This is a genomic window from Vreelandella sp. L-25 (assembly GCF_056857535.1).
In genome coordinates this window covers 56,554-98,790 of the sequence record NZ_JBSXNH010000092.1, presented here as the reverse complement: position 1 = coordinate 98,790, position 42,237 = coordinate 56,554, and the positions used below count along the sequence as shown (strand labels likewise).

37 protein-coding genes and 1 riboswitch (1 of these 38 only partly in view) are annotated in these 42,237 nt (G+C 61.6%); of the genes, 15 read left to right on the top strand and 22 right to left on the bottom strand.

Features of this window, described 5'->3' with window-relative positions:
- The coding region (locus AC13CN_RS17205; RefSeq protein ID WP_483053285.1) for a hypothetical protein at positions 1-337 on the top strand (337 nt) is incomplete at its 5' end.
- 295 nt (positions 338-632) lie between these two features.
- Here the strand turns inward: AC13CN_RS17205 and AC13CN_RS17200 are convergent.
- A complete protein-coding gene (locus tag AC13CN_RS17200) occupies positions 633-1,631 on the bottom strand; it encodes an IS5 family transposase (RefSeq protein WP_054645409.1) in 999 nt (332 codons plus the stop codon).
- Positions 1,632-1,855: 224 nt separating this feature from the next.
- Here AC13CN_RS17200 and AC13CN_RS17195 point away from each other — a divergent pair, with 224 nt between their 5' ends.
- Entirely contained in the window at positions 1,856-2,050 is a 195-nt protein-coding gene (locus AC13CN_RS17195) for a type II toxin-antitoxin system VapB family antitoxin (protein WP_022990190.1), read from the top strand.
- Positions 2,047-2,448: a type II toxin-antitoxin system VapC family toxin gene (gene vapC / locus AC13CN_RS17190; protein WP_054641852.1), complete on the top strand. Its 402-nt coding sequence runs from the start codon at positions 2,047-2,049 to the stop codon at positions 2,446-2,448. Before AC13CN_RS17195 ends, vapC begins: the two co-directional genes overlap by 4 nt.
- A 528-nt stretch (positions 2,449-2,976) precedes the next feature.
- On the opposite strand, the gene cobO is transcribed toward vapC, so the two are convergent.
- The 15 genes from cobO to AC13CN_RS17115 form a co-directional block, all read right to left on the bottom strand.
- Complete coding sequence (cobO, locus tag AC13CN_RS17185; RefSeq protein ID WP_054645396.1) at positions 2,977-3,588, bottom strand: cob(I)yrinic acid a,c-diamide adenosyltransferase; 612 nt, start codon at positions 3,586-3,588, stop codon at positions 2,977-2,979.
- 25 nt (positions 3,589-3,613) lie between these two features.
- Entirely contained in the window at positions 3,614-4,054 is a 441-nt protein-coding gene (locus tag AC13CN_RS17180) for a YtoQ family protein (RefSeq protein WP_044629351.1), read from the bottom strand.
- Between the two features lie 111 nt (positions 4,055-4,165).
- A complete protein-coding gene (locus AC13CN_RS17175) occupies positions 4,166-5,476 on the bottom strand; it encodes a cobyrinic acid a,c-diamide synthase CobB (protein ID WP_062360326.1) in 1,311 nt (436 codons plus the stop codon).
- A gap of 14 nt (positions 5,477-5,490) precedes the next feature.
- Positions 5,491-6,279 (bottom strand): ABC transporter ATP-binding protein, encoded by a 789-nt coding sequence (locus tag AC13CN_RS17170; protein WP_044629353.1) that lies wholly within the window; start codon positions 6,277-6,279, stop codon positions 5,491-5,493.
- A complete protein-coding gene (locus AC13CN_RS17165) occupies positions 6,279-7,250 on the bottom strand; it encodes a FecCD family ABC transporter permease (protein ID WP_082051443.1) in 972 nt (323 codons plus the stop codon). The genes AC13CN_RS17170 and AC13CN_RS17165 overlap by 1 nt, the downstream gene beginning before the upstream one ends.
- Positions 7,250-8,140: a cobalamin-binding protein gene (locus AC13CN_RS17160; RefSeq protein WP_253557442.1), complete on the bottom strand. Its 891-nt coding sequence runs from the start codon at positions 8,138-8,140 to the stop codon at positions 7,250-7,252. Before AC13CN_RS17160 ends, AC13CN_RS17165 begins: the two co-directional genes overlap by 1 nt.
- Before the next feature lie 13 nt (positions 8,141-8,153).
- Complete coding sequence (locus AC13CN_RS17155) at positions 8,154-10,031, bottom strand: TonB-dependent receptor domain-containing protein (protein WP_253557434.1); 1,878 nt, start codon at positions 10,029-10,031, stop codon at positions 8,154-8,156.
- A gap of 140 nt (positions 10,032-10,171) precedes the next feature.
- A riboswitch (cobalamin riboswitch) is annotated at positions 10,172-10,406 on the bottom strand.
- Positions 10,407-10,438: 32 nt separating this feature from the next.
- A complete protein-coding gene (locus AC13CN_RS17150) occupies positions 10,439-10,870 on the bottom strand; it encodes a bifunctional adenosylcobinamide kinase/adenosylcobinamide-phosphate guanylyltransferase (protein WP_058578360.1) in 432 nt (143 codons plus the stop codon).
- On the bottom strand, positions 10,822-11,457 hold the full coding sequence (locus AC13CN_RS17145) for a histidine phosphatase family protein (RefSeq protein WP_228219272.1): 636 nt from the start codon (positions 11,455-11,457) through the stop codon (positions 10,822-10,824). The genes AC13CN_RS17150 and AC13CN_RS17145 overlap by 49 nt, the downstream gene beginning before the upstream one ends.
- On the bottom strand, positions 11,412-12,188 hold the full coding sequence (gene cobS / locus AC13CN_RS17140; RefSeq protein WP_054641779.1) for an adenosylcobinamide-GDP ribazoletransferase: 777 nt from the start codon (positions 12,186-12,188) through the stop codon (positions 11,412-11,414). The genes AC13CN_RS17145 and cobS overlap by 46 nt, the downstream gene beginning before the upstream one ends.
- The gene (locus AC13CN_RS17135) at positions 12,185-12,733 is read right to left on the bottom strand and encodes a bifunctional adenosylcobinamide kinase/adenosylcobinamide-phosphate guanylyltransferase (RefSeq protein ID WP_044629358.1); all 549 of its coding nucleotides are present in this window, start codon (positions 12,731-12,733) and stop codon (positions 12,185-12,187) included. The genes cobS and AC13CN_RS17135 overlap by 4 nt, the downstream gene beginning before the upstream one ends.
- Positions 12,717-13,829: a threonine-phosphate decarboxylase CobD gene (gene cobD, locus AC13CN_RS17130; protein WP_044629359.1), complete on the bottom strand. Its 1,113-nt coding sequence runs from the start codon at positions 13,827-13,829 to the stop codon at positions 12,717-12,719. Before cobD ends, AC13CN_RS17135 begins: the two co-directional genes overlap by 17 nt.
- Positions 13,829-14,848 (bottom strand): adenosylcobinamide-phosphate synthase CbiB, encoded by a 1,020-nt coding sequence (gene cbiB / locus AC13CN_RS17125; protein ID WP_483053284.1) that lies wholly within the window; start codon positions 14,846-14,848, stop codon positions 13,829-13,831. Before cbiB ends, cobD begins: the two co-directional genes overlap by 1 nt.
- Positions 14,845-15,936, bottom strand: coding sequence for a nicotinate-nucleotide--dimethylbenzimidazole phosphoribosyltransferase (gene cobT, locus AC13CN_RS17120; protein ID WP_483053283.1), 1,092 nt, complete (start codon positions 15,934-15,936; stop codon positions 14,845-14,847). Before cobT ends, cbiB begins: the two co-directional genes overlap by 4 nt.
- Positions 15,937-16,045: 109 nt before the next feature.
- The gene (locus tag AC13CN_RS17115) at positions 16,046-17,554 is read right to left on the bottom strand and encodes an efflux transporter outer membrane subunit (RefSeq protein WP_483053282.1); all 1,509 of its coding nucleotides are present in this window, start codon (positions 17,552-17,554) and stop codon (positions 16,046-16,048) included.
- 147 nt (positions 17,555-17,701) lie between these two features.
- On the opposite strand from AC13CN_RS17115, the gene AC13CN_RS17110 reads away from it, so the two are divergent.
- The 6 genes from AC13CN_RS17110 (at position 17,702) to AC13CN_RS17085 (ending at position 26,861) form a co-directional block, all read left to right on the top strand.
- Positions 17,702-18,778, top strand: coding sequence for an efflux RND transporter periplasmic adaptor subunit (locus AC13CN_RS17110; protein WP_052509936.1), 1,077 nt, complete (start codon positions 17,702-17,704; stop codon positions 18,776-18,778).
- Positions 18,779-18,786: 8 nt separating this feature from the next.
- Positions 18,787-21,909, top strand: coding sequence for an efflux RND transporter permease subunit (locus AC13CN_RS17105; RefSeq protein ID WP_483053281.1), 3,123 nt, complete (start codon positions 18,787-18,789; stop codon positions 21,907-21,909).
- A 202-nt stretch (positions 21,910-22,111) separates the two neighbouring features.
- The gene (gene edd, locus AC13CN_RS17100) at positions 22,112-24,001 is read left to right on the top strand and encodes a phosphogluconate dehydratase (protein ID WP_058578351.1); all 1,890 of its coding nucleotides are present in this window, start codon (positions 22,112-22,114) and stop codon (positions 23,999-24,001) included.
- Positions 24,001-24,966, top strand: coding sequence for a glucokinase (gene glk, locus AC13CN_RS17095; protein ID WP_058578350.1), 966 nt, complete (start codon positions 24,001-24,003; stop codon positions 24,964-24,966). The genes edd and glk overlap by 1 nt, the downstream gene beginning before the upstream one ends.
- 15 nt (positions 24,967-24,981) lie before the next feature.
- Positions 24,982-25,851 carry an aldo/keto reductase gene (locus AC13CN_RS17090; RefSeq protein WP_253557440.1) on the top strand — a complete coding sequence of 290 codons (870 nt, stop codon included), beginning with the start codon at positions 24,982-24,984 and terminating at the stop codon, positions 25,849-25,851.
- Positions 25,852-25,895: 44 nt separating this feature from the next.
- Positions 25,896-26,861 carry a carbohydrate kinase family protein gene (locus AC13CN_RS17085; RefSeq protein WP_058578348.1) on the top strand — a complete coding sequence of 322 codons (966 nt, stop codon included), beginning with the start codon at positions 25,896-25,898 and terminating at the stop codon, positions 26,859-26,861.
- Positions 26,862-26,882: 21 nt separating this feature from the next.
- On the opposite strand, the gene AC13CN_RS17080 is transcribed toward AC13CN_RS17085, so the two are convergent.
- The 4 genes from AC13CN_RS17080 to zwf all read right to left on the bottom strand — a co-directional run bounded on the left by AC13CN_RS17080 (position 26,883) and on the right by zwf (position 31,441).
- Entirely contained in the window at positions 26,883-28,364 is a 1,482-nt protein-coding gene (locus AC13CN_RS17080; RefSeq protein ID WP_253557063.1) for a glycoside hydrolase family 32 protein, read from the bottom strand.
- A gap of 211 nt (positions 28,365-28,575) precedes the next feature.
- Complete coding sequence (locus tag AC13CN_RS17075; protein WP_044629369.1) at positions 28,576-29,238, bottom strand: bifunctional 4-hydroxy-2-oxoglutarate aldolase/2-dehydro-3-deoxy-phosphogluconate aldolase; 663 nt, start codon at positions 29,236-29,238, stop codon at positions 28,576-28,578.
- 42 nt (positions 29,239-29,280) lie between these two features.
- Positions 29,281-29,946 carry a 6-phosphogluconolactonase gene (pgl, locus tag AC13CN_RS17070; RefSeq protein WP_044629370.1) on the bottom strand — a complete coding sequence of 222 codons (666 nt, stop codon included), beginning with the start codon at positions 29,944-29,946 and terminating at the stop codon, positions 29,281-29,283.
- A 1-nt stretch (position 29,947) separates the two neighbouring features.
- Positions 29,948-31,441, bottom strand: a complete 1,494-nt coding sequence (gene zwf, locus AC13CN_RS17065) for a glucose-6-phosphate dehydrogenase (RefSeq protein ID WP_062360298.1) — start codon at positions 31,439-31,441, stop codon at positions 29,948-29,950.
- Between the two features lie 325 nt (positions 31,442-31,766).
- Here zwf and malE point away from each other — a divergent pair, with 325 nt between their 5' ends.
- On the top strand, positions 31,767-33,332 hold the full coding sequence (malE, locus tag AC13CN_RS17060; protein ID WP_253557061.1) for a maltose/maltodextrin ABC transporter substrate-binding protein MalE: 1,566 nt from the start codon (positions 31,767-31,769) through the stop codon (positions 33,330-33,332).
- Between the two features lie 197 nt (positions 33,333-33,529).
- Positions 33,530-34,561, top strand: a complete 1,032-nt coding sequence (locus AC13CN_RS17055; protein WP_044629384.1) for a LacI family DNA-binding transcriptional regulator — start codon at positions 33,530-33,532, stop codon at positions 34,559-34,561.
- A gap of 14 nt (positions 34,562-34,575) precedes the next feature.
- On the opposite strand, the gene gap is transcribed toward AC13CN_RS17055, so the two are convergent.
- On the bottom strand, positions 34,576-35,580 hold the full coding sequence (gap, locus tag AC13CN_RS17050) for a type I glyceraldehyde-3-phosphate dehydrogenase (protein WP_044629385.1): 1,005 nt from the start codon (positions 35,578-35,580) through the stop codon (positions 34,576-34,578).
- 243 nt (positions 35,581-35,823) lie between these two features.
- Here gap and pyk point away from each other — a divergent pair, with 243 nt between their 5' ends.
- A complete protein-coding gene (gene pyk, locus AC13CN_RS17045; protein WP_253557060.1) occupies positions 35,824-37,290 on the top strand; it encodes a pyruvate kinase in 1,467 nt (488 codons plus the stop codon).
- A 54-nt stretch (positions 37,291-37,344) separates the two neighbouring features.
- Positions 37,345-37,821, top strand: a complete 477-nt coding sequence (locus AC13CN_RS17040) for a methylglyoxal synthase (protein ID WP_044629387.1) — start codon at positions 37,345-37,347, stop codon at positions 37,819-37,821.
- Positions 37,822-37,839: 18 nt separating this feature from the next.
- Here the strand turns inward: AC13CN_RS17040 and cra are convergent, their stop codons facing one another.
- Entirely contained in the window at positions 37,840-38,814 is a 975-nt protein-coding gene (cra, locus tag AC13CN_RS17035) for a catabolite repressor/activator (RefSeq protein ID WP_044629388.1), read from the bottom strand.
- 237 nt (positions 38,815-39,051) lie between these two features.
- Here cra and ptsP point away from each other — a divergent pair, with 237 nt between their 5' ends.
- Both ptsP and pfkB read left to right on the top strand, forming a co-directional pair.
- The gene (gene ptsP, locus AC13CN_RS17030; protein WP_253557059.1) at positions 39,052-41,922 is read left to right on the top strand and encodes a phosphoenolpyruvate--protein phosphotransferase; all 2,871 of its coding nucleotides are present in this window, start codon (positions 39,052-39,054) and stop codon (positions 41,920-41,922) included.
- On the top strand, positions 41,922-42,237 hold the start of the coding sequence (pfkB, locus tag AC13CN_RS17025) for a 1-phosphofructokinase (RefSeq protein ID WP_253557058.1). Its footprint extends 656 nt past the window's final position; only the first 316 of its 972 coding nucleotides appear in the window; it begins with the start codon at positions 41,922-41,924; its stop codon lies beyond the right edge, outside the window. Before ptsP ends, pfkB begins: the two co-directional genes overlap by 1 nt.

Sequence of the window (42,237 nt, the reverse complement as noted above, 5' to 3'; positions counted from 1 at the left end):
CAAAGAAAGCGCTTCGCTCTTCCTCAGTCCAGATTTTTCTGGCATCTGCTTCAAATGTAGGGGTTTCGATGATGGTAAACATGACAGTCAATATACGTCATTGACGGAGTTTTGCAAGATGCTGGTCACAAGGGTTAACGCTGAGCACAGCGGCGACCTTGGAATGGCGACGAAGGAGCCATGGAAAGGGCGTCCGGCGGCCATCGGCCGCGTACTGCTGCGACTTGTTAAGGGCCTGTTCACCCTTGGTTTTTATTGGGCACCCAATGCTGAATGCCAACTCCCGATACTGTGTGCCATCTTGACCCATTGCGCCAGGAACCAGGCCACCGAATGAGCGGAAATTACCCGACGATTACGCCGGATTGCCCCGCGACCTGAACTCCAAATTACGCGCCGAAGCCGTTGCCAAACTTAGGGCTGTTTTCTGCCTGCCGGCAACCTGCCAAGCGGCGGTAAAACACCAAACCAAAGAACACCGGAGCAAGGCCTTTAAGGAACCGCTGATCAATTCGGTTCTAAGCGGCTGAAGCGCTCAGAATGGTACTTTCACCGCATCAGCGGTCGCTTTCTGACCAGTAAAGATGGCCTATTTCCCCTGCCAGCCGGATTATTCGGCTGGCAGGGCAGATTCAAGGCGCACTGGCCCCGTCAACTCGTCCTTCACATCTCGTCGCCAGCACCAGGTTGGCCAGCCCGAACAGGCTGAATAGCTGCGCCTGGTTCTTGGCCAGCCCCTTGTAGCGCACCTTGCGGTAGCCGAAGAGGTTCTTGATGACGTGGAACGGATGCTCAACCTTGGCGCGGATGCTGGCCTTGGTTCTCTCGATCTTCAGCAGCAGTTCTTTCATCGGGCTCTCTTCCATCTTCTTGATGCCGCCCCGTTTGGCCGCGATACAGCAACGGGAATCCTCCGCGTCCTTCTCTTCACCCAGGCGCTTGCCCATACCGATGTAGCCGGCATCAGCGTGGACTCGCTTGTCATCATCCCGCACCAAGTGGTCTGCCATAGTGACATCTGCCACGTTAGCCGAGGTGGCAACCACGGTATGCGTCAGCCCGGTCACCGCGTCGACGCCAATGTGAGCCTTCATGCCGAAGTACCATTGGTTGCACTTGCGGGTCTGTTTCATCTCGGGGTCGCGCTGCTTGGCCTTGTTCTTGGTGGAGGGCGCGGCCGCGACGATGGTGGCGTCGACAATGGTGCCCTCACGCATAAACAGCCCCTTCTCGGCCAGGTGAGCATTGATCTCCTCGAAGATCCGCTGCGTCAGGGCATGCTTTTCCAGCAGATGGCGGAAGCGCAGTAGTGTGGTCGCATCCGGCACGCTCTCGATGGCCAGGTCGATCCCCACGAAGTCGCGCATCGCCTGGCTGTCGTAGATGGCATCTTCGAGCGCCTCGTCAGCAAGCGCATACCACTGTTGCAGGAAGTAGATCCGCAGCATGCGCTCAAGGCCGATGGGCGGCCGGCCCCGCTTGCCCGCCGCGTTTGGGAAGTAGGATGGCGACAACGCATCGATCAACCGTTGCCAAGGCACTAGCGACTCCATCTGGGCCAGAAACCGCTCGCGGCGGGTGACCTTCTTCTTGTTCTGGTGCTCTGCCTGGGCGAACGAGATCTGCTTCATAGGACGGCTCTGTCAGACGGTGGTGGGATGATCAGATTCTACCCCGCCGGTGTCGATCCGGCAGCTACGGCGGGATTTGTGCAGTGTTTCCTTAACGCCCGGCTCACGCGTCGGTTTGGAGCCGCGAAGCGGCGGAAAATCGGTCGCTGTGCAGCCGATTGTTATGTTTTCCCCGAAGTGCTAGACTGTGTATAGAAACTGCAAACCATACACATAGGTGCACCATGAGAACAAACATTGTCATTGACGACCAGTTGATGGCCGAAGCCCTCAAAGCCTCTGGCTACGAAACCAAAAAAGAAGCCGTTGAGCAAGGCCTGAAACTTCTGGTCCAGTTGAGCAAGCAGCAGGAAATTCGAAAACTGCGCGGCAAGGTCAAGTGGGAAGGCGACCTGAATGAAATGCGGAGCGCCGGATGATACTGGTGGACACCAGCGTCTGGATCGACTATTTCAACGGAGTCACTAACCCACATACTGACCTGTTGGATGCCTCGATAGTCCAAGGATCTGTCGCTATCGGGGACCTCATATTTCTGGAAATCCTCCAAGGCATCCGCAACGACAAACAGTATCGTCAGACCAAACAAAGCCTGATGGCGCTAGATCAATATGAAATGTTTGGCAAAGATATGGCAGCCAAATGTGCCGACAATTATCGAGCGCTTCGTAAAAAGGGCATCACGATCAGAAAGACTGCCGATGTGATCATCGCGACATTTTGCATAGAGAAGGAGCTACCCCTGTTGTTCCTGGATCGTGACTTTATCCCCTTTGTTGATCATCTTGGACTTGAGCCGGCTCTGAGAGAAACATAACAGTGATTATACGCCCTTCCACATAACACTTTTGAACGCGCCAGCATGATTATTGATGTTATATCGCCACTCAAACAGGCATAAACCACTGTTTCTAATAGACTATGTCTGACTCATGGCAGCATAAACAAAATTCGCGTGCCTGCTGCTTTTTACGGTTTAATCATACTCTATTGATGAATTTGGCTTTGGTCACGTAGATTTTTGGAAAAATTGCGTTGGGTCAAAGGATGGAGTGGTTTGAGGAGTGTGAGTGAGGGGATGTGGCGGGGCCGGGGCGGCTGGGGCCGCCTTCGCGCCGGGCCGCCGCTGCGGGTGGGGTGAGGTTTGGTGGCTTGATTGTCGCGAGCTAAAGCTTCCTGCCACAAGGGTGGGTGGGGTGAGGTTTGGTGGCTTGATCGTCGCGAGCTGAAGCTCCCTCCCACAATGGGGGCTTCGTGCCGGTGTCCGCGGCGGGTGGTTGGGGCTCAGTTCGCAACGTCTCGCACTAACCTGTCACCCCTCTCCCCTTCCACTTTTCGCCTCACTTCAAAGCTCGATGCCTTTTTGGGCTTTGATGCCTTGGTCTTTGAAGGCGTGTTTGACGACTTTCATTTCGGTGACGGTGTCGGCGAGGTCGATGAGTTGTTGGGGGGCGTAGCGGCCGGTGACGATGGCGTGTTGCATGTCGGGGCGGGCTTGTAGGTCGTCGAGGATCTGGTCTAGGTCGAGGTATTCGTAGCGCAGGGCGATGTTGAGTTCGTCGAGCAGTACCATGTGGTAGCGGTCGTCTTGGAGCATGCGCTTGGCTTGTTCCCAGGCGGCGTTGGCGGCGGCGACGTCGCGTTCGCGGTCCTGGGTGTCCCAAGTGTAGCCTTCGCCCATGACGTGGTAGTCCACGTTGGGCAGGTTGCGGAAGAAGGCTTCTTCGCCGGTGCTGAACGCGCCCTTGATGAACTGCACCACGCCTACTTTCATGCCGTGGCCCAGGGCGCGGGCGAGCATGCCAAAACCGGAGCTGCTTTTGCCTTTGCCGGGGCCGGTGAGCACCAGCAAGATGCCCTGCTCTTTATCGGCGCGGGCAATGCGCTCGTTCATGATTTTTTGCTTGGCCGCCATGCGCTGAGCATGGCGTTCCGGGGTTTTGGCATTTTCGCGCATGGGGGCTCCTTGGGGTGTTTTACCTTTACGCTTTCAATACGTAGCGCAGGGTTTCCACGACCTGATCGGTGGTGGTGCACCAGGCTTGGGCCTGGGCGTCGACTTCTTTCAGCGGGTGAACGATCTCTTCGCTGTGCAGCGTGATGTAGGGCTTGGCCAGGGCTGCGCAGTAGCCTGCATCGAAGGCGGCGTTCCACTGTTTGTACTTGTCGCCAAAGCGCACCACCACCAGATCGGCTTGTTCGATCAGGGTGCGGGTGCGGATGGCGTTCACTTTGGAGGACTGGTGGTCACGCCAGAACCCGTTCTCCGGTTTGCCCAGGTGGTCGCCAGCGGCATCAGAGGCGTCGTGGTCGGTCACCGGGGCGGTGAAGACCACGTCCAGGCCTGCGGCTTCTGCGCCGCGCTGGATCTCTTCGCGCCAGTCAGTGTGAATCTCGCCGGAAAGGTAGACGTAAAAGCTCATAGTAGCTCCTTTAGGGTTGGGGAGTGTCTCGCCGCTCTATGATAGCCCACTACTGCTTTATGGAAAAACCTTCCATATTTTTGGGCTAATAGCTGCGCGCTCCCCTGCCCGTTACTCCGCTAGGTGAATTGGTTGGCCGGTGAAAATATCCGCCACCAATTTAGGCGCGGAGGGAAAGTAGCCGTGGAAATAGCTGGCGATCAGCGCGCCCTCACGGTAGATGGGTTCGGCTTCGCTACCAGCCAATTTGCGGGTGCGGGCCAGCGGTTGCATGGAGGTGTCCAGCAGCGAGTGATGGTAGGTGTGGCCGCGCAGTTCGCCGCGTTGGCTGTGTAGGCTTTGTAGGCCTAGCGCTGTCAGCTTACCGGCCATTTTGGCGGTGCCGGGCAGCAGCCCCATCATCGTGTGGCCTGTGCCTTCACCGTCGACCAGCTGCTCGACGCAGCTCATTAGCCCGCCGCACTCGGCGAGTATCGGTTTGCCTGCGCGGTGGTGGGCGCTGATCGCCTCTCGCATCGGTTGATTAGCACTAAAGCGGGCGGCGTGAAGTTCCGGGTAGCCACCGGGCAGCCAGAGGGCGTCGCATTCTGGCAGTGTAGAATCGTTGAGCGGTGAGAAGAAGTGCAGCGCCGCGCCCATCTCCTCTAATACATCGAGATTGGCGCGGTAGATAAATGCGAAGGCGTCGTCTTTGGCGATGGCGATACGCACGCCGCGCAAATAGTCCGGTGCAGGCGTGGGGGCGTCAGCACTTAGCGATACCTCTTTAGGCAGGCGACCTAGCCCAGCTTCTTCTAACACCTTGGCGGCGGCGTCTAGCTGGGCATCCAGGCCGCTCAGCTCGCTGGCTTGCACCAGGCCCAAGTGGCGGTCGGGGATTTTCATCGCGTCATGACGGGGAATTGCGCCCAGCAGCGCAATGCCTTCCGGCATGCTCTCATTCAGCAGCTTGCTGTGGCCGGGGCTGCCGATGCGGTTGGCGATCACTTCGTGAATAGTGAGATCCGGGTGGTAGTTGGCCAGGCCTTGTGCCACCGCGCCAAAGGTTTGCGCCATGCCCCAGGCATCAATCACCGGCAGCGCGGGGATGCCCGCCAGGATGGCTAAGTCCGCACTGGAGGGTGAGCCATCGAATAGCCCCATGGAGCCCTCCACCAAAATCACGTCAACTTCTTGGGCGGCTTTGGCTAAGCGCCAGCGGCACTCGTGCTCGCCGGTCATCCAGGGGTGAAGCTGATACACCGGCTGGCCGGAAGCGACTTCTTGCACCATGGGGTCTAGGTAATCGGGGCCGTGTTTGAAGACCCGCACGGTGCGCCCGGCGTTACGGTGCAGCCGTGCCAGCGCCGCCGTGACCATGGATTTTCCCTGACCCGAACCGGGGGCGCTGATGAGCGCTGCGTGTGCTTTACCTTGCAACATGTCTCTTCCTTAAATCACTCATGGTCGGTAAGGGGTGCCTGGATGGGCACGAACACCGGCGCACCATCCACATCTACCGTAGCCAGCCGCTGTTGGTAGAGCCGTTCTAGGGCGCTGGGCACCAGCATGGTGTCCCGGGGGCCCCAGCAGGCTTCGCCGCTGGGGTATAGCAGCAGAATGTGGTCGCACCAGCGGGCGGCCAGGTTGAGATCGTGCAGGCACATCATCACCGCGCTGCCCTGGGCGGCCTGTTCGGCCATCAGCGCCATCACCGCGCTTTGGTGGTGTAAATCCAGGTGGTTGGTGGGTTCGTCCGCCAGCCAAATATTGGGCGCTTGGGTAAGCACCGTCGCCATCGCCACCCGCTGGCGTTCACCGCCGGAAAGCGTGCTGACCAAGCGGTGGCGAAGATGTGCCACATCCAGCGCTTCCAGGGCGGCCTCGGCGCGGGCGTAGTCGTCGGCACCTTCCATCTGCCATAGGGAAAGGTACGGGTGGCGGCCAATCAGCGCGGTCTCCAGCACCGTGGCGGGAAAGCCGTCTAGCCGCTCTTGAAACACCAGCCCTAGGCGTTGGGCCACTTGCCGCCTGCGCAGCTGGCTTAGTGGCGTGTCTCCTATCAGCACCTGCCCTGAACGGGGGGCGTTCAGCCCCGCCAGCGTATGCAACAGCGTAGTTTTACCCGCGCCATTGGGGCCAAGCACGCCCCACACCTGCCCCGGTTCAATGGTGAGGTTCAGCGCCGTGCCTTCGCTACGCCCTGGCACGTTAATGATCAGGTCTTGAGTCGCCAAGCGGGTCATCAGCGGCTCCGGTAGAGCAAAAAGAGGAAGGTGGGCACACCCAGCAGCGCGGTAATCACGCCTACGGGGAGCTGCTCGGGGGCAATCATGGTGCGCGCTAGGGTATCGGCGAGTACCAGCAGCGTGCCGCCTGCCAGGGCGCAGGCAGGTAAAATCAGCCGCTGGTCGTTGCCGAGCAGCAGGCGCAGCATATGGGGCACTACTAGCCCCACAAACCCAATGCTGCCTGCGGTGGTCACGGCGGTGGCGGTCAAGAGGCTGGCGGCAATGTAAATTCCCCACTCCAATGGGCGAACATCCACGCCCAGGGCGGCGGCCTGCTGGGGGCCACGGGCCAGTACGTTGAGGCTGCGCCCCAGGGGTATCAGCAATACACAGGTGGCGATTAATAGCAGCAGCGGCGGCCACGGCGCGCGAGCGTAGGATAAATCCCCCATCAGCCAGTAGAGCATCCCCGGCAGCCGCTCGGCAGGGCTTAGCGCGAGCATCAGGGTAATCACTGCGCCCCACCCCGCGGCCACGACCACGCCCGTCAGCAACAGCCGGGCAGGCGTCCAGCCGCCGCTGCCGTGGGCTAGGCCAAACACTAAAAACGTAGAGAGCAGCGCGCCTAAAAATGCCGAACCCGAAATAAGCACACCGCCCATCCCGGCCAACATGGCCGCCAATGCCCCCATCGATGCCCCACCAGACAGCCCCAGTACGTAGGGGTCTGCCAGCGGGTTACGCAGCAGCACCTGCATCAAGGCACCGGCCACCGCCAGCAATCCGCCCACCGCAAAGGCAGAAAGCGCCCGTGGCAGGCGAAGCTCGATCACCATGGTACGCGCCAGCACATCGCCCTGGCCCTGCACCACCGCCCAGAGCTGCGCTGCCGAAAGCTGCGCGCTACCCACCGCCAGAGAAAATAGCATGGCGGCCACGGCGATCAACGCCAGCAGGCCAAGGGGTTGCCACAGGCGCGCCACCATTAAGAGGCCCCGCGCTTTTGGCGAGTTTGTTCAAGTTTCTCACACAGAATTTGTGCGCCTTCCAACAGGCGCGGAGTGGGCCGCTGAATTAAAGAAGGTGGCACAAAATAGAGGTTATCGCCCGTTACGGCGGCTAAATTGGGGTACTGTTCCCAGTGGGTGAGCCAGTGGCGGTTCTCCTCTCCCATGCCTCCAGCAATAATGGCCTCGGGGTTGGCGGCCAGCACGGCTTCGTCATCCAGTCTTGGCACCAGCCGTTCCAGCTCGCCAAAGACGTTCTCGCCGCCGCAAAGCTCTACTACCTGACCAATCAGATGTTCGTTATTAACGCTCATCAGCGGCTCGTCCCACACCTGATAAAACGTGGGTACCGGGTCGCGCTCCCTGTAGCGGGCGGTGAGCGCGGCCATGCCGTCTCTAAACTCGCTAGCCGCCTGCCGCCCAGTTGGTTCAGTTCCCGCTAAAAGGGCCAGTCGCTCAATGGTGTGGGCGACGTCTTCCACGCTACGCGGCTCGATGTAGAACACCGGCATGCCCAGCGCTTCTAGGGTTTCCATCTGCTCGGCGGGGTTACCTGTTACCCAGCCGATGACTAAATCCGGGGCAAGCCCGACCAGGGCTTCCAAATCGATTCGGGTGTGGCTGCCCACCGAGGCCACGTCCTTTGCTTCCGGCGGGTAATCGCTGTAGCTCACCACGGCCACCACCTGATCTCCTGCGCCTGCGGCGTAGGTCAGCTCCGTTGCCCCTGGGGAGAGCGTGGCAATACGCCGTGCAGCGTTGTGCAGGCATACTTCGCGGTCACGAGCATCTACCACGCAGCGTGAGTGGTCGTGCCCCTGGGCGGGTATGGTTATGAGCAAAAACGCGAGGCCCAAGGCCCCGCGCATTAACCCACGTTGGCTACTGGCCAAAATGAACACTCACGAAGGCCGCACGGCCGGCGTTGAGGTAATCAAAAGGCACGAAAGCCCCGGCTCCGGGATCAAACTCTGAACCTTGCGCAGTGACCACCTCTTTATCCAATGCGTTTTCCAACGTGGCACGGACTGACCACATTGGCGCAAAGCTCCAACCGGCGCGCAGATTGACCAGGCCGAAGCCGCCCAGGCGGTCCTGGTTGTCGGCATCGTCATAGCGATGGTTCTGCACCACCCAGGAACCGCCCAGTGACCAGTCGCCCAGCTCACGATCAACATCAAAGCGCAGGCTCTGAGTGGCACGGCGCTGCAGGCGCTTGCCGGTCTCACGATTCTCAGGGTCGGTGTAGGTCGCCGCAGCGGCCAGTGTCCAGTCAGCCAGTTGAGCGCCAGCGCTCAGCTCGACACCGCGGATACGCGTGGTGGGGATATTCGTCGTCGTGCCGCCCATTTGCCAGGAAATCAGATTGTCGATCTCGGTCTGATAGAGCGCCGCATCCCAGAACCAGTGCGCATATTGACCACGCATCCCGAACTCCAAGGTTTCGGAGGTTTCTGCTTCCAGATCAGGGTTGCTCCAGCCCGGCCAGTAGAGCTGATTAAACGTCGGTGCCTTAAAGGCTGTGCCGTAGCTGGTACGTAACGTGTGATGGGCATCCAGGTCATAACCCAGCGCCAGGCTGCCGGTCACTTCGTCACCGTATGCCTCGTTATCGTCGAAGCGCAGGCTGGCCTGCACGGCGAATGGCGCGAAATCCAGCAACGCCTGACCGAAGACCGCCTTGTTGTCGCGTTCTTCGATATCATAAGGGCCATCCCAAGGCGTACCCCCGGTAATACTACCGGCCACGCTATCGTTCAGATACTCCGCGCCGATAATCAGCTCATGCACACCGGCACTAAACGTATTCTCCCAACGGGCCGTGCGCGTCTTCGTATCAAGAACAGAATCATAGGCATAGTTGACGCTCTCATCGCGTGCTTCACTAAGCGTCAACCGGCTGCGCCAGTTATCAGTGATCGGCAGCTCACCATAAATGCCCGCCACCTGTTGCACATAATCCGTCGTGGCCAAGTTACCACTCACGTCATACTCGGTAGTACCACGCGCCCTCAGCGCCAAAAAACCGACTTCCGCACCGCTATCGAAGGTATGTGACATGCGTGCCAGCGCCGAGGTATTGTCATAGCCCATATCTTCGCCGCCCTGGCGTACCGGCTGGCCACCGGTATCGAAGCGGCTACCGGCAAAGCTATAGCGGGTGCCACCACTGCTGCCCGAAAGTCCGGCACTATACCGCTGGGTGTCGAAGGAGCCACCACCAAACGAGAGGCGTGGAGTCGGTTCGCCCTCTTCGCCATCGTGCGTAAATAGCTGCACCACTCCGCCCACTGCATCGGCACCATAGAGACTGCCGCGCGGGCCACGCACGATCTCGGCACGCTGGAACATGCGCGGATCGAGGTACTGCCAAGCTGCACCGCCCGCCGTCGCCGAGCGCAGGCGAATGCCGTCGATCATCAGTAGCGTCGACTCGTTGCTGGTACCCCGCAGGTAGGCACTACTAGTCTTGCCGAAACTGCCATTGCTGGAAACGTCCACGCCCGGCTGGCCGCGCAGCAGGTCGGTAATACTGACGGGGTCTTGGCGGCGCAAGGCTGCTTCACCAATCACCGTGACCGATGAGAGGCTTTCATTAGCGGTGCGCGGTGCCAGTGCAGCCGTAACGACGACGGGATTAAGCGAGCTGACAGTGCCTGCCGTTTTCGTCGAGGTTTGCGCCTGCGCCTGGACGGCCATTGGCAAAGCAGCCATGGCGAACGCCGCCAGAGTGACGGGGGGGTAAAAACGATTAAACATGGTGGGTCCCTTGCTCACTGTGCTCACCCGCACAGCGTGTTTTTAGTGACCGGGCAGGGGCACACAAGGGAAAGCATCGGCTGAACGCCTCTGGTATTCGCCCTGCACATGCCCTCCGCATGCCGGTAATCTTTGGCTTTTTTAGTCGTCACTCTTAGGCCGGTCTCCGGGCTGACGAGCGAAAGGGGCGGCTTAACGTAAGCGCCATACCTTTCCGAACGACCACCTTCCCATGCGTAAGCACAGTGGCGTCTCTAGCCGTTCTTATCTCGATCACCGTTGCGGGGGCAGCGTTGGATTCACAAAAAACGTTCACCAACTTCCCGTTTAATTGATGGCGTTAGTGCCACCAGCACCTGAGAGTGCGCGTAAACTAGCAACTTGTTAGAGGTTGGTCAATTTACCGTCTAGCCTTTCAGCGCCTGTAATAGGCCGTGGCGAACGTACCATACCTGCTCAGCGTGGGCGGCGGCATCCTGGGTGAACCAGCCGTTTAAATCGCGCAGGCGGCGCTGGTCTCGGGCGATGGGCACCAGGCCACGACCCAGTTCGTTGGCAATAATCACCAGCGTGACGTTATCCTCTGCGGCGGTTTGGTTTAGGCGCTGTAAATCTTCCCGCCACTGGGCTCGCCACTCGTCGCTGCTGAAGTCAGAATCCTGCGCGGCGGTGAGCCACTCAAACAAGCCGTGGAGCACCAGCGGCGTATTCGGTAGCATGACGTGGGCGACCTCATGAAGGCGCTGGCCAGGGGCTAAGCGCCACCATACCGCACTGGGGAAGCGTTGTTTTACAGCGTCGCGCTTACCTGCACTGGCACCGCCGATGAATAGTTGCATTGCCATTCTCCTTTTCCATCCTCACCTGCCTGATACGCGAGCTGCCAGCGCCGTCCTTGGGCCTGATGCACAATTCCCTCCCAAAAATCGAGGGTTTCAAAACGGCGGCGTAGCTCACGAATCACACCGCCGTGGGTCACCACTAACACTTTTTGATAGCCATACTGCTGAGTGTGTGCCGCGACATCGTCGAGCCAAGCATCTAGGCGTTCGCGCAGCTGGCCAGAAGACTCTCCACCGGGAATTTGCAGCTCTCCGGCGCTATCAATCCAGGCACGATAGTGCGGCAATTCTTTTAATTCATCGTAAACCTTGCCTTCGTACTCGCCAAAATCGAGCTCCCGTAGGCGCGGTTCGGCATAGACGGGTATACCCGGTTTTGCTGCTTGTAACCACGCCAGCGTTTGCTGGCAGCGGCCAAGGTCACTGGCATAAATCGCGTCAAAGCGTTCATCCATCAGGGCTTTCCGAAGCGTTAGCAGCCCTTCCTCCGCATCGGGAAACAGCAGCGGAATATCTCGCTGGCCCTGGTAACGGCGCTCTAAATTCCAGGCGGTGATACCGTGACGAACTGCCACCAACTCCACATTAAGACCAGTAGCCAAAGCTCTCCTCCTTCAATGGTGGCACCGACCATATCGCCGTTAATGCCGTTAAATAGACGCAGCAGCGCCGCACGCGTCAGCGCTAACCAACACGCGACTGCGACCAGCCATAGCGCCATTGCGGGCCATACCAACGCCAGCGGTAGCAACGGCACCAGCGCTAGCCCAACATCGCGGCAGCTGAGCGACTGCTGCCAGCTCCAGGCCAGGCCGCGTGAGTGGGCGCATGGGGTCAGTACAAGTAGCGCGACTCCCGCCCAACGCCCCAACGCGGGCACCACCATCAGCCACCACAGCGGCGCGTGATACTGCAGCAGCGCCCAGAGCAGCACGCCCTTCCAGGCCAGCAAAAACAGCAGCGCTAACATACCGAAGCTGCCGATTTGTGGGTCTTTCATGATCTCCCAGCGCCGTTCCAGCGGCTGGTTGCTGCCCAGCGCATCGGCCAGGTCCATCACGCCATCCAAGTGCAGGCCACCGGAAATGGCCACCCACAGGCTAAGCAGTACCAGCGCCGCGATGGGCGATGGGGTTTGCCACTGGCCCAACAGCAGGGCGACACAGGCCAGCAGCGCCCCCACCATCAGGCCCACCAGCGGGTAGGCGCGAATGGCCCAGCGCCGGGTGGCCGGTGTCCAGGGGCAGGCAACGGGGAGCGGCAGACGCGTCAGAAACTGCAGCGCCAGCAGCATGCCGTACAGAGCGTGTTTCATGGTGCGCCAGCCGCCTTCCATTCGATGGACTGCCCGGCCACCACCTCCACCACCCGGTCGGCCTGGGCCGCCAGCCAGCGGTGCAACCCTTGCAGGAATTCCACGTAGCGCCACACCTCTGCCGAGGCAGGCAGGAGCGCTTCGTTGAGATCGTTGGAGACCACCACCAGCGTCACCCCCCGGCGGCGGGCATCGTGAAGCGCACGCACCAACAGCGCAAAGGCTTCCGTTTCGCTGACCGGTGCGGCGTCCTCCTGAGTATTGAACATCACCTGGCTGGCCCAGAGGGTCAGGCAGTCCAACAGGGCGGCATGGCCGTTGGGCACCTGGGCCACGGCCTGTTCGATGTTGAGCGGGGCTTCCAGGGTGACCCAGTGGTTGGCGCGGCGGGCCTGATGATGGCCTACCCGTTCGGCCATTTCGCTATCGTAGATGTCGGCGGTGGCCACGTAGTAACACGTCTTGCCGTCGGCGTACTGCTGAACACACTGCTCCGCCACCAGGCTCTTGCCCGACCGAGCCCCTCCACTAACAAAGACAATCATTCAGCACCTTTGACAACCGATCATTGGTCACACCATCACGTAGCGCCAGCCTTAGCCAACCACCCTTCAGGCCAGCAAAACCATGGGTATGTCGCGCCAGCATACCTTGGTGAAGCAGGCGCTCAAGCAGCACGATACTGGAAATGCCCCGCTGCCGCTGGGCGGCCCCAGGCCGCACCAGATGAAAGCAGCTGTGGCTGGGCACCACCTCCAGCCCCAGCGCGGCCAGGGCAGCGCCCATGCGTGGCTGCTCACGGGCCAACCACTGGTGGGTACGCCGGGCAAAGCCCTCATCCGCCAGCAGCGGCGGCACCAGTTCAGCAGCCAGATGATTGACGCTCCAGGGCGGTTGCTGCGCCTGAAGCTGAGCGATACGCCCCTCATCGGCCAGCACGTAGCCCAGCCGCAGGCCCGGCAGGGTAAAGAATTTGGTCATGGAGCGCAGCAGGATCAACGCCGGGTAGCGTTGGAGCAGCGGAGTCAGCGGTGCAGCCTCCAATGCCAGGTCGATGAAGGCTTCATCCACCACCAGCGAGGCCCCCGGTTTCAAGGCGTCCAGCAGCGCCTCGATAAGCGCCACGGGCAGCAGCGTGCCGGTGGGGTTGTTGGGGCGGCAGACGAACACAACATCAGCGCTGGCTGCCGCCTGCAGCAACGCGGCCGCGGGCGGGTCGAAGGTGCCCGGCAACAGGCCAAGCTCGCTGATGCGCACACCGTGGGCGTTGCAGGCCCGGGCATACTCGCCAAAGGTAGGAGTGACGATCAGCGCCTGCTGGCCAGCGTGGTGCGCCGCCGCCAGAAAGATGGCCTCCGCACCGCCGTTGGTGAGCAGTACCTGCCCCGGCTCCACGCCTGCGTGTTCGGCAATCGCCTGCCTGGCGGCGCGGTAGTCCGGTTCGGGGTAGCGGCCCAGCCCAGCCAGGCGCTGGGCCAGGTAGCCGGTTACCCAGCCGGGCGGGCCCAGCGGGTTCAGGTTGGCGCTGATATCTTCCAGCGGGTGGTCGGCAGGCAGGCCAAAGCGCTGCAGCAGCGCGGCGGCCTGGCCACCGTGGCTTGGCCAATGATGGAGAGGCAGATTGCCGGGCTGGTCGCGCATCACCCGGCCCCCGTAGCCATCACGAGGCACAGCTGCAGGAAGAGCAGCAGGAAGAACATCAACAGGAAGAACAGCAGCCAAGCCCCGTGCATCAGCCAAATCGTGGTAGTGATGTGGCTGGCTTTCAGTAAATCATGGGCGGTGCCCAGCGTGGCCCGGTGTGATACTTGCCCCTGGTAGACGTTGGTGCCGCCCAACTGGACGCCCAGCAAATTCGCCACCATCGCCTCGGGCCAACCCGCGTTGGGGCTTGGATGGCGGGGTGCTTCGCGCCAGGTGGCCGCCAGAGCGCCCCGCCAGCGCAGAGGTGAGCGGTGAAACACCCCATACAGCACGCCCGCCAGCCACAGGCACAGGGCGGTCAGCCGGGCAGGCAGCCAGTTGGCCAGGTCGTCCAGCCTGGCCGAGGCGTAGCCGAAGTCGCCGTAGCGCTCGTTCCGGTAGCCCACCATGGAGTCCAGCGTATTGATGGCCTTGTAGGCCAGCGCCAGCGGCGCGCCCCCCAGCAGCGCAAACAGCAGCGGCGAGGTAATGCCATCGACGGTGTTTTCCGCCACGGTTTCCACCGCGCCTCGGGTAATCTCGGCTTCATCCAGAGCCTGGGTATCACGCCCCACCACTCTGGACAGCGCCTGCCGCGCGCCGGGCAAATCGCCCTGCCGCAACGGGGCGGCAATGGCCCGCCCGGCATCCGCCAGCCCCTTGATGGCCAGCGCCGTGGCCAGCAGCCACAGCTCGGCGGCCAGCCCCAGCCAGGGGTGCACCCACGACAACAGCGCAAGCCCCAGCCAGGCCACCGACAAGGTGCCCAGCACCACCACCAGGGTAAGGCACCCGCCCAACAGGCGCCGCCGCTGGGGGCTGCCTTTGTTCCAGCGGTGCTCCAGGGCGCTAATCGCCTTGCCGAGGATCACCACCGGGTGGGGCAGCGCGCGCGGGTCCCCCACGATCAGATCGATGACGATGGCCAGCGCGACCCATCCGGCCAGAGCGGGCAGGCTCAGCAAGTCGAGACTCATGGTGCCTTGCCACTCACCCCCGCCTGGGAGAACGTGGCCATGTCACTGAGCATGGCGACAGCAGCCTGTAGCAGCGGGTAAGCCAGCGCCGCCCCACTGCCCTCGCCCAGGCGCATTTCCAGGGCCAGCAGCGGCTGCGCCGCCAGGGCTTCCAGCGCCAGGGCGTGGCCCGGCTCCGCCGAACGGTGGCCAAACACCAGGTAGTCGCGCAGTGCCGGGGCCATGCGGCAGGCGGTCAGGGCCGCTACCGTGGCAATGAAGCCATCCACCACCGCGGGCAGGCGGTGGGCCGCCGCCGCCAGGTACGCACCCGCCATGGCGGCGATTTCCAGGCCGCCCAGCTTGCACAACACCTCCAGCGGGTCGTCAGGATTCGCCTGGCGATTGGCCAGCGCCCGCTCGATGACCGCCGCCTTGTGGGCCTGCTGGGTGCTGTCGATGCCGGTGCCCGCCCCCACCACCTGGGCGGCAGGCACCCCTAGCAAGGCCGCCAGCATGGCGCTGCTGGCGGTGGTGTTGGCGATACCCATTTCGCCCACGATGAGCCCATTGGCCCCCGCCTGTACGGCCCGCTCGACCGCTGCCATGCCGGCCTGTATGGCCTGGCGCGCGTCGTCCAGCGGCATGGCGTCGTGGTGCAGCATGTTGGCCGTGCCCGAACGCACGCGGGCATCGGTGGCTCCCGGCAGCGGTCGCGGCGACGCCACACCGACATCCACCACGTCCACCCGAGCGCCCAGCTGGCGGGCAAACACGTTGATGGCCGCGCCCTGCTGAACGAAGTTGGCGACCATCTGCGCGGTCACCTCCTGGGGAAACGCCGACACGCCTTCAGCGGCCACGCCATGGTCGGCGGCAAACACCACCACGGCAGGGCTATCCACCCGAGGGCGGGCGCTGCCCGTGATGGCGCTGAGCTGAATCGCCAGCGCTTCGAGCCTGCCCAGGCTGCCGGGCGGCTTGGTCAAGGTATCGAGGTAGGCACGAGTGCGCTCAGCGGCGGCGGCATCGACGGGGCCGATATCAGGCAGCCAGGGGTAAGCGGCAAGGGAGTCAGAAGCGGCAGCAGAGGACGCGCTGGGAGGCATGGCAGCTCCAGTGGCAGCAAAACCAGAGATGAAGTGATCGCAAGCGCAGCATGGTAACAGATGCGGGCGGCCAGCGGAGCCACCCGGACTGTGGTTACCGTACCGGCAATCAGTAAACGGGGGTTTCCTGCCAGCCACCGCCCAGCGCCTTGAACAGCGTGGCCGTGGCCGCCAGCTGTTCACGGCGCGCATCGGCCTGGGCCAAACGGGCCGAGAGCAGGTTGCGTTCGGCGTCCAGGCGCTCCAGCTGGCTCACCTGCCCCTGGTCGTACATCAGCACGGCCAGCTCCCGGGTACGGGCAACGGCCTCCAGCTGTTCGTCGATGGCGGCCAGCCGTCGCTCGCTGAAGTCGTAGCTGTAGAGCGCATCGCGCACTTCGTTGAAAGCGGTCAGCACGGTCAGGCGATACTGCGCTTCGGCCTGTTCGGCCAGCGCTTCGGCGCTTTCCACCCCGGACTGGCTACGACCGAAGTCGAACAGCGGCCCCATCACCGAGGCCCCGACGCCCCAGGTGCGGGCCACATCGCTGAACAGATCACTGGTGCTGGCGGCCGCAGTGCCCAAAAAGGAGCTGAGATTGAGCGACGGCAGGCGGTTGGCCTCGGCCACGCCGATCTGGGCGGTGGCCGCGATCAGCGCCGCTTCTGCCGAGCGAATGTCGGGCCTGCGCTGGAGCATCGCCGACGGCATCATGGCAGGTATGCCCACCGGCTGGGCCAGGTCGTCCAGCCGCGACGTGCCGGTGTCCAGGGTAGTCAGCAGCTCATCGGGGGACATGCCCACCAGCGTGCCCAGGGCCCCGCGCAGGGTTTCCACCTGCTGCTTGAGCGACGGCAGCTCTGCCTGCAGGTTGCGCCACTCGGCTTCGGCCTGGCGCAGTTCCAGTTCGCTGATGTCGCCATGCTCGAAGCGCAGCGCCTGAAGGCGATAGGTCTCCTGGTACGCGGCCAGGGTCTCCTCCATCAGCGCTTGCTGGGCTTCGGCACTTTTCAGGCTGACGTAGGTGGTGACCACGTCACCGATCACGCCCAGCTCGGCGGCGTCTCTGGCAAACAGGCTCTCCTGCAGGGCGGCCATGGCCGCAGCGCGCTGGTTGGCTAGCCGCCCCCACAGGTCGATTTCATACTCCAGGCTAGCGGCCAGGGAGTACTGGTTGTTGGTGGAGGTCAGCAGCTCCTGCACGGACTGAACATCGATGGGCAGCAGCTCCTGCACGGGCTGAACATCGATGGGCAGCGCCGCCCCCGGAGTGCGCTCACGGTTGGCTTCGGCCTGATAGCCCACGGTGGGAAAGCGCTCGGCATCGGCAAACCCCAGCTGGGCCCGGGCCTCGCGAATGCGCGCCAACTGAATCGCCAGTTCGAGATTATCTTCGCTGGCGCGCTCGACCAGCCGGTTCAGCGCCGGGTCTTCGAAGCGCTGCCACCAACGGTGCCAGTCGTCACGGGCCTGCTGCTCCAGAGTGATATGGGCAGGCCAACTCTCCGGCAGCTCAATGTCGGGCGTTTGATACTCCGGGCCGACCGCACAGCCTGCCAGCAGCAAGGCCAGCGCCGAGGCAGTGGTGAACGGTTTGAGGCGGGGGCCCCACGGGCGATTCCTGTGCACGCTGATCATCCTTGCAGTTCGGGTGAATACCGATTTAGGGCGGCGTTTAACCAAACACCTGTTCGAAGTGGCTAAGAGTACCTATTATAGGGGGCTGACGAAACAGGGGATACATCACACCACCGTGATCCCCATTGACTTGCAGGGAGGCATTGGATGAGGTTCATCCGCAAGGGGAAGTGGCTACCCACTCTGGCCGGGTTGCTGGCATGCGTGACGTTATTGGCAGGTTGCAGAGACGCCGAAGAGCCCCCCGAGCCTCCGGCTCAGGTGGTCAAACTGTTTGAGACTGGCCAGCAGCAGGCCTTTTCGGGCCGTCGTTTTGTGGGTCGCGTCGATGCCGTGAGCACCGTCAATCTGGCCTTTCAGGTGGGCGGCCGCCTGACCACCTTTCCAGCCGTACAGGGCACCACGCTGGCCAAAGGCGAGCTGATCGCCCAGCTCGATCAAACCGATTACGCCTTGCAGGTGCGCGCCGCGGAAGCGGAATTGTCCCAGGCCCGCCAGCATCTGCAGCGGCAGGAAAATCTGTATCGCCATAACGCCGTCTCCGCCTCGGTGCTGGAAGCGGCCCGCACTGATGCCGAGCTGGCCGCTACCCAGCTGGAGAGCGCCCGCCAGGAGCTGGCCTACACCTCATTGTACGCGCCCTTTGATGCGCTGATTGCCCGCCGCCTGGTGGAAAACCACACCACGCTGCCGCCCAATGCCGAAGTCGTCCGTATTCAGGACATCTCGGAGCTGCGCATTCGCATCAACGTGCCCGAAGCGCTGATGCAGCATCTCGATGGCGAACACGGTTTCAACGCCGAAGCCGAGATCGCCACGCTGCCCGGCGAGCGCATTGCGCTGGAGTACCGCGAACACATCACCGAGCCCGACGAGGTCGCCCAGACCTATCAGGTGGAGTTCGCGCCCGCCCAAGGCGAGCACCTGGTGGCGCTGCCCGGCACCACGGCCACCGTGTTCATCGAACCCGCCGAGCGGCTGGTGTCCGGGGTGATGATGATTCCAGCCAGCGCCCTGGACACCACCGAGAGCGGTGATTTTCGCGTGTGGGTCTACGACCCCGACGAGGGCACGGTATCGCCCCGGGAGGTCACCGTGGGTGAGCTGAGCGACGACGCCGTGATGCTGGTGGCAGGCGTTCAGCCTGGCGAGTCGATTGCGGCGGCCGGGGTACACCTGCTGCGCGACGGCATGCGCGTCAAACCGCTGGATAACGCCCTCTAGGAGCCGCCATGAACATCGCCAAGCTGTCCATCGAACGGCCTCTCAATACCTGGCTGATCGTGGTGATCTGCCTGTTGGGCGGTATCTGGGGATTCAATACGGTGGGCAAACTCGAAGACCCCGCCTTCACCATCCCCAACGCCATCATCAATACGCCCTACCCCGGCGCCACCGCCGTGGAAGTGGAAGAAGAGGTCACCGAACGTCTAGAGCGCGCCATCCAGGAGATGGAGCAGATCGACGTCATCGAGTCGAAGTCGCTACCTGGGCGCTCGGAAATCCAGGTGGAAGTCCACTCCAGCTACCGCAGCCACGAACTGCCGCAAATCTGGGATGAGCTGCGCAACAAGATCAACGATGCCCAGGGCGACCTGCCCGAGGGGGTGCTGGGCTCCCAGGTCAACGACGATTTCGGTGAAGTGTACGGCCTTTTCTATGCGGTCACGGCCGATGGGCTCACCACGCAGGAGATCCGCGACATTTCGACGTTTCTTCAGCGCGAGCTGCTGGCAGTACCCGGCGTGGCCAGGGTGACCACCGCAGGCGAGCGGGAAGAGACCATCTACATCGACATCTCCAACGAGCGCCTGACCACCCTGGGCATTCCCATCAATCAGGTCATCAACACCATCCAGACCGAAAACGCCGTGGAAAACGCGGGCAGCCTGCGGGTAGGGGAACGCCAGGTGCGGCTGGTGGCGCGTAGCGACATCGACAGCACCGCGCTGATCGAAGCCATCCGCATCGGCCGCCCCGGCACCACCGAACAGGTGTCGCTGATGGATATCGCCACCGTCTACCGCGAGCCCAGCGACCAGCCCAACCAGCTGATTCGCTATAACGGCGAGGATGCCTTCACGCTCGGCATTGCGGGCGCCGCCAACGACAACATCATCGAAGTGGGCGAAGCCGTCGAAGCCCGCATGGAAGAGCTGAAAAGCCGCCTGCCGCTGGGCGTAGAGCTACATCCTCTCTACGAACAGCACCATGTGGTCAACGATGCCATCAACGACTTCCTGCTCAACCTGGCCATGTCGGTGGCCATCGTGATCGGGGTGCTGTGCCTGGCCATGGGCTGGCGCATCGGCGTGGTGGTCGGCAGTACCCTGCTGCTCACCGTGCTGGGCACCCTGCTGTTCATGGGGCTGTTAAACATCGAGATGGAGCGTATCTCGCTGGGGGCGCTGATCATCGCCATGGGCATGCTGGTGGATAACGCCATCGTGGTCGCCGAAGGCATGGTCACCAACATCAAGCGCGGCCAGCGCGCCAAGGAGGCTGCAGGCAGCGCCGCCAAGCGTGCCCAGCTGCCGCTACTGGGCGCCACGGTGATCGGCATCATGGCCTTTGCCGGTATTGGCCTGTCGGACGATGTCACCGGCGAATTTCTCTACTCGCTGTTCATGGTCATTCTGGTGTCCCTGATGCTGAGCTGGCTGCTGGCGATCACCGTCACCCCGCTGTTTGGCTACTACCTGCTGCGCCAGAAAGGCGACGACGAGGACCAGCCCGCTGACGAGCAGAAAGCAGGCGAGCGCCAGCACGAAAACGAGGAGGAGGAGGACGAGCCCAGCAAGCGCGAGCTGTACGGCGGCCTGCTCTATCGCGCCTATCGCCGGGTGCTGCTGCTGGCGCTGGGCATGCGCATCATCACCGTCAGCGCGCTGGTGCTGATCACCGCCGTGTGCCTGTGGGCCTTCAGCCTGATTCCCCAGTCGTTCTTTCCGGACTCCAACACGCCGCTGTTCTTCGTCAATATGGAGCTACCCCAAGGCACCGACATTCGCTCGACCGCCGATTACGCCGCCGATATCGAGGCGTATATCCTGGAGCAGGAGGACGTGGTATCGGTGGCCAGCTTCATCGGCCAGGGCGCTACCCGCTTCATGCTCACCTACGCCCCGGAGCAGCCCAACACCGCCTATGCTCAGTTCATCGTGCGCACCGAAGACCTGGACGCCATTCCCGCGCTGGACCAGCGCTTCTACCGAGAGCTGAACGAAGCGTTTCCCAGCGCGCAGGTACGCACCCAGCGGCTGCAATTTGGCCCGGGCGATGGCGCGGGCATCGAAGCGCGCTTTCAGGGGCCCTCCCCGGAAGTGCTGCGCTCGCTGGCCGACCAGGCCCAGCGCATCATGGCCGACAGCCCCTACCTGATCGACCAGCGCACCGACTGGCGCCAGCAGGAGCTGGTAGTGCGCCCGCGCATCAACGAGGAGCGCGCCCGCATTGCCGGGGTCAGTCGTGAAGACATCACCCAGACTCTACAGTTTGCCTCGTCGGGCATTCGGGCAGGCACCTACCGTGAAGGCGAGCACCTGCTGCCCATCGTCGCCCGCCCCCCGGCGGCCGAGCGGGACGATGTGGCACTGCTGGAAAACCGCAACGTGTGGAGCGCCGCGCAGCAGCGCTTCGTGCCCATCAGTCAGGTGGTCTCCTCCTTCGATACCGATAGCGAGGAAGCGCTGATTCAACGCCGCAACCGGGTGCGCACGTTGACCGTCGGGGCCGACCCCGCCGAGGGCTATACCGCCGCCCAGACCTTCGGCGGCATTCGCGAAGAGATCGAGGCCATGACGCTGCCACCGGGCTACCAGCTGAGCTGGGGAGGTGAACACGAGGATTCCGGCGATGCCCAGGAGGCGCTGGCCCAGCAGTTGCCCATCAGCCTGCTGGTGATGCTGCTGACCTCGATTTTGCTGTTTGGCAAGCTCAAGCAGCCGCTGATCATCTGGCTGGTGGTGCCCATGTCGGTGTGTGGCGTGGTGATTGGCCTGCTGGTGACCGGCCTGCCCTTCTCGTTTACCGCCCTGCTGGGCATGCTCAGCCTGTCGGGCATGCTGATGAAAAACGCCATCGTGCTGGTGGACGAGATCGATGGGCAGATCAAGGAGGGCAAGGCGCGCTTTTCTGCTCTGGTGGACGCCAGCATCAGCCGCTTGCGGCCGGTCTTCCTGGCCGCTGGTACCACCATCCTCGGCATGCTGCCGCTTTTGGCCGACGCCTTCTTCAACAGCATGGCGGTGACCATCATGGGCGGCCTGGCGTTTGCCTCGCTGCTGACGCTGATTGCCGTACCCACCCTGTATGCCATGCTGTTCCATATCAGCAGCGACGAGGTCGACTCCTGAGCAGGCGCGTTCGGCCCATGAGCGCTTTTTGGCTATCATGGGCTGGACGCTGGGATCATCCGACTCATCCTTTCGGGTAATAAAACTACAACTTAATCTATAAATAGCGTTTTTATTGCCGTAAAGTCTCTTATATCGACGCCATAAGATGTAAAATAACTACAAATCTGGATTCACCGTCTCTACACATGCAGAGGTCTCTATGCCTGGTTCAACACCCGCCACACTCAATCCTACGGTTGCTAAGGTTACCCAACGCATTCGTGAACGCTCTGCCGAGCGCCGCGCTCTCTACGAGCGCCGCATGGCCGACCAGCACAAGCGTGGCGTGCATCGTGCCGAGCTCTCCTGCGGCAACCTGGCCCACGGCTTTGCTGCCTGTAGCGCCCAGGAGAAAGACTCCCTGAAGCTGATGAACAGCGCCAACCTAGGGATTATTTCTTCGTACAACGACATGCTCTCGGCCCACCAGCCGTTCGAAACCTTCCCGGAAACCATCAAAGCGGCCGCCCGCGCCATGGGTTCTACCGCGCAGTTTGCCGGTGGCGTACCCGCCATGTGCGATGGCGTAACCCAAGGCCAGCCGGGCATGGAACTCTCGCTGTTCTCCCGCGATGTAATTGCCATGGCCACCGCCGTGGGCCTGTCGCACAACATGTTTGATGCCGCGCTTTACCTCGGCGTATGCGATAAAATCGTTCCCGGACTATTCATTGGCGCGGCGCGCTTTGGTCACTTGCCCGCCATGTTCGTACCCGCAGGCCCGATGCCGAGCGGCTTGCCGAACAAGGAGAAAGCGCGCATTCGCCAGCTCTACGCCGAAGGCAAGGTGGGCCGCGAGGAGCTGCTGCAGGCGGAGTCCGACTCTTACCACAGCCCCGGCACCTGCACCTTCTACGGCACCGCCAACTCCAATCAGCTGATGATGGAAGTGATGGGCCTGCACCTGCCGGGCACCTCGTTCGTCAACCCAGGCACCGAGATGCGCGAAGCGCTCACCCGCTACGCCACCGAGCAGGCCATTCGCAACACCGAACCCGGCGGCGAGTATCGTCCGTTCTATAAGCAGATCGACGAGCGCGCCATCGTCAACGCCGTGGTCGGCCTGCTGGCCTCCGGTGGTTCGACCAACCATACCATGCACCTGATTGCTATGGCGGCAGCGGCAGGCATTACCCTCAACTGGGATGACTTCACCGATCTGTCAGCGGTCACCCCCAGCCTGATGAAGGTGTACCCCAACGGCCAAGCAGACATCAACCACTTCCAGGCCGCAGGCGGCATGAGCTACCTGTTCCGCGAACTGCTAGGCGCGGGCCTGCTCCACGGTGACATTCCCACCGTGTTTGGCACCGACCTGACCGCTTACACCCAAGAGCCCTTCCTGGAAGATGGCAAAGTGGTCTGGCGCGAAGGCCCGGAAAACAGCCTGGACGAAGAAGTGCTGCGCCCGGTCGCGACACCCTTCGCTCCCACCGGCGGCCTGACCGTGATGAAAGGCAACCTGGGCCGTGGCGTGATCAAGGTCTCGGCGGTAGCCGAAGAGCACCGCATCGTCGAAGCGCCGGTGAAGATCTTCGAAGACCAGAACGAGATGAAAGCGGCGTTCGAGTCGGGCGAGCTGGACCGCGACGTGATCGTCGTCGTGCGCTTCCAGGGCCCCAAAGCCAACGGCATGCCCGAGCTGCACAAACTAACACCGTTCCTGGGCGTACTTCAGGACCGTGGCTTCAAGGTGGCCCTCGTCACCGATGGCCGCATGTCCGGCGCATCGGGCAAAGTACCCGCCTCTATCCACATGAGCCCGGAAGCGCTCGACGGCGGCCCGCTGGCCAAGCTGCGCGATGGCGACGTGGTGCGCCTGGATGCCAACGCCGGTACGCTGGAAGCCAAGGTAGACGCCGCCACCTGGGCCGAGCGTGAGCTCGTCGTCGCCAATTTGGATCACTACCATGTGGGCCTGGGCCGCGAGCTGTTCTCGGGCTTCCGCCACTTGGCAATGCGCGGCGAAGAAGGCGCAGGCTCGTTGGGCGGCTTCGAAGCCGACGATCTCGCTCGTCAAGAAGGTCAGATTTTTCAAGAGGACGCCTGATGCGACCGGCATTAATCGGGGACATTGGCGGCACGAATGCTCGCCTGGCGCTGGTTACGCCGGGCGAGGTCACGCCCCACGACATTCTTAACCTGCCCTGCGCCGATTACCCCGGCGTGATCGAGGCGATTCAAGACTACCTCGCTCGGGTAGGCGCCACAGGCGAAAACGCGCCCAAAGAAGCCTGCCTGGCGTTCGCCTGCCCGGTACATGCCGAGCGGGTGAAAATGACCAACAACCATTGGGACTTTATGAAAAGCGACGTTCAGCAGGCGCTGAATCTGTCGCTGTTTAAAGTCATCAATGACTTCACCGCCCAAGCACTGGGCGTTCCCCACGTGGGGGAAGATAACCTGGTGGAAGTGCAGCCTGGGGAAGCCCAGTCGCACTCGACCCGCTTGGTCATCGGCCCCGGTACGGGTTTGGGCGTGGCCGGGGTGTTCCCCGGCCAGCACGCCTGGATTCCGCTGCCCACCGAAGGCGGTCATGTCACCTTTGCGCCTACCGACACCACCGAACGCGCGCTGCTGGACGTGTTCTTACAGCGCCACCAGCGGGTGAGCGTCGAGCGCATTCTGTGCGGCCAGGGGCTGCTAGAGCTATACCAAGCCCACTGCACCCTGGAAGGCCAAACGCCGCGCTGCGAGACCCCCGCCGAGGTGACCCAAGCGGCCAACCAGGGCGATGACCTGGCCACGGCTACCCTGCTGCGCTTTTTGAAAATTCTCGGCGACGTGTGCGGCGATGCCACCCTGACCATGGGTGCGCGCGGCGGCGTGTATCTCTGCGGCGGCATTCTGCCCCGCCTGTTGGACTGGCTGCCCAAGTGTGAGCTGCGCGCAAGTTTCGTCAATAAAGGGCGCATGGGCGCTTACAACGCCGACATCCCGGTGTGGATTGTGACTCACCCATGGACCGGCCTGCTGGGTGCCGCCGAAGCGCTGCATAACGAAGAAGTCTTTTAATTGGTGGGAAACGCCATGGCTGCTGTGACCTTTGACGTGCCGTTCGTACTCGGCATGATGCGCCTGCATGAAGAGCAAGAGATGCACCAGGCGAGCCATTTGGCCGACTGGATCGAAGCTCGCTTAGAGCAGGGTCTGCACTGGTTCGACCATGCCGACATTTACGGCAACGGAGCATGCGAAACACTGTTTGGCCAAGCGCTGCGCGCCCGCCCGGCACTGGCCAAGCGGTTGAATGTCGTTACCAAAGCCAGCATCGCCAACGACAACCCGGCCCCCGGTTCCGGTAAGGTCAAGCACTACAATGCCAGCCCGGACTACTTGGGCCGCGCCATTGACGATGCGCTGGGCCGCCTGGGCGTCGAGCGTCTGGATCACTTTCTGATTCACCGCCCGGACCTGCTGATGAATGCCGAGGCCACCGGCCGTGCACTGGACGATGCCATCGACGCGGGCAAGATTGGCGCGGCGGGTGTTTCCAACCATCTACCCAGCCAGTGGCGCAGGCTGCAACGCCACATGCATCACCCGCTACGCGCCAACCAAATCGAGCTTTCGATTGCCCATAGCGCGCCGTTGTTTGACGGCAGCTTTGACGACCTCGGTGCCGATGGCCATGCGCCCATGGCGTGGTCTCCGCTGGCGGGCGGCCAACTGATGCAGGGTGAAGTGAGCCGCGTATTGAACCGTTTAGCAGGCGAGCTTAACAGCACACCCGGCGCGCTGGCGCTGGCCTGGCTCCGCACCCTGCCCGGCCGCCCAGTACCGGTCGTAGGCAGCGTGAAACCGGAGCGTATTGCCGATATGCTGGACGGCCCGGAAACGCTGCCCAGAGAAGCCTGGTACGAACTGCTGGAGGCCGCCCGCGGCCACTGCGTCGCTTAGTACGCTCACTCAACATTGATGCCAATAATGACAAGGAAAGACCTATGACACCGGTGATTGCTTTCGGTGAAGCCTTGATTGATATGCTCTCTAGCCGGTTAGGCGATAACACAGGGCAGGAAACCTTTACCCCCTATGCTGGCGGCGCGCCCGCCAACGTGGCGGTGGCCTGCGCACGGCTCAACGTGCCCAGCCAGTTTTTGGGCATGGTGGGTGATGATACGTTTGGGCACTTTCTAATTCGTGAGCTGAAAAGCCACGGCGTGGATACCCAGGGCGTCGTGCTTACCAAAGAGGCGCGCACGGCGCTGGCGTTTGTCTCCCGCGACAGCAGCGGCGAGCGCACCTTCGATTTCTACCGCCCACCGGCCGCCGACCTGCTCTACCGCTTGGAAAACCTTCCCCACGGCGTGTTCGAGCAGCCCGCCATCGTTCACCTGTGTAGCAACAGCCTGACCGACCCCGAAATTGCCGAGACCACCCTCGCGATTGCCGCCATGGCCAAGCGCGCAGGCTGTCTGGTGAGCGTGGACGCCAACCTGCGCCACAACCTGTGGGCAGAGGGTGCGGCAGATCCTTGGCTGGTCACCGAGCTGGTCGATAGCGCCGAGCTGGTCAAAGTCTCTCTCGAAGAGCTGGACTACCTGCGTGGCGACCACCCACCAGAGGCGTGGTTAGCCGAGCGCATGGCCGCAGGGGTGAAGGTGATTGTAATTACCGACGGCCCCAATAATGTGGTGCTCAAAGGCATCGGCATTGACCAAACCGTGACGCCGCCCAGCGTCACGGCGGTGGACACCACCGCCGGTGGCGATGCCTTTATTGGCGGCCTGCTCGCGGAGCTTTCAAGCTACGGCATCAGCGAGAGCTGGCACCAGGACAGCGCATTTCTCACCCGCGCAGTGGACATTGCCTGCCGCTGCGGTGCCCACGCGGTCACCCGCCCCGGCGCGTATGCCGCGCTGCCCACCCACGCTGATATTGAAGCCCTGCGCAGCTCGGCAGGCTAGCACTGAGCGTCGTCGAGGCCGCTACTCGACGGCGCTTTGGATGCCCCCTTCTGCCACCTCCACCCGCCCACTGACGACTTCCAACGTCACCGGCTGACGGCGATGATCGACAAAGCTAACCTGAGTGATGCTGCGCTGTTCAGTGGCCCCGTCGACCAACATTTCCAGCGTGCCGTGATCGCACCACCACGTTACCGTCACCGTTAACCCATCGACGCTGCCCGCCGCGTGGTCGCAGGCAAAGTGCTCATCAAAGGTGGCCTGACCGTTACTCCCTTGACGCTCATAGTGTAGCGACGTTGTTGATTCGCCTGCGGTCAGCCACAGCCGCTGCTGATAGCCCTGCTGCAGCGACAGCGCCAGCCTTGTGCCTGCTTTAAGCACCAGCGTCAGCTGGCCGTAAACCGCCGCGCCCTCTGGCAAAGCAATGCAGTGCTCCCCTGCCGTTTGAAGCGAGCGAGGCGATATGTGGCTTGGGGCGCTGAGCGCTTGAGCTGCTTCGCGAGCAAAGCGCTGTCGTAACCGCACCCCACGAGAAGTCGCACGCAGCGTCAGCTCTCGCGGCAGGCTCATGGTGCCCCGCCAGCCCGTTTCGGGGGCATGATTGGCGTACTGCCAGTTGTTCAACCACGCCAGCGCAAGCTGCCGCCCGGGGGTATTCGACCAGCTCTGCACCGCGTAGAAATCCCGCCCTTCGTCCATCATCAGCACGACGTCGGCAGCGTTGTCATTGGTGAAACGCTGGCCGTCAAACTCGCCGATAAAGTACTGGGTAAACGAGCCAAACGGGTTATCCGGCGTGGCGCCAATCCCCACCACCAGCACCCAGCGCGTGGCGGGCTCATCCGACCCAGCGCCGTCCACCGGCAGCTCAAACAGATCCGGACACTCCCAGGGGTGCTGGGTATGCGCGCCCTCGCCTTCGCCAAAGGCGCTGGCAAACTGCCACTCCAGCAGGTTATGGGAGGTATAGAAGTGAATCTCCTGCCCACAGGCCAGCGCCATTACCCAGCGCTGGCTAGGGCCATGCCAAACCACTTTAGGGTCGCGGAAATCTTTAAATCCAGGCGGTGGCAGAACCGGACTCCCCTCGTAGCGCTGCCAGGTACGGCCCCTGTCGCGGCTGTACGCCAGGCACTGGGACTGCTGGTAATCCTGCGGGTCATCGGAGAGCACCTTATGGCAGGTGTAAAACGCCACGAGCCCCGGCTGGCCCTCGAACAGCCCCGTCATATCGTGCTCATCGACCACGGCACTACCCGAAAAGCAGGCGCCGTCTTCGTTGGGTGCCAGCGCGATGGGCAAATGCTGCCAGTGACACAGGTCGCGACTGACCGCATGCCCCCAGTGCATCGGCCCCCAGACGGTGCTGAACGGGTGGTACTGATAAAACAGATGGTACTCGCCCTCGAAAAACACCAGCCCGTTGGGGTCGTTCATCCACCCCATCGGAGGAGTAAAATGCAGCGCAGGATGCTGAGGCTCAAAATCCGCTAACGTCATGCTTAAAACCTTAACTTAATCGGTCAACTTAATCGTTTAAGTTAGCGTATCACGCCTATTAACTAACGGAAGTATCCCCTTTAGGTGTAGACGTAAAAAAGCCCGAGCATGGCGACATGCTCGGGCAAACGCCTTGCTCACACGACCCGACATCAGTGAGGCAAGTGACGAGAGTGCTCGGTACTGTGTTTTACATAAGTGGTGGAACCGTTTAGTGGTGGAAACGCTCCGCTGCTTGGCGGGCCAGTTCGCGAATGCCGTCCCAATCTTCGGCATCGACCATGGCTTTCGGCGTCAGCCAAGAGCCGCCGACACACATCACGTTGGGTAGTGACAGGTAAGATTCAGCGTTATCAACGGTAATACCGCCCGTGGGGCAGAAACGCGCTTCAGGAATTGGCGCGCCGAACGCTTTGATCGCCTTGGCACCGCCGCTGGACTCTGCCGGGAAGAACTTGAAGCGGCGGTAGCCGTACTGCCAGCCGGTCATCAGCTCAGAAATGGTAGAAACGCCCGGCAGCATCGGCACCGGGCTCTCTACGCCGTAGCGGTAAAGCGCGTCGGTGGCACCTGGCGTAACGACGAAATCAGCGCCGACTTGCTCGGCTTGGCGATATTGCGCGGGCGTCAGCACGGTGCCGACCCCAATGCTGGCACCCGGTAGCGCCTCTTTCATGCGCTTGATGGCTTCCAGGGCGCAGTCGGTACGCAGGGTAATTTCCAGCACGGTCAGGCCGCCTTCGACCAGAGCTCGGCCCAGCGGCACGGCGTCTTCCAGGCGCTCGATGGTGATCACCGGGATCACTTCGGCTTTTAGGCAAATGCTGTCTAGCTCGGCGGTGCGCGTTGAGGGAAGCTGTTTATCGATGGTCATCAGTGAGTCTCCAAGCAAATTGTTATTGGCGAAGGCGGTTTATTAGGGCGCCCAGTAGATCGCCAGCGGGCAAGATAGAAACGCGCGAATCGGCAGCGTGCGAACATCGTCACCACCCATGGCGTTGGCCAATACGGCACGCTTATCGTCGCCGGTGATATGTAGAATGTGGCGCTTCGCCTGATGCAGGCGGTCCGCCGAGAAGGTAATACGCGGCTGCGGCTGGCTGGGGGTGCGCACGGCCACTAGCGGCTCATCGGTAGAAAGCGCTAGGCCCAGCTCTTGGCTATCGGGGAACAGCGAAGCCGTGTGGCCATCGCCGCCCATGCCTAAAATGACGACGCTCGCGGGCCAGGCAAGTCCTGCCGTTGCTTCTGCCACCGCTGGCACGCCCTCTTCCGGGGTGCCAGCGTCCGAGGTGAGCGGCACGAAGTTAGCCGCCGCCGCCGGGCCCTGCAGCAGGTTCTCGCGCACCAGCTTGGCGTTGCTGTCGCTGCTTTGCTCATCTACCCAGCGCTCGTCGGCCAGGGTGATATCTACCCGCGCCCACTCCAGCGGCTTTTGTGCCAGCGCCTTGAAAAACGGCACGGGCGTTGAGCCACCGGAGACCACCAGCAGCGCACGTGATTGGTTGACAAGGTCATCGGCTAGCGCCTGATAGACGGCTTCCGCTAGCTGCTCGGCTAGCGCTTGACGTGCTTCGCTCATGTTAATAATCCTCGTACCAGCTGCGGCCATCCTGGGTAATCATGGCAATAGAGGCGACCGGCCCCCAAGAGCCTGCCGGGTAGCGGCGCGGCGGGGTTTCGCGTGCTTTCCAGCCGCTGATGAGCTGGTCGCACCAGCGCCACGCGTGCTCCACTTCATCCCGGCGCACAAACAAGTACTGCTGGCCTTTCATGACTTCTAGCAGCAGACGCTCGTAGGCATCCGGGATACGCGATTTCGGGAAGGCGCTGTTGAAATCCAGGTGCAGCGGGCCAGGGCGCAGGCGCATGCCTTTATCCAGGCCGCTATCCTTGGTGAGCACCTGAAGGGCAATGCCCTCTTCCGGCTGCAGGCGGATAATCAGCTTGTTGGAGGCGATGCCGCGCTGGTCCGGATCAAAGATGTAGTGCGGTTGCTGACGGAAATGAATGACGATTTGCGACAGTTTCTCCGGCATCCGTTTACCGGTGCGCAGATAGAACGGCACGCCAGCCCAGCGCCAGTTGGACACTTCGGTCTTCATGGCCACGAAGGTTTCGGTCTGGCTCTGGGTGTTGGCACCCTCTTCTTCCAGGTAGCCCGGCACAGCCTGGCCATCGCTGGTACCGGCAATGTACTGGCCACGCACCACGTCGCGGCCCAACGCTTCGCCGGTAAACGGCTTCAGCGCCTTGAGCACTTTTACCTTCTCGTCACGGATGGCATCGGCATCCAGGTTGGAAGGCGGGTCCATGGCAATCAGGCAGAGCAGTTGCAGCAGGTGATTCTGCACCATATCGCGCAGCTGGCCCGCATCATCAAAGTAGCCCCAGCGGCCTTCAATACCCACTTTTTCGGCGACGGTAATCTCGACGTGGGAGATATGGTTCTGGTTCCACTGGGTGCCGAACAGCGGATTGGCAAAGCGCAGGGCGATCAGGTTTTGAACCGTCTCTTTACCCAGGTAGTGGTCAATGCGATAAATGCGTGATTCAGGGAACACGGCACCGATGGCGTCATTGATCTCTTCTGAAGAGGCCAAGTCATAACCAATCGGCTTTTCCACTACCACGCGGGTATCGTCATCCAGGCTGTTGCTGGCCTGGAGATTGCGGCAAATGTCGCCATAAATACGCGCGGCGACGGAGAGGTAGACCACCATTGGGCGCTTGCTGCCTTCGCGCCACTGGCGAATGGCGTCGTAGCCCTCTGCGGTGGCAAAGTCGAGCTTGAGATACTCTAAGCGGTTCAGGAAGCGTTCAAGGCTTGCCTTGTCCTGCTCCTCTTTTTTCAGGCGCTTCTGCAGCGCGCCCTTGACCAGCTGACGGAACGCGGCAGTGTCGTGCTCCTGACGCGCCAGCCCCATGATCCGCGTGCTTTCGGGCATTAAGCCTTCGCGGTCAAGATGATACAGCGCAGGAAACAGCTTGCGCATGGCAAGGTCGCCTAGCGCCCCAAAAAGCGCTAAATCAATAGCGTGATTCGGATCGCCCAGCGGGGCATGTGACTGGCTCATCTCAACTCCTGTTTATAATTAGGCCGTCTAATGTAGTTAGATTACCTAAAATCTATCTTATATGAGGCATTATACGCAATAATTCGTGTAATTTTACTACAAAATATTATCGCCTGCTGCCCTTTCCGGTGGGTTTTACAACGACGATGTCGCGCCCTGACCGCCTACGCTTCTACCTTTACTCTACGCCCCTTGGATACGCCACCCCTCCTCCCCCCAAGGAGGAGGTGGCCTTGCGCTGAATTAGAGACGCTGGCAGTGAACAAAGCACGTCCAACAACGAACGTGCCCGACAACAACAACGTCACAACGAGGTATGCACATCATGGCAATGGTTCGTCCATTTTTCACGCCGCTGCTCGCCGCTACGCTAGCAGCCACCGCCACACTCCCCGCCTTCGCCTTTGAGGATGACCGTTTAACCATCTGGATGGGCGACAATAAAGGCCAGGAAGGCATCCGCGCGGTCGCCGACCAGTTCTTAGAAGAGACCGGCATCGAAGTGGAAGTTGTGTTTCCGGACAACCTGACCGACCGCTTCCAGCAGGCGGCAGGCAGCGGCCAAGGGCCGGATATCGTGATTTGGGCCCACGACCGCATGGGTGAATGGGCACAGAGCGGCCTACTCAAACCGATTGCACCCAGCGACAGCTTCCGTGAAGCGTTCTACGACTTCACCTGGGAAGCCGCGCTGTGGAACGGCGATACCTATGCCTACCCGATTTCCGTGGAATCCCTTGGGCTGATTTACAACAAAGCGCTGGTGGAAACACCCCCCGATAGCTTTGCCGAACTGATGGAGCTGGACGCCACGCTGGCTCAAGAAGGCAAGAAAGCCATCCTGTTCGATTACAGCGAACCCTACTACGGCTGGACGCTGCTAGCCGCCAACGGCGGCTACCCGTTCAAGCAAACCGATAGCGGCTATGATGTCAGCGACATTGGGGTCAACAATGCCGGTGCCCTACAGGGGGCCGAGCTGCTGGTGGAGCTGATCGATAGCGGCGTAGTGCCCCGGGGCACCGACTACAACCTGATGGATACCCGCTTCAACCAAGGCGAAGTAGCCACCATGATCAGCGGCCCCTGGGCGTGGCCCAACCTGGAGCGCAGCGGCATCGATTATGGCGTGGCGCTGCTGCCCCGGGTAGGCGACGAGCGCGCCCGACCGATGTTTGGCGTGACGGCCGCGATGATCAACTCCGCCACGCCCAACGACTTCCTGGCGGTGGAGTTTTTAGAGAACTACCTGCTCAGCGAAGAGGGTATGCGCACCTTCAACAGCGATGGTTCGCTGGGTGCGGTTGCCCATATCAACTATCAGGCGGAGCTGGCGGATAACCCCAACATTGCCGCTACGCTGGAAAACGCCGAAGTGGGCATGCCGATGCCCAACATTCCTGAAATGGGTGCGTTCTGGGCCGCCATGGAGCCAGCGCTGCAAAAGTACCAGCGTCCGGCCACTAAATTCGTAGCCGGCTTTATTGGCTCACCCACCATGAACTTTATGCCCGCCGAGCTACTGAGCGGCACCGCCGACGGCTGCCGAGTGAAAGCGGCGGGAGTGGGAGAAGTATCATTGCCCCAAGCGGGCGACGCTTACTCGAAAGGCACCTCGCTCACACTTGGCGTGCGCCCCGAGCACCTTCGCCTGGAAGCGCCTCAGGGCGATAACTGCTTTGATATCGTCAACGTTGAATACCTGGGTAACGAAGTCTACGTGTATCTGGAGCCGAAAGAGGGCTCTACCTTGCTGATCCATCGCAGCGAAGCGCCCAGCCAGTGGCAAGAGGGCCAGCAGGTATCGCTGGTACCGGATACCGAGCATGTACATCTGTTCGACGAAAGCGGGGCCGCGTTAATCCTCTCTGCTACACGCACAGCAGCTTAAATACTGCTAGAAAGCCCCATCACGGCCTTGGCTGGGTGAAACGTCTTCCCAAAGAGTGTAGTCGTCACACCATCAAGGCCGTTATTCTTGTGCACTACAAGTTAATAATTAGCCTGCGCTGTATATGTGTCAGGCACGCACCCTCTCCGCTAACGTTCTTCACCTGTTTAGGAAGCACCGTGACCGCCCCTCGCCGAATGACCCTAAAGGATCTTGCGCTCGAACTCGGCGTCTCAACCGCGACGATTTCCAACGCCTTTAACCGACCCGACCAGCTCTCCCCGCTACTGCGCGACCGCATTCTTAAGGAAGCTAAGCGGCTGGGGTATAGTGGACCCGACGCCAAAGCACGCAGCCTGCGCACCGGACGCTCCAGCATCGTGGCGGTGATTCTGGCCGAAAGCCTGACTTACAGCCTGAACGATGCCGTGGCCAGTGAGTTTCTCTCTGGCGTGGCTGAAGTGCTGGATGCCCACGGCCATACCATGCTGTTATTACCGGGCCGAGGCCATGCTTCCCAGCCACCCGGCTCGGCTAATATCGCCGATGGATTTATCGTTTACGGGCTGATGCCCAACAATAAACTGCTGAACGAACTGTCCTCTCAACGCCCTTTGGTGTCGGTAGACTTCGATATCGACGGCAGCCCTACCGTGCACATCGATGATCGTGATGCCAGCTACGCGATGGCAACCCATGCGCTTAAGCAGCGCCCTCTTCGGCCTGCCATTATCAACCTGCGTTTAACTAAAGAGCACTGCAATGGCCGGGTGACCAAAGAGCACACGATGCTGCCCGACAGCAGCACGATAAGCCGTGCGCGCCTGGCCGGTTTTCATGCCGCGCTCACTGAGCATGGCTTTGATACCGAACAGGTTCCGCTGTGGAATATTGAAGAGAACGTGTTTGACGTGTGCTCGCCGGTGATTACCGAGATCATCGATCTGCCCGCTGAGCAGCGTCCAGATCTACTACTATGCATGTCAGACCGAATTGCACTCACTGCGCTAACGCTAGCAGAGCAGCGAGGCATTCACGTCCCAGGGGAGTTACGAATTACCGGCTTTGACGGCATTGCCGAAGGGCAGTACCGGGCGCCACGTTTAACCACCGTACGCCAGGACAGCGCAGGTAAAGGACGTGTGGCAGCCAAAATGATTTTAGGCCGAATACCAAAAACCCAGCAGCTGCTCAAAACCGAGCTGCTGCTGGGCGATACCTGCCCTTAAAGATCAAACAGGAGTTATTTGGCGGTTTTCTGCATCGCGATGGCGGTATCCAACATACGGTTGGAGAAGCCCCACTCGTTGTCGTACCACGCCATGATCTTCACCAGACGACCATTAACGCGAGTATGGTTAGCGTCAAAGGTAGACGAGTGCGCATCGTGATTGAAGTCGATAGACACCAGCGGCTGGGCGTTGACGGCCAAGACCGGGGAGTTTGCGGCGGCTTTCTCGACAATCGCGTTGATCTCTTCTTTGGTGGTATCACGACCCGCAGTAAAGGTTAGATCCACCAGAGAAACGTTGATCACCGGCACGCGCACGGCCAGGCCATCGAACTTACCCGCTAGCTCCGGCAGTACCAAACCCACGGCTGCCGCCGCGCCGGTTTTGGTCGGAATCATGGAGTGGGTGGCACTACGCGCACGGTAGGGGTCGGAGTGATACACATCCGACAGGTTCTGGTCGTTGGTGTAAGCGTGAACGGTAGTCATCAGGCCGTTTTCGATACCGACTGCATCGTTCAGCGCTTTAGCGACCGGAGCCAAGCAGTTGGTGGTGCAGGAAGCATTTGATACCACGGTGTGCTCGGCGGTCAAAATGTCGTCATTCACACCGTAAACGATAGTGGCATCCGCATCCGGGCTAGGCGCAGAAATCAGTACGCGCTTTGCGCCTGCAGCAATATGCTTGGCCGCCGCTTCGCGCTTGGTAAACAGACCGGTACACTCCATGACGAGGTCAATATTCATAGAGGCCCAGGGCAGGTTGGCCGGATCGCGCTCAGAAGAGATCACAATACGATCCCCATCCACGCTGATGCTCTCTGCATCGTGCTCGACCGCAAATGGGAAATGGCCGTGAACGGTATCGTGGCGCAGCAGATGGGAGTTTAGGGAAGGGTCGCCCAGATCGTTAATCGCAACCACCTGAACGCGATCACGGTAGCCATTTTCGTACAGCGCACGCAGTACGTTACGGCCAATCCGTCCAAATCCGTTAATGGCAACTCTTATTGTCATGGTAGCACCTCAATCAAGCAGTGGTCGTAGATGGCGTATCCAGTAAAAAAATTACTAAAAATACGTATTTAGTCACCTATAGGCCGATTAAAACCTGCCATAACCGCCCCTAAAGGCTAATAACTATCCAATATGTAGTAAAATTACTATATAAAGGCTATCGTAGTCCAATACTTAATCAACGATTCATCAGCCCTTTTTATAGTCTATGTTCAGCCCACGCTGCTCATTAGGAGTACCACTATGACACGCGCAACGTCCCCAACCCCCCTTCGTCGTACCAAAATCGTCGCCACGCTTGGCCCAGCCAGTGACCGCCCCGGGGTGTTGGAAGCCATGCTAAAAGCGGGCGTTGACGTGGTGCGGCTGAATTTCTCCCACGGCTCTGCTGATGATCATCGCCGCCGCCTCACCGAAGTACGCGAGATTGCTCAGCGCTTAGGCCGCAGCGTAGCGGCACTGGGCGACTTGCAAGGCCCTAAAATTCGCATTTCCCGCTTCAAAGAAGGCGCTATCCACTTAGACATCGGCCAAGTGTTTGTGCTCGATATGGCTATGGATGCCAATAGCGGCACCGCCGAACGCGTCGGCTGCGACTACAAAGCGCTCATCGATGACGTCGCCCCCGGCGACCGTCTGCTGCTGGACGATGGTCGCGTCGTGCTGGACGTCACGTCTATCGTTGGGCAAGAAGTTCACACCCGAGTTCACGTGGGTGGCAAACTGTCCAACAATAAAGGCATCAACAAGCAAGGCGGCGGCCTTTCCGCCCCAGCGCTGACCGATAAGGATAAAGAAGACCTGAAAACCGCCATCGAGATTGGTGTGGATTACCTCGCCGTTTCGTTCCCACGCAGCGCCGCCGACATGCAGGAAGCGCGTGCTCTACTGGGCGACGAGGGCAAAGAGATCGGGCTGGTGGCGAAATTGGAGCGTGCCGAGGCCGTTGCCAACGACGAAACTCTAGACGCCATCATCGAAGCGTCAGAAGCAGTCATGGTCGCTCGCGGCGACCTGGGCGTAGAGATTGGCGATGAGGCGCTGATCGGCACGCAAAAGCGCATTATCAAGCATGCTCGCTCACTAAATCGTGCGGTGATTACGGCTACGCAGATGATGGAGTCGATGATCGAATCGCCGCTCCCTACCCGTGCGGAAGTCTTCGACGTGGCTAACGCCGTGCTCGACGCCACCGATGCGGTGATGCTCTCTGCGGAAACGGCGGCAGGCGATTATCCGGTGGAAACCGTTGAAGCCATGGACCGTGTTTGCCTGGGCGCCGAGCGGGAGCGCATTGCTCAAGCCTCCGGCCACCGCATCCATGAAGGCTTCGAGCGGATCGATGAAACCATTGCGCTCTCCGCCATGTACGCCGCCAACCATCTGACCGGTGTACGCGCCATTGCCTGCATGACCTCCACCGGCTACACGCCGCTGATTGCCTCGCGCATTCGGTCGGGCCTGCCAATCGTAGGCTTGGCCCATAGCCCCATCGCCCAGCGGCGCATGGCGCTTTACCGCGGCGTGGTCTCGCTTCCATTCGATACCACGCACATGGAGCCGACCGAAGTGAACCAGGAAGCCATCAAGCTGCTGAAGGCCCATGGATTGGCACGCCCAGGCGAGCATGTCATTCTTACTCGCGGCGACCACATGAATGCCCACGGTGGCACCAACACCATGAAAGTACTGGCCGTTGACGCCGAGTAACTAACCGCCTCGCCGCACTATCAATAATAAGCGAATGACCAGGAGAGCCATGCCATGAACGATGCCCGCCCACCCCGCCAAGCCGTGCGCACGCTGCAACCGCGCAAGCGTATTGCGCTGATTGCCCACGATGGCAAAAAAACCGAGATGCTGGAGTGGGCGACGCGCTGGCAAGACACACTCAGCCAGCACACGCTGATTGGCACAGGCACTACCGCCGGGCGGCTGAAAACCGCCCTGGGGCTAGAAGTGGAAGGCTTAATGAGCGGGCCGCTAGGCGGCGACCAGCAGATCGGGGCGCGTATCGCCGAGCAGCAGCTCGACGTATTGATCTTCTTCTGGGACCCCTTTGCACCGCAGCCCCACGACCCGGATGTGAAAGCGCTGCTGCGCCTTGCCGCGCTATGGAACGTGCCGGTAGCGTGTAATGCGGCCAGCGCCGACTTTCTGCTCTCCTCGCCCTATCTTAGCGAACGATATGATATGTCGATTCCAGACGCCAACGCCTGGGCACAGGCACGCACGGTATAAACCGCGCGCCGCCTGCGCTCAGCGAGTACGCAGGCGGCGCGCGACCACCTGCTGCCCGCATTGATAGCTTCCGTTCATTGCGCCCAGCGCGCACTGAAGCGTCAGCTCGGCGATGCGGTCATAATCCTGCAGCGCCGAATTAACCGGCTGGGGCAGAAAATCTAACAGGCGGTGGTCACCAAAAGTGGCTAACCGCAGCGTCTCCGGCAGCCCCCCCTGGGCAAGCAGCTCATCAAACACACCTTCCATGAGCGCGTAGGAGGCCGTGACCAGCGCATCTACCTCGCCTGCAGCAAAGAGCTGTTGCGCCAGTTCAACGCCCACATCCCGCTCGTAGCGCCCACCACTAAAGGTAACGGCTTCAACCCCCGTCCCTTCCAGTGCGGCAAAAAAGCCCGCACGCCGCTCACGACTCACCGAGAGTTCGGGCATGGCATCCAACCAGGCAATGCGCCGTGTTGAGCCATCCATCACCGAGCGCGTCAGCGCGTAAGCCGCCTTTTGGTCATTGCTCACCACGCTGGCAAAACGCTCGGGGGTCAGGCCACGGTCCATCCCAACGACGCTCCAGCCTTCGTCGGCCAAATCCGTATAAAAGGTGTCGTTTTCCGGCAGGCAGCTGGCGGTAATCAGCACCTCACAGCGCTGGGCACGCAGCGCCAAGGCCAGCGTGCGCTCACTATCCGCGCAGTCATCGGAACTCACCACCAACAGCTGGTAGCCGCGCTCGCGAGCACCGCGTTCCAGGCGTTTGGCGAGGCGCGCGTAGCTGATGTTTTCCAAATCCGGCACGATCAAACCGATCAACCGGCTAGCGCCCCGGCGCAGCGCGGCTGCCTGGGGGTCAATGTGATAGCGGTGCTGACGCACCACAGCCATCACTTTATCGATGGTAGCTGAACTAATGCGCCGCTGTTCAGCCTGGCCGTTGATTACATAGCTTGCCGTGGTGCGCGAAACCCCGGCGAGCCGGGCAATATCGGCAAGTGTCATGCTGGTTTCTCCCTAAATGAAGACGGCAGTTTAGCAGCCGTTTTACCCTCTTCAGACAAAAGTCTAAAGAAACAACCCTTGTGCCAAAAAGTGAATCGATTCAGCATAGCCAACTAACCACAGGTGACACGATTCATCCAGCTAACCTTAACGATCTACGACTAACGTTTTATGCGCGCACTTTCGCCGCCAATCGCAGACGTTGCCGTTGCCTGACCGCGTTTACAGGAGACCCCTATGTTGACACTCGGCCCCGATGACATCTTGCTCGACCGCCACGCGGACAACTGGCAAGCTGCGCTCGACAGCGCCGCCAACGCTCTGGCAGAGGCTGGCTTGGTTGCGGCCGAGTATCGCGATGGCCTCCACGCCCGCGAAGCGCAGTCCTCAACGTACCTAGGCAACGCCATTGCCATTCCCCACGGCACTCCTGAAAGCCGCCATCACGTCAAACGTACCGGCGTACGGGTGCTGCAGTTCCCTAAAGGGGTGCAGTGGCACGACGGCCACACCGTACATGTGCTGGTCACCATTGCGGCACAAAACGACGAGCACCTAGATATTCTGCGCCAGCTTACCCACGTTCTCGACCGCGACGGCGTAGCAACCGAATTAGCCCGCGCCAGCTCCGCCGCCGATGTTGCGCGCCTGCTCTCGAAGCCGTCCTTAGCGCCGCGTCTGGATGCCGATACGCTATGTGTTAACTTTCCCGCCCGCGACCCGCAGGAGCTGGCCCTGGCGGCGGCAGCGCGGCTGCGTCAAAGCGGCTGCGTGGATAACGGTTTTATTAGTGCCGTGGCGAGCGCCCAGCCCCAGTGGTTGGGCAAAGGCCTATGGCTTTCAAGCCACGCCCAAGGGGTGAACCAGCCCGCACTAGGCGTGGCGACCCCCGCCGATGGCACCATCGAACACGGCGGCCATCCGGTTCATGCGCTGTTCTGCTTGGCCGCCAGCGGCGATGCCCACCGGCCGCTGCTCGAACAGTTGATGGCGGTACTAGAGAACGGCGAAAGCGACAGCTTTGTGGGCAAAAATAGCGCCCAACTGCTGGCAGCGCTGGCCGGTGAAACCGCCAGCACCCAAACCCGCCGCGTGCGCGTTCTGAACCCCCACGGCCTGCACGCCCGCCCGGCCAAACAGCTGGTACAGATCGCTCGTGCCCAGCCCATGCCCATCAACGTACGCCTGGAAGAGGGCAGCGCCACCACGGTATCTGCTGCCAGCTTGACCAAAGTGATTGGCCTGGGTGCACGCCGTGGCCAATGGCTGATCTTCTCTGCCGAGGGCGAACAGGCAAGCGCCGCGTTAGACGCCATTGCCGCCGCCGTCGAGAGTGGCTTGGGTGAGAAAGTCACGCCCTTCGATGGCGGTCGCGACGCGGCCCCAGCCGCTAGCACCAGTAAGCCCGCCGTTGAGCCGCTGGCCGCTGACACGCCGCACACCGGTGTAGCAGCCTCGCCAGGCTTGGCGATTGCGCCGGTGTTCGTCATTCGTCCGATGCAGTTCGACTATCCTGAGCACGCCAATCAGCCCGACGACGAGATCGCCCGCCTGGAGGCAGCGCTGAAAGAAGGGGCTGCCCAGCTTCAGGCGCTGGTACACAAAGCGCCCGGCGGCGAAGTCGCCGACATTCTCTCCATGCACGAAGAGATGCTCGACGACCCCGAACTGCACCAGGCGGCGATTGACGCCATCCGCGAAAGCCGCTCGGCGGAAGCGGGCTGGTGGGAAGCTATCGACACCGCCGCCCACGCCCAAGAGATGCTGGCCGACCGGCTGCTGGCCGAACGCGCCGCCGACCTGCGCGATGTCGGCCGCCGCGTGCTCGGCGTGCTTTGCGACGTCAGCCTGCCCGAGCCGCCCGAGCACCCCTATATTTTGGTGATGGACGATATCGGCCCCTCCGATGTGGCCCGCCTGGATACCTCCCGCGTGCGTGGCCTGCTGACCGTGCGCGGCGGCGCCACCGCCCACAGCGCGATTTTGGCCCGTGCGCTGGGCATTCCTGCCGTCGTAGGCGCCGGTGAAGCGGTCATGGCGCTACACAACGGCGGCATGATGATTCTGGATGGCGAGCGCGGCCGTGTAACTTCGCAGCCGTCTGAAGAGCGCCTGCGCCGCGCCGAGCAGCAGTTGCTCGACCAGCAGCAGCGTGAAGCGGACGCCTGGGAGCTACGCTTCGAGCAGGCGCAAACCCGCGACGGCCACCGGGTTGAGGTTGCTGCCAACCTGGGCAACACCGCCCACGCCGCCGATGCGGTAGAGCGCGGCGCGGAAGGGGTCGGCCTTTTGCGCACCGAGTTCCTGTTTATGGCCTACTCCAGCGCGCCGGATCTCGCCACGCAAATCGCCGAATACCGTGAAGCCACCGATGCCCTCGACGGCCGCCCGCTCGTCGCCCGCACCCTGGACGTCGGCGGCGACAAGCCGCTGCCCTACTGGCCGGTGCCCCAGGAAGACAACCCCTTCCTCGGCCTGCGCGGTATTCGCTTAGCGCTGACCCAACCAGAAGTGTTGGAAACCCAGATTCGCGCGCTGCTGATGGCCGCCGTCGGTAAACCGCTACGCATTATGCTGCCGATGGTCAAAGACGTGGCCGAGTTCCGCGCGGCGAAGGCGATTTACGACCGCCTGCTCAACGAGATCTCCCCGCAGCAGCGCGCTACCGATGTACAGCTTGGCGTGATGATCGAAGTCCCTTCCAGCGCTCTGCTAGCACCGACGCTGGCCGCCGAGGTCGACTTCTTCTCAGTCGGTACCAACGACTTAACCCAGTACACCCTCGCGATTGATCGCGGCCACCCAGAGCTATCCGCTCAAGCCGATGGCCTGCACCCAGCGGTACTGCGGTTGATCCAAATGACCGTCGAAGCCGCCCACGCTCACGGCAAATGGGTCGGTGTTTGCGGCGAGCTGGCTTCTGATGCCATGGCCGTACCGGTTCTGGTGGGCTTAGGTGTCGATGAACTCTCCGTCAGCGCACGCCAAATCCCGCTGGTCAAAGCCCGCCTGCGCGAGTTTGATCTTGCCCAAGCCCAGGCCAGCGCCCAGTTAGCGCTGAGCAAAGCCACTAGCGATGAAGTCCGCGACGCCCTGGAGGCCAGCTGATGGCAAGAGTTGTCTGTATTACGCTCAACCCAGCGCTGGATCTCGCCTTCAACCTGGATGCGCTGACGCTGGGGCATGTCAACCGCCCCACCGGCGCGCAGCTGGAAGCCGCAGGTAAAGGTGTGAACGTCGCGCGGGTGTTGGCAAGTTTAGGTCACGAGGTGATCGTCAGCGGCTTCTTGGGCGAAGAGAACGACGCCCCGTTCAGCCTCGCCTTCCCCCGTTACGGCGTTGAAGATGCCTTTGTGCGGGTGCCGGGCAACACGCGCATCAATGCCAAACTGGCCGAGCAGAGCGGTCGGGTGACCGATATCA

Bases quoted from the DNA above. Each gene is read 5' to 3' on its own strand.
- AC13CN_RS17200 (WP_054645409.1), bottom strand. From the start codon at position 1,631: ATGAAGCAGATCTCGTTCGCCCAGGCAGAGCACCAGAACAAGAAGAAG.
- AC13CN_RS17195 (WP_022990190.1), top strand. From the start codon at position 1,856: ATGAGAACAAACATTGTCATTGACGACCAGTTGATGGCCGAAGCCCTC.
- vapC (WP_054641852.1), top strand. From the start codon at position 2,047: ATGATACTGGTGGACACCAGCGTCTGGATCGACTATTTCAACGGAGTC.
- cobO (WP_054645396.1), bottom strand. From the start codon at position 3,588: ATGCGCGAAAATGCCAAAACCCCGGAACGCCATGCTCAGCGCATGGCG.
- AC13CN_RS17180 (WP_044629351.1), bottom strand. From the start codon at position 4,054: ATGAGCTTTTACGTCTACCTTTCCGGCGAGATTCACACTGACTGGCGC.
- AC13CN_RS17175 (WP_062360326.1), bottom strand. From the start codon at position 5,476: ATGTTGCAAGGTAAAGCACACGCAGCGCTCATCAGCGCCCCCGGTTCG.
- AC13CN_RS17170 (WP_044629353.1), bottom strand. From the start codon at position 6,279: ATGACCCGCTTGGCGACTCAAGACCTGATCATTAACGTGCCAGGGCGT.
- AC13CN_RS17165 (WP_082051443.1), bottom strand. From the start codon at position 7,250: ATGGTGGCGCGCCTGTGGCAACCCCTTGGCCTGCTGGCGTTGATCGCC.
- AC13CN_RS17160 (WP_253557442.1), bottom strand. From the start codon at position 8,140: ATGCGCGGGGCCTTGGGCCTCGCGTTTTTGCTCATAACCATACCCGCC.
- AC13CN_RS17155 (WP_253557434.1), bottom strand. From the start codon at position 10,031: ATGTTTAATCGTTTTTACCCCCCCGTCACTCTGGCGGCGTTCGCCATG.
- AC13CN_RS17150 (WP_058578360.1), bottom strand. From the start codon at position 10,870: ATGCAACTATTCATCGGCGGTGCCAGTGCAGGTAAGCGCGACGCTGTA.
- cobS (WP_054641779.1), bottom strand. From the start codon at position 12,188: ATGAAACACGCTCTGTACGGCATGCTGCTGGCGCTGCAGTTTCTGACG.
- AC13CN_RS17135 (WP_044629358.1), bottom strand. From the start codon at position 12,733: ATGATTGTCTTTGTTAGTGGAGGGGCTCGGTCGGGCAAGAGCCTGGTG.
- cobD (WP_044629359.1), bottom strand. From the start codon at position 13,829: ATGCGCGACCAGCCCGGCAATCTGCCTCTCCATCATTGGCCAAGCCAC.
- cbiB (WP_483053284.1), bottom strand. From the start codon at position 14,848: ATGAGTCTCGACTTGCTGAGCCTGCCCGCTCTGGCCGGATGGGTCGCG.
- cobT (WP_483053283.1), bottom strand. From the start codon at position 15,936: ATGCCTCCCAGCGCGTCCTCTGCTGCCGCTTCTGACTCCCTTGCCGCT.
- AC13CN_RS17115 (WP_483053282.1), bottom strand. From the start codon at position 17,554: ATGATCAGCGTGCACAGGAATCGCCCGTGGGGCCCCCGCCTCAAACCG.
- AC13CN_RS17110 (WP_052509936.1), top strand. From the start codon at position 17,702: ATGAGGTTCATCCGCAAGGGGAAGTGGCTACCCACTCTGGCCGGGTTG.
- AC13CN_RS17105 (WP_483053281.1), top strand. From the start codon at position 18,787: ATGAACATCGCCAAGCTGTCCATCGAACGGCCTCTCAATACCTGGCTG.
- edd (WP_058578351.1), top strand. From the start codon at position 22,112: ATGCCTGGTTCAACACCCGCCACACTCAATCCTACGGTTGCTAAGGTT.
- glk (WP_058578350.1), top strand. From the start codon at position 24,001: ATGCGACCGGCATTAATCGGGGACATTGGCGGCACGAATGCTCGCCTG.
- AC13CN_RS17090 (WP_253557440.1), top strand. From the start codon at position 24,982: ATGGCTGCTGTGACCTTTGACGTGCCGTTCGTACTCGGCATGATGCGC.
- AC13CN_RS17085 (WP_058578348.1), top strand. From the start codon at position 25,896: ATGACACCGGTGATTGCTTTCGGTGAAGCCTTGATTGATATGCTCTCT.
- AC13CN_RS17080 (WP_253557063.1), bottom strand. From the start codon at position 28,364: ATGACGTTAGCGGATTTTGAGCCTCAGCATCCTGCGCTGCATTTTACT.
- AC13CN_RS17075 (WP_044629369.1), bottom strand. From the start codon at position 29,238: ATGACCATCGATAAACAGCTTCCCTCAACGCGCACCGCCGAGCTAGAC.
- pgl (WP_044629370.1), bottom strand. From the start codon at position 29,946: ATGAGCGAAGCACGTCAAGCGCTAGCCGAGCAGCTAGCGGAAGCCGTC.
- zwf (WP_062360298.1), bottom strand. From the start codon at position 31,441: ATGAGCCAGTCACATGCCCCGCTGGGCGATCCGAATCACGCTATTGAT.
- malE (WP_253557061.1), top strand. From the start codon at position 31,767: ATGGCAATGGTTCGTCCATTTTTCACGCCGCTGCTCGCCGCTACGCTA.
- AC13CN_RS17055 (WP_044629384.1), top strand. From the start codon at position 33,530: ATGACCCTAAAGGATCTTGCGCTCGAACTCGGCGTCTCAACCGCGACG.
- gap (WP_044629385.1), bottom strand. From the start codon at position 35,580: ATGACAATAAGAGTTGCCATTAACGGATTTGGACGGATTGGCCGTAAC.
- pyk (WP_253557060.1), top strand. From the start codon at position 35,824: ATGACACGCGCAACGTCCCCAACCCCCCTTCGTCGTACCAAAATCGTC.
- AC13CN_RS17040 (WP_044629387.1), top strand. From the start codon at position 37,345: ATGAACGATGCCCGCCCACCCCGCCAAGCCGTGCGCACGCTGCAACCG.
- cra (WP_044629388.1), bottom strand. From the start codon at position 38,814: ATGACACTTGCCGATATTGCCCGGCTCGCCGGGGTTTCGCGCACCACG.
- ptsP (WP_253557059.1), top strand. From the start codon at position 39,052: ATGTTGACACTCGGCCCCGATGACATCTTGCTCGACCGCCACGCGGAC.